The sequence below is a fragment of the Citrobacter sp. 506 genome, from assembly GCF_050434985.1.
GTDB classification, from domain to species: Bacteria; Pseudomonadota; Gammaproteobacteria; order Enterobacterales; family Enterobacteriaceae; genus Citrobacter; species Citrobacter braakii.
In genome coordinates, this window is sequence record NZ_JBNDJN010000001.1 from 2,015,556 (window position 1) to 2,071,558 (window position 56,003).

The 56,003-nt window shown below is 50.0% G+C and carries 52 protein-coding genes, 3 tRNA genes, 1 rRNA gene and 1 pseudogene; 13 read left to right on the top strand and 44 right to left on the bottom strand.

The genetic code is table 11. The features are described from left to right. Positions 1-460: 460 nt before the first annotated feature. From ABIE10_RS09830 to proB, 16 genes are all read right to left on the bottom strand, one after another. The gene (locus ABIE10_RS09830; RefSeq protein ID WP_000507057.1) at positions 461-661 is read right to left on the bottom strand and encodes a helix-turn-helix transcriptional regulator; all 201 of its coding nucleotides are present in this window, start codon (positions 659-661) and stop codon (positions 461-463) included. Positions 662-768: 107 nt separating this feature from the next. Next, entirely contained in the window at positions 769-1,557 is a 789-nt protein-coding gene (locus ABIE10_RS09835) for a hypothetical protein (protein ID WP_003838766.1), read from the bottom strand. Between the two features lie 3 nt (positions 1,558-1,560). Then, entirely contained in the window at positions 1,561-2,742 is a 1,182-nt protein-coding gene (locus ABIE10_RS09840; RefSeq protein WP_003838768.1) for a tyrosine-type recombinase/integrase, read from the bottom strand. Between the two features lie 164 nt (positions 2,743-2,906). After that, a tRNA-Thr gene (locus ABIE10_RS09845) sits at positions 2,907-2,982 on the bottom strand. Positions 2,983-3,147: 165 nt separating this feature from the next. After that, positions 3,148-3,492, bottom strand: coding sequence for a methyltransferase family protein (locus ABIE10_RS09850; protein WP_249415033.1), 345 nt, complete (start codon positions 3,490-3,492; stop codon positions 3,148-3,150). A gap of 313 nt (positions 3,493-3,805) precedes the next feature. Next, positions 3,806-5,254, bottom strand: coding sequence for an EAL domain-containing protein (locus ABIE10_RS09855; protein ID WP_429155439.1), 1,449 nt, complete (start codon positions 5,252-5,254; stop codon positions 3,806-3,808). Positions 5,255-5,596: 342 nt separating this feature from the next. Further along, the gene (locus ABIE10_RS09860) at positions 5,597-6,070 is read right to left on the bottom strand and encodes a hypothetical protein (protein WP_131405640.1); all 474 of its coding nucleotides are present in this window, start codon (positions 6,068-6,070) and stop codon (positions 5,597-5,599) included. Continuing rightward, complete coding sequence (locus ABIE10_RS09865) at positions 6,045-6,776, bottom strand: winged helix-turn-helix domain-containing protein (RefSeq protein ID WP_429155440.1); 732 nt, start codon at positions 6,774-6,776, stop codon at positions 6,045-6,047. Before ABIE10_RS09865 ends, ABIE10_RS09860 begins: the two co-directional genes overlap by 26 nt. Before the next feature lie 144 nt (positions 6,777-6,920). Then, positions 6,921-7,616: a fimbria/pilus periplasmic chaperone gene (locus ABIE10_RS09870; RefSeq protein WP_047417050.1), complete on the bottom strand. Its 696-nt coding sequence runs from the start codon at positions 7,614-7,616 to the stop codon at positions 6,921-6,923. After that, positions 7,613-9,229 (bottom strand): fimbrial protein, encoded by a 1,617-nt coding sequence (locus tag ABIE10_RS09875; protein WP_429155443.1) that lies wholly within the window; start codon positions 9,227-9,229, stop codon positions 7,613-7,615. Before ABIE10_RS09875 ends, ABIE10_RS09870 begins: the two co-directional genes overlap by 4 nt. A 4-nt stretch (positions 9,230-9,233) precedes the next feature. Beyond that, positions 9,234-11,726 (bottom strand): CS1-pili formation C-terminal domain-containing protein, encoded by a 2,493-nt coding sequence (locus ABIE10_RS09880; RefSeq protein ID WP_200051296.1) that lies wholly within the window; start codon positions 11,724-11,726, stop codon positions 9,234-9,236. 47 nt (positions 11,727-11,773) lie between these two features. Next, entirely contained in the window at positions 11,774-12,451 is a 678-nt protein-coding gene (locus tag ABIE10_RS09885) for a hypothetical protein (RefSeq protein ID WP_046276284.1), read from the bottom strand. 53 nt (positions 12,452-12,504) lie between these two features. After that, on the bottom strand, positions 12,505-13,092 hold the full coding sequence (gene ecpA, locus ABIE10_RS09890) for a common pilus major fimbrillin subunit EcpA (RefSeq protein ID WP_046276283.1): 588 nt from the start codon (positions 13,090-13,092) through the stop codon (positions 12,505-12,507). A gap of 595 nt (positions 13,093-13,687) precedes the next feature. Next, entirely contained in the window at positions 13,688-14,407 is a 720-nt protein-coding gene (locus ABIE10_RS09895) for a Crp/Fnr family transcriptional regulator (RefSeq protein WP_200046308.1), read from the bottom strand. A gap of 281 nt (positions 14,408-14,688) precedes the next feature. Continuing rightward, entirely contained in the window at positions 14,689-15,942 is a 1,254-nt protein-coding gene (gene proA / locus ABIE10_RS09900; protein WP_016151868.1) for a glutamate-5-semialdehyde dehydrogenase, read from the bottom strand. 11 nt (positions 15,943-15,953) lie between these two features. Then, positions 15,954-17,057: a glutamate 5-kinase gene (gene proB / locus ABIE10_RS09905; protein ID WP_003031373.1), complete on the bottom strand. Its 1,104-nt coding sequence runs from the start codon at positions 17,055-17,057 to the stop codon at positions 15,954-15,956. A 289-nt stretch (positions 17,058-17,346) separates the two neighbouring features. Here proB and phoE point away from each other — a divergent pair, with 289 nt between their 5' ends. Continuing rightward, the gene (gene phoE, locus ABIE10_RS09910; protein ID WP_103765890.1) at positions 17,347-18,402 is read left to right on the top strand and encodes a phosphoporin PhoE; all 1,056 of its coding nucleotides are present in this window, start codon (positions 17,347-17,349) and stop codon (positions 18,400-18,402) included. A gap of 119 nt (positions 18,403-18,521) precedes the next feature. Here phoE and crl read toward each other — a convergent pair whose 3' ends face one another. From crl to gpt, 3 genes are all read right to left on the bottom strand, one after another. Then, entirely contained in the window at positions 18,522-18,923 is a 402-nt protein-coding gene (gene crl, locus ABIE10_RS09915) for a sigma factor-binding protein Crl (RefSeq protein WP_016151866.1), read from the bottom strand. 57 nt (positions 18,924-18,980) lie between these two features. Further along, positions 18,981-20,225: an esterase FrsA gene (gene frsA, locus ABIE10_RS09920; protein ID WP_016155767.1), complete on the bottom strand. Its 1,245-nt coding sequence runs from the start codon at positions 20,223-20,225 to the stop codon at positions 18,981-18,983. A gap of 98 nt (positions 20,226-20,323) precedes the next feature. Further along, positions 20,324-20,782 (bottom strand): xanthine phosphoribosyltransferase, encoded by a 459-nt coding sequence (gpt, locus tag ABIE10_RS09925; protein WP_003031380.1) that lies wholly within the window; start codon positions 20,780-20,782, stop codon positions 20,324-20,326. A 261-nt stretch (positions 20,783-21,043) separates the two neighbouring features. Between gpt and pepD the strand changes: the two genes are divergently transcribed. After that, positions 21,044-22,501: a cytosol nonspecific dipeptidase gene (pepD, locus tag ABIE10_RS09930; RefSeq protein WP_016151863.1), complete on the top strand. Its 1,458-nt coding sequence runs from the start codon at positions 21,044-21,046 to the stop codon at positions 22,499-22,501. Between the two features lie 53 nt (positions 22,502-22,554). Here the strand turns inward: pepD and dinB are convergent, their stop codons facing one another. The 3 genes from dinB to lafU form a co-directional block, all read right to left on the bottom strand. After that, positions 22,555-23,610: a DNA polymerase IV gene (gene dinB, locus ABIE10_RS09935; protein ID WP_200046307.1), complete on the bottom strand. Its 1,056-nt coding sequence runs from the start codon at positions 23,608-23,610 to the stop codon at positions 22,555-22,557. 66 nt (positions 23,611-23,676) lie between these two features. Further along, the gene (locus ABIE10_RS09940; protein ID WP_049281652.1) at positions 23,677-24,318 is read right to left on the bottom strand and encodes a hypothetical protein; all 642 of its coding nucleotides are present in this window, start codon (positions 24,316-24,318) and stop codon (positions 23,677-23,679) included. A gap of 55 nt (positions 24,319-24,373) precedes the next feature. Then, positions 24,374-25,288, bottom strand: a complete 915-nt coding sequence (gene lafU / locus ABIE10_RS09945; RefSeq protein ID WP_071600315.1) for a putative lateral flagellar export/assembly protein LafU — start codon at positions 25,286-25,288, stop codon at positions 24,374-24,376. On the opposite strand from lafU, the pseudogene ABIE10_RS09950 reads away from it, so the two are divergent. Then, positions 25,200-26,918: pseudogene (locus ABIE10_RS09950) on the top strand (flagellar biosynthesis protein FlhA); the annotation flags it as partial. The gene lafU and the pseudogene ABIE10_RS09950 overlap by 89 nt on opposite strands. A 38-nt stretch (positions 26,919-26,956) precedes the next feature. On the opposite strand, the gene ABIE10_RS09955 reads toward ABIE10_RS09950, so the two are convergent. Continuing rightward, complete coding sequence (locus ABIE10_RS09955; RefSeq protein WP_016155761.1) at positions 26,957-27,718, bottom strand: C40 family peptidase; 762 nt, start codon at positions 27,716-27,718, stop codon at positions 26,957-26,959. Between the two features lie 349 nt (positions 27,719-28,067). On the opposite strand from ABIE10_RS09955, the gene dpaA reads away from it, so the two are divergent. Next, positions 28,068-28,808 carry a peptidoglycan meso-diaminopimelic acid protein amidase gene (gene dpaA / locus ABIE10_RS09960; RefSeq protein ID WP_016151817.1) on the top strand — a complete coding sequence of 247 codons (741 nt, stop codon included), beginning with the start codon at positions 28,068-28,070 and terminating at the stop codon, positions 28,806-28,808. Here the strand turns inward: dpaA and ABIE10_RS09965 are convergent. Continuing rightward, entirely contained in the window at positions 28,779-29,546 is a 768-nt protein-coding gene (locus ABIE10_RS09965) for a class II glutamine amidotransferase (protein ID WP_016151816.1), read from the bottom strand. The genes dpaA and ABIE10_RS09965 overlap by 30 nt on opposite strands. A gap of 149 nt (positions 29,547-29,695) precedes the next feature. Then, entirely contained in the window at positions 29,696-30,274 is a 579-nt protein-coding gene (lpcA, locus tag ABIE10_RS09970) for a D-sedoheptulose 7-phosphate isomerase (protein WP_016151815.1), read from the bottom strand. Between the two features lie 239 nt (positions 30,275-30,513). On the opposite strand from lpcA, the gene fadE reads away from it, so the two are divergent. Next, positions 30,514-32,958: an acyl-CoA dehydrogenase FadE gene (fadE, locus tag ABIE10_RS09975; RefSeq protein ID WP_016151814.1), complete on the top strand. Its 2,445-nt coding sequence runs from the start codon at positions 30,514-30,516 to the stop codon at positions 32,956-32,958. A gap of 51 nt (positions 32,959-33,009) precedes the next feature. On the opposite strand, the gene ivy is transcribed toward fadE, so the two are convergent. Then, entirely contained in the window at positions 33,010-33,456 is a 447-nt protein-coding gene (gene ivy / locus ABIE10_RS09980; protein WP_047498493.1) for an Ivy family C-type lysozyme inhibitor, read from the bottom strand. Between the two features lie 173 nt (positions 33,457-33,629). Here ivy and ABIE10_RS09985 point away from each other — a divergent pair, with 173 nt between their 5' ends. Together ABIE10_RS09985 and ABIE10_RS09990 are read left to right on the top strand one after the other, a co-directional pair. Then, a complete protein-coding gene (locus tag ABIE10_RS09985; protein WP_047417078.1) occupies positions 33,630-34,397 on the top strand; it encodes an amidohydrolase in 768 nt (255 codons plus the stop codon). A 177-nt stretch (positions 34,398-34,574) separates the two neighbouring features. Further along, on the top strand, positions 34,575-34,985 hold the full coding sequence (locus ABIE10_RS09990) for a Spy/CpxP family protein refolding chaperone (RefSeq protein WP_016155758.1): 411 nt from the start codon (positions 34,575-34,577) through the stop codon (positions 34,983-34,985). A 15-nt stretch (positions 34,986-35,000) separates the two neighbouring features. On the opposite strand, the gene ABIE10_RS09995 is transcribed toward ABIE10_RS09990, so the two are convergent. From ABIE10_RS09995 to ABIE10_RS10035, 9 genes are all read right to left on the bottom strand, one after another. Then, entirely contained in the window at positions 35,001-35,720 is a 720-nt protein-coding gene (locus ABIE10_RS09995; RefSeq protein WP_016155757.1) for an EAL domain-containing protein, read from the bottom strand. A 1-nt stretch (position 35,721) separates the two neighbouring features. Next, on the bottom strand, positions 35,722-37,389 hold the full coding sequence (locus tag ABIE10_RS10000; protein WP_429155453.1) for an O-antigen ligase family protein: 1,668 nt from the start codon (positions 37,387-37,389) through the stop codon (positions 35,722-35,724). Position 37,390: 1 nt separating this feature from the next. Further along, positions 37,391-37,933, bottom strand: coding sequence for a fimbrial protein (locus ABIE10_RS10005; RefSeq protein WP_429155454.1), 543 nt, complete (start codon positions 37,931-37,933; stop codon positions 37,391-37,393). Between the two features lie 9 nt (positions 37,934-37,942). Then, positions 37,943-39,007 carry a fimbrial protein gene (locus ABIE10_RS10010; RefSeq protein WP_429155456.1) on the bottom strand — a complete coding sequence of 355 codons (1,065 nt, stop codon included), beginning with the start codon at positions 39,005-39,007 and terminating at the stop codon, positions 37,943-37,945. Beyond that, on the bottom strand, positions 39,004-39,609 hold the full coding sequence (locus tag ABIE10_RS10015) for a fimbrial protein (RefSeq protein WP_019076065.1): 606 nt from the start codon (positions 39,607-39,609) through the stop codon (positions 39,004-39,006). Before ABIE10_RS10015 ends, ABIE10_RS10010 begins: the two co-directional genes overlap by 4 nt. Before the next feature lie 12 nt (positions 39,610-39,621). Beyond that, complete coding sequence (locus tag ABIE10_RS10020; protein ID WP_046275745.1) at positions 39,622-40,398, bottom strand: fimbrial biogenesis chaperone; 777 nt, start codon at positions 40,396-40,398, stop codon at positions 39,622-39,624. A gap of 26 nt (positions 40,399-40,424) precedes the next feature. Then, entirely contained in the window at positions 40,425-42,896 is a 2,472-nt protein-coding gene (locus ABIE10_RS10025) for a fimbria/pilus outer membrane usher protein (protein WP_153690712.1), read from the bottom strand. Between the two features lie 41 nt (positions 42,897-42,937). Continuing rightward, the gene (locus ABIE10_RS10030) at positions 42,938-43,486 is read right to left on the bottom strand and encodes a fimbrial protein (RefSeq protein ID WP_019076063.1); all 549 of its coding nucleotides are present in this window, start codon (positions 43,484-43,486) and stop codon (positions 42,938-42,940) included. Between the two features lie 69 nt (positions 43,487-43,555). Then, a complete protein-coding gene (locus tag ABIE10_RS10035; RefSeq protein WP_016155749.1) occupies positions 43,556-44,104 on the bottom strand; it encodes a fimbrial protein in 549 nt (182 codons plus the stop codon). A 749-nt stretch (positions 44,105-44,853) separates the two neighbouring features. On the opposite strand from ABIE10_RS10035, the gene ABIE10_RS10040 reads away from it, so the two are divergent. Together ABIE10_RS10040 and ABIE10_RS10045 are read left to right on the top strand one after the other, a co-directional pair. Beyond that, positions 44,854-45,537: a winged helix-turn-helix domain-containing protein gene (locus ABIE10_RS10040; RefSeq protein WP_225622992.1), complete on the top strand. Its 684-nt coding sequence runs from the start codon at positions 44,854-44,856 to the stop codon at positions 45,535-45,537. Between the two features lies 1 nt (position 45,538). After that, the gene (locus tag ABIE10_RS10045; protein WP_016155747.1) at positions 45,539-46,057 is read left to right on the top strand and encodes a hypothetical protein; all 519 of its coding nucleotides are present in this window, start codon (positions 45,539-45,541) and stop codon (positions 46,055-46,057) included. A 154-nt stretch (positions 46,058-46,211) separates the two neighbouring features. Here the strand turns inward: ABIE10_RS10045 and ABIE10_RS10050 are convergent. Further along, positions 46,212-46,288, bottom strand: a tRNA-Asp gene (locus tag ABIE10_RS10050). A gap of 134 nt (positions 46,289-46,422) precedes the next feature. Next, positions 46,423-47,151 (bottom strand): DNA polymerase III subunit epsilon, encoded by a 729-nt coding sequence (gene dnaQ / locus ABIE10_RS10055; RefSeq protein ID WP_029139417.1) that lies wholly within the window; start codon positions 47,149-47,151, stop codon positions 46,423-46,425. 64 nt (positions 47,152-47,215) lie between these two features. Between dnaQ and rnhA the strand changes: the two genes are divergently transcribed. Beyond that, a complete protein-coding gene (gene rnhA, locus ABIE10_RS10060; protein WP_016151805.1) occupies positions 47,216-47,683 on the top strand; it encodes a ribonuclease HI in 468 nt (155 codons plus the stop codon). Here rnhA and ABIE10_RS10065 read toward each other — a convergent pair. After that, positions 47,680-48,402 (bottom strand): class I SAM-dependent methyltransferase, encoded by a 723-nt coding sequence (locus ABIE10_RS10065; protein ID WP_047498505.1) that lies wholly within the window; start codon positions 48,400-48,402, stop codon positions 47,680-47,682. The two genes, rnhA and ABIE10_RS10065, sit on opposite strands and share 4 nt — an antisense overlap. Before the next feature lie 33 nt (positions 48,403-48,435). Here ABIE10_RS10065 and gloB point away from each other — a divergent pair, with 33 nt between their 5' ends. Together gloB and mltD are read left to right on the top strand one after the other, a co-directional pair. Continuing rightward, a complete protein-coding gene (gene gloB / locus ABIE10_RS10070; RefSeq protein ID WP_181626490.1) occupies positions 48,436-49,191 on the top strand; it encodes a hydroxyacylglutathione hydrolase in 756 nt (251 codons plus the stop codon). 71 nt (positions 49,192-49,262) lie between these two features. Beyond that, positions 49,263-50,621, top strand: coding sequence for a murein transglycosylase D (gene mltD, locus ABIE10_RS10075; RefSeq protein ID WP_029139416.1), 1,359 nt, complete (start codon positions 49,263-49,265; stop codon positions 50,619-50,621). Between the two features lie 49 nt (positions 50,622-50,670). Here the strand turns inward: mltD and ABIE10_RS10080 are convergent, their stop codons facing one another. The 3 genes from ABIE10_RS10080 to ABIE10_RS10090 all read right to left on the bottom strand — a co-directional run bounded on the left by ABIE10_RS10080 (position 50,671) and on the right by ABIE10_RS10090 (position 53,625). Further along, on the bottom strand, positions 50,671-51,441 hold the full coding sequence (locus ABIE10_RS10080) for a class I SAM-dependent methyltransferase (RefSeq protein ID WP_047357609.1): 771 nt from the start codon (positions 51,439-51,441) through the stop codon (positions 50,671-50,673). 76 nt (positions 51,442-51,517) lie between these two features. After that, complete coding sequence (locus tag ABIE10_RS10085) at positions 51,518-52,318, bottom strand: endonuclease/exonuclease/phosphatase family protein (protein WP_029139415.1); 801 nt, start codon at positions 52,316-52,318, stop codon at positions 51,518-51,520. A gap of 131 nt (positions 52,319-52,449) precedes the next feature. Then, positions 52,450-53,625, bottom strand: coding sequence for an MFS transporter (locus ABIE10_RS10090; protein ID WP_103284442.1), 1,176 nt, complete (start codon positions 53,623-53,625; stop codon positions 52,450-52,452). Between the two features lie 104 nt (positions 53,626-53,729). On the opposite strand from ABIE10_RS10090, the gene yafC reads away from it, so the two are divergent. Next, the gene (gene yafC, locus ABIE10_RS10095) at positions 53,730-54,644 is read left to right on the top strand and encodes a DNA-binding transcriptional regulator YafC (protein ID WP_049282726.1); all 915 of its coding nucleotides are present in this window, start codon (positions 53,730-53,732) and stop codon (positions 54,642-54,644) included. A gap of 20 nt (positions 54,645-54,664) precedes the next feature. On the opposite strand, the gene dkgB is transcribed toward yafC, so the two are convergent. The 3 genes from dkgB to rrf form a co-directional block, all read right to left on the bottom strand. Further along, positions 54,665-55,468, bottom strand: a complete 804-nt coding sequence (gene dkgB, locus ABIE10_RS10100; protein WP_429155464.1) for a 2,5-didehydrogluconate reductase DkgB — start codon at positions 55,466-55,468, stop codon at positions 54,665-54,667. A gap of 164 nt (positions 55,469-55,632) precedes the next feature. Beyond that, positions 55,633-55,709 (bottom strand) — tRNA-Asp (locus tag ABIE10_RS10105). A 55-nt stretch (positions 55,710-55,764) separates the two neighbouring features. Next, positions 55,765-55,880: ribosomal RNA gene (rrf, locus tag ABIE10_RS10110) — 5S ribosomal RNA — on the bottom strand. Positions 55,881-56,003: the final 123 nt, after the last annotated feature.

Genomic DNA, 56,003 nt, shown 5'->3' on the forward strand with positions numbered 1-56,003 from the left:
AATCATAACTAGTGGGGCGCGGGATTTATTAGCTGACAGTGTGCTAACTAATAAGCGTCATGGGTGCTGCAATTTAAATAAAAATCCCTTCCGGATGTTAATTCCCCTGCTTCTGTTACCGGGGAGTGTATTCGCATCAGTAACGTACGACAGTACGCTACAGGTGAGGTCAACAGTACTTCCAGTTTCTAATAATACATATTATCTACAAAACGGTGGCACTTACGATGTGGCCGCATCGGGAAGCAAGGGATGTTTCCTGGATAATCCTGGAGCATACAGACCGGACCAGATAGACGCATACTATCTTAAATTGCGTTCCTATAAACGGACTTACTTTATAGTTTCCTAACACGGAAACATATTCATTCTTAATTGGAAGGGATATGTATTGACTCCCCGCTGGTTGTAGACGGTAATTCATATAAACTCCTCATAAATGCTTCTAATACTAATGTTTTTACTCTGAAGAATGACTATCACGCCAAGCATAGTAGTCACCAGCACGCCATCGGGACATACGACCTAACTTGATTGGTTTAGGAAAACGTCCCAGAGAAATCAGTTTATAAATCCATTTATCAGTAAAAAGACAATCAGATGTAATGAATTTCATATCAATGAGCGAGTCAGCAGAAGGACGATTATCAGTAAACCCCATAATGAGTTCCTCTCTATGTATCAATCTATATCAACGAAGAGGATTAAAACATCGTTCAAAAATATAAAAAAGGCGAGTAAGAAAAATCTCCTTACTCGCCAAAATTGTTAATTTTTTGTAAATGATGGTTTCTTGAATATAGATGATATTAGTTTGCTAATAATTGGGTGTGATAGCGGAGGCTCTTTTTTATCAGGCCAAAATTCCTCAGCCCGACTAAAGATAAGGTCAGCAAGGGCTGCTGCATTTTCCTTTCGGTATGCCATATCCTCTTTATAAAGATATAATGCTACACTTAGAATCTCATTTCTCTTGGTAGCATGTCTTTCTTGCTGTGCAATTGATAACGATTTATATTTATCATTAGAAACATCATCATTTAATATTAGATGCAATTTCTTTACATCTTCCCGCTCCAGGTACGCATCTCCCTCATATCCAAACCCATCATCATTTTTCCAGTCAATTTGAATATATTTGACCATTTCAGAATAGGTGGTACCAGCAGGAGATAACAATGATGGGTACTCCGGGAACTGCCCCTCATAAAAAACGAAATCACTTTTAACTTTTGGTGGCATTTGGAAATAGCCTTTTGTACTCGCCAGCACTAGTTTTTTATCTTTTTTAACTTCGTTAATCTTAATCAAACTAAACTCAGATATATAACTGAAACCATCTTTGTCTTTTTTCAAAGAGTTTATATTCTGAATAAAGGAGTCCACATCTCTTACTTTATGCTTTGAAAAAGACCATCGCCCACACATTCTTAGCGACAATGGAATGTCTTTTTCATCCGCAATATAAATAACATCTTGCTCATCGCAGCCCAATATTTTAGCGGTCTCACTGATGCTATAATGAGTTCGATGAAGCTTGAGAGTATTATTTGCCATTACTCAAGACTCCGTTCCACCAATAAAATCACTGTACCATTGCATCATTTCCCGACGCCCCTCAAGATACTGAGCATGATTGTATATCCCGCGAATAGCATTTTTATCCAAATGTGCAAGCTGGGTTTCAATCCATGCACTATTGAAGCCTTTTTCATGCAAAATAGTGCTCATTGTGTGTCTGAAGCCATGGCCAGTAACACGGCCAGCATATCCAATACGCTTAAAGACCTGATTAATACTGGCCTCACTCATGCACTTACTTGGATCGTTACGCCCAGGAAACATCAAAGGATAGTTTCCAGTCAGTTCTTTTAAGGTTTCAAGATGGACTAATGCTTGATTTGAAAGCGGCACAATATGAGCACGTCGCATTTTCATACGTTCTTTGGGAATCTCCCACACCGCATTATCAAAATCCACCTCACGCCACTCACCTGCTCTTAGCTCTCCTGTTCTTAGACCCGTCAGGATAAGTAAATGTGCCCCCAGCAATACAATTGGGCTTCCTGAATAAGCGTTAAGGGCAGTAAAGAACTCCGGCAGCTCGTTGGCTTTGAGGAATGGATAGTGGACTGCTTCATGTCCTTGCATCGCACTGGCAAGATCCGGTGCAGGATTGTAGATTGCTCTACCCGTTACGATGGCATAGCGGAAAACTTCACCGCATCGCTGACGGACTTTCTTCGCTTTCTCCATAGCGCCTCGTGCTTCTATCAACCTCAGTACTTCAAGTAGTTCTAGGGGCTGAATATCGGCTATAGGTCTGTGTCCAATATGCGGGAAAATGTCTTTCTCAAACGCCTCAATGATGTCTGAAGCATAGCCCTCAGACCATTTGGGAGATTTCATTTTGTGCCACTCTAACGCCACTTCTCTGAATGGGTTAAGTGTCTCGATCGCTGCGTTTAAAGCATGCTTCTTTGCTTTTTTCACTTCGCCAGGATCTTCACCTGCTGCGAGTAGTTTCTTTGCGTCTTCGCGTTTTTGTCTGGCATCTGCGAGGGTGACTGTTGGATAGACACCAAAGGACAAGCGCTTCTCTTTACCAGCAAAACGGTACTTCATACGCCAGTAACGCGAGCCATTAGGTTCAACCTGAAGGTACAGGCCACCTCCATCAGATAGCTTATAGCTCTTCTCTTTTCCTTTAGCGGCTTCAACCTTGCGGGCATTCAGCATCATTGGGGGCACATTTCCTAGACCGAACAGAACATGCCCCCGATTGTGCCCCCAATTGTATGTTGATTTCAAGAGATAGGGGTTGACGTCAAATGACGAAAAATCGCGTAATGTCTATGTTTTTAAAGGGTTTTGTTGATTTGAGTTGACTTGGAAATACTAAGGGATGGTGCCGATAATAGGAGTCGAACCTACGACCTTCGCATTACGAATGCGCTGCTCTACCAACTGAGCTATATCGGCCCTGAAAAGGACATGTCCACGAATGTGAGCACGGGGTAGAAGGTTAAAACTAACCGGGCGATGCGTCAATGGCCTTGCGAATCAAACGCCTATTTTTGCATCATCCGGTTTCAATTACGCACGAATCGTGTCGTTACAGGCATGCTTATACGTGGTCGGGTATTACTATAACCAGCGGCGAACGTGTTGTTCATAGCGCTCCCACTCCAGCCCGAAATGTTTTCGCAGTTGTTCCTCTTCAAAATCAATATGCAATCTGGCAACCGCCAGCATAAACACCGGTACAGCCAGTACTCCAGTCAGGCTACCGATGCAAAGAGCAAAGGCCAACTGGATTCCACTCATACCAAGGTAGATCGGGTTGCGGCTCCAGGCATAACATCCGCCGGTAACAAGCGTGGTCGATTTATGTGCATGCAGCGGATTCAGGGTCGTACGTTTCATCCGCATCTGCCACGCGGTATGCAATATCACCAACAGACTGACGCCGGCCAGCAATGTGCTTATCACGATATTCACCCCGCCGAATGTGAAACGCGGACTCGCCGTTAGCACATCCGCAACGAGAAAAAGTACTAAGATAAGAGGCGGCGGAAACCAGACTCTTAATTTTGTCAGGAAATGACGCATGGCCAGGAACTCACCTCGGCATCGGTTTAATTAACGCTGATACCGCTATAAATACCCCGTATTAGATACATAAACAAACGATGCCTCACTCACAACAGGCTATCGCCTTCACCAGACAGGCGGGAGTTATCGTACTCACCTCGACAAAAAAACCTGCATCAGAGGCATCCGCCCCTGATGTTCCCGAAAGGCTTTACGTTGAGAAAGTAGAATCCGACGCTGATTCAAAAAAATCTAAAGACTGCTTGTAGTAACGCATAAAATCATCAAACGTCACTGGCGGTAAAAATTGATAACCCTGCAGGTAATCAACATTATTTTTCCCCAACCATTGCTGCTGATAGCCATGTTCAACGCCTTCCGCCACCATGCGTAACCCCAGGAGTTCGGAAAGGTGAATGATTGACTCGAGCATAGGGATATGTTGCTCAACTTCTTTAATCGCTTTGATAAACGTTTTATCAATTTTTATAACATCCAGGTCTAACTCATTGAGATAACAAAGGTTAGCGTATCCCGTCCCAAAATCATCTAAAGCAAACAGAACCCCTCTGTTTCGCAACGATCGTATCAGTTCTTTGATTGCAGGAGTAATAGTGAGAGTCTGGTTTTCAGTTATTTCAATCATCAATTTTATCGGTAGCCTTTGCGTTATTTCCATAAAATTAAGACACTCCCAATAAAAGACGGGGTTACTTAAACCTGATGGACTCACATTAAAAGAGACGAATAAAGTTTTATTGAAATCCTCGCTTCCGTCGACCAGATTACGCGCGACGGCGTTCATTAAATAGCTCGTTAACTCATTCATTAAACCACATTTTTCAGCCAGCGGTATAAACTCACGCTGAGAAATAGCATAATTATCCCCCTGTGGCCAACGAGCCAAAACCTCAACACCACAGACATCTTCGTTGATATTTACGATGGGTTGAAAATAAGGAATGATTTCTTCATTCCTTATTGCCATACTCAGTCGACCAGAATCTGAGACATCATATGCTTCGCCGTATATTACATTCTTACCAGAATGACTGTTCGTCAAGGAACCTTCATGCAATAGATTATTCCTGGTTAAAAAAATGATAGTTTCATTAAAATGAGAAAATCCCAGACGAGCGGTAATGCGTTCCCGATATCGATACACTGACTTAATTGTTATCGAGTTAGCATGACAAAAATCGTGCAATTTTTCCTTTGTGAAAGATGCATACAGCATTTTCTCTTCAAACTCAGTCAAATGAAAAGTAAATATCGCTGAACCTTTAGTGACTTCCACAACCTCATTGGGAGCCATTAGATTGGCTCTCAACTGAGAAATCAGCTGATCCGATAGTTCCCGTCCATTAATGAATGCATACTCCTCGTACCCCCGATTAATAGAACGGTTTTCATTCATCCGAAGAACAATACAGTTTATATTGATAAACTGCGTGCTATTTCTCTGAAACCACTTCCTGACCTGGAATAATGGTAACCGGTTATCGATCACCAGTAAACAGGATGGATACCGTGGAATAATTGACTGTGAACCAGAAATAAATGCCCGCGCATCGACCAACACCAGATTTGGCAACCATGCTTTTATCCCTGAGAAAAGAAAAATATCATAACTGAGCAGAAAAACCTTTTTCGTATTCATAGTTACCACCAACTTAAATTTATGGCATGGCAGGTCCCTCGTTTTATACACGAGAGAATATACAACACCTTTAGCCTCCAGAAATTACAATGCAGTCCGCGAAATAACTTTATCCATAAGTCATCTCACGCAGTTTCAGAATGTATAATCACGCTTATCCATATGAATATTACCATTAAATGTTAAGGCCATTTTAATTATTGAAAAAGGAAAAATCCTAATTCTTCATCAATACAAATCCTATTGCTCATTTTCACTGTAAGACAAAATAAAAAACCACGAACACTAAAAACGACAAAATATAAAACTACTAAAACCGTAAGGATAACATATTATTGTTACTTATGCTGCCCGACAAACCATTAACGTACGTCGCAGATCTCTGATCGCATAGACATTTTTGGCGATATGGATGATCTTATAATAAAAAATTTCCTGTCGTGACATGAGTTGTTCGGTAACGTCATCAGGAACATTATCATTTTTATTTTTAACAATAGCTACACGACGGGTCTGCAGGTAACCATCACGATCTTTACCAATAAAATTCAGGATAACATTACGATCTACAGCATAATTTTCACCCTGAATATTGAGGCTTCCTACCTGAGATACCCGCCCTTCGGTAGCAGAAGAAATACGAAAAACCAGCAGAACTTCACCTTCAATTTTTACCCCCTGAGTTTGCGCCTCCAGATGCAGGTAAGTTTTTGCCGAGCAGGTCAGCGTCTCAGGTTCTTGATGGCGATATAAAAAATATGCTGTTATCGCTGCAAGAAAGATTGCCCCACTAATAAACAAAATTTTCACATTCACGGACAACCCCTCCTTTCTCTAACGTACAAACCCCAAGCAAATTCACTCTAAGATCATTGCCGGCTGATAAATTATTATCATCATAAAAAACAATTGTTTTCTTGCCATCATGACAAGCCGCATTTACTTTTCGCCACATATCAGAAGATAAAAATGCTTTTGTTTTATCAGCATTATTGTCATCGGCAGTATAAAGTTCACAATCATCTATTGCCCTGATATAGATAAAATTTTTGGTTCTTGAATTAAGAGCTGAAAAGATAAATATGGCGCTTCCAAGAAATGCAAATAATAAAATGAAAAGAATAATATTTTTACGTTTTGGTCTTACGGATGAGTTCACCGTCTCAGTTACCGAACGCACAGTTTCATCTTCACAGGAAGATGACGATTCACCGCTGATCGAAGCATGGAACAAAAATCCCTGCCGGGGCAGCGTTTCAATGGGATTACCCGCCCCCAGCTCACTAAATGCTTTTCGCAAAATACTGATGTTTTTATTAAGACTATGACCCGATGGGGCCATGCCATGCTTTTTCCACACTTCTTCAATGATAAACTCGCGGTGGACTTGTTGATTTTTATGGGCAATGAATAGCTCAAGTAGTCTCGCGGTAGATGCCGAAAGAATTATTGTCGTATCGCGATGTTTCAGGCTTTTTCTGGTGGAATCATACTCAACCTGTTCATTAATTATACTGTTCATACTACCTGACTCTTAATTACCGTGACGTTGAGTGCAAATGACTAAAATTTCATCTGTGCCGAGCTGATTACTGCATTGTATAAAGACAGTTACAGTATAGGTTCGATATCTAACCATGACATATCGGATCAGAATTAATGCTTACTATTGATTGAGTTTGAAGCACCCCTGACCTACTGGTATGTATTTCTGCAATGCAACGATAAATTTCCGGTTTTTTGATTTCAATTCGCTACTACGCCAGGTTTCACCCGGCAACACATAACGCATGGTGGCTTCATCATCGGTTGAGTTGCACCCCAGGTGTACGATGATTTTAAAAAAAGTATTCCCGGTGTTTTTCAGTGTTCCGTTTGCCTCATCAATGGTGTAGGCCAGATTCATTTTTCTCGGGCGAACAACCAATATGGTGTCCATAGCGATCACCGGGAGAGCCTGCCCTCCTTTCCCTTGATTACGCTCGGTAAACAGCGTTATCGGCATTTCACGAAACAGAATTCGGTAATAGCGTTCTTTATCATCCTGCGGTCCACGGTAGAAAATCTTAAAAAACTCACTCGCCTGCGGAGCCAGTGAAAAATTCAGCGGCGTAAACAGAAGTTCGCCTTCAGCAATGGCACTTCTGTTTTCACCTCCCGGTCCAGGCTTATCAATTTTTACTGCGCCAATACTGTACAAATTCTGTTTCTGGCTATCGTTATAGATCCGTTTGCTGATAAATGATTTATCCGATGGCATCTCATAAATGGTCGACTCCAGGTAGACAGCCTGTGCGGAGAATATAGTCAACCCGGAAAGTAAGATAAATACCCATCTAAACACCAAACGGCAGCGGTTCATGGCGTCACTCCCACCCAATTCGCCGTGACTTTTATCTCTCCACTGGCACTGACGACACCTTCCCAATCTGTTCCGGAAACAGTTAACATCGACCGTGAATCATTCATTGGGAAAAGCAGTTTCAAATCAGTAGCATAATAGCTTCCATCGTCATTGTTATTTGCGTCCCAGGGCGTCTGTTGCCACTGCGCATCGCTCATATTGATTGCTGCTTCAATACAGCTATTTCGTTTCTTCACCACGCCCCCCGACTGACTGTTGTACTGCAGAAAGGCGGGGATTGGGACTGACAGCCCGCCTTGAGGGGAGGTAAACAGACAGTAAGGCACACTGTTTATTGTCGTACTTTCTCCGATAACTTGCGCGGTAATGCTATCAGCCTGACGAGGACCGGAGACTGTCACGGTGTAATCTATTTCTATAGGAGCGGCGTCGCCAATCGTGCCACTGCCGCTCGCAGAAGCGGTGTTGTTTGAAGAGACGATACTGATCCCATACTCCTTCGGCACAATATTGATCTGTAGCGAAGGCGTAAACTGGTAGTGCCCTGACTCAGGTGTTAAGCCATTATAAAAACCGAAGGTAAACGGTTGAGTGTTAGTAATGCTGATTCCTGAATCGACGAGTTTTTTCAGGAATACTTTTGACAGAAAAATATATATGTACTCTCCAGAGGTCGTGAAAACGTTGTAATAAGCAGTTGAAGTACCATAGTTATACCAGTTTGAACCATTCCCGGAGTATTTCACGGTGGCCGGTCCAGGCGTAAAACCAAGCATCGCCGTGTCGACATAAGCGCGAAACGTCAGAGAGGCGGTCAGATTGGCGGTTTGTTGCAGGTTATAATTTACCATTTTGCAAATCACGCCGTCTTCGCTGCCTACCACGCCAAGCTCGCAATAACCAGAGTCTTTGGTGATGCTCGGCGTACCGTCGCTGGCAACCCAAAGTTCCTGAAATGCATTAGTCGATACCAGTGACAGATGACCACGTTTGGTTAACGTATAATTGACGTAATTCCATAATCCTTTCGATTGATCTTTGCAACGTTGCCCGGAAGAATAATCATAATCTACGGAAGTATAACAACGGTTGAACACATAGGTTTCGCTGCTACCGGTAGGCACATTGCGAAAGTACTCATAGGCAGTATCCGTCAGGGAAGCGAATCCGTAGGCGCCACCAATAACACCTGCGACAGATCCCACCTGCGCATGATAAAAACCGTTTTTATCAGTGCCTTGCCCGGCAATAAATCCAGTTGATGGACACTGGCTGCCGCTATAACAACGGATCCCCCGAAAAGGCCCGTTAATCGGGGAATTATCAATCCACATGTCCTGATAATAATTTCCTGGCGCAGTCCAGATGACAAAACCTAAATACCCGAGACTCACCTGAGAGGTACCGTATTTTATCCACGTGTTTGACCCGCTGAAACGCGGATCGAGTGCGGAGGGGGTGATAAAGTATTCACTATCAATGGCATTTTCAATAAACAAATAGTTATTACTGACTGAGCCGGAAGATACTGCATTTAAAGCCAAAGCAGGCTCAGGCGTGAAACTCCCCACGGCACAGATTACAGTAGCTACTTTAATTAATACTTTCATTTTATTACCTCTGCGCCATCGTGGTTTGCGTGGCACATTTCACATCACCAACCCACGCTGCGCCGCGTGCTTTTTCCAAATCGAGATCGGCTTCGCATAGGCTGCCATTGGCTGAAATTAACGTGATGACTGGATACTTCTTATCGATATCGATAGCAAACTCCCCTTTTTCATCCGTACGCGTTTTACCGATGTGATTATGAATATCGGTGTTTGCAGCTAACTGCCCATCGGGATAACGAATACGCCCGAATACGGTGACCATACTTTTCACTTCAGGGTTGATAACACCCACGTTACCCGGATATAGCGTCAGTTCCTGTTTGCGCCCTGAAACAATATCAAAGCTGTCTTCAGAGTTTTTATCATTGAGGATCTCCAGCTTGTACTGAGCATAAGGCGGCAGTGCAATGAAATTTGATTTACCGCTGAGAAGATAATTTCGGTTATTAATCTTCGCAGCCAGTTTCCCTTCGCCGGTCAAATCGGTTTTCACAATAATGCCTGACCTTTGCCTCTCTTTACTCAGACCGAAATCTTTTCCTGCCCACGCCAGGGAACCTTGAGAAGAGAAGTTCATATTGGTGGAGTTGTCCGCAGAACGCGTTACCGATACGGTGCCGGCGTTATATTTCGTGTCATAACTCAGATTGCCGTTTACCGAGTAATTATTGTCGTAATACTGCTCGCCACTCAGGCGTGTCGAAGCCGACAATCCGACCGATTTAATGGGGCCTTCAGCATACTGCTTGCGCGCGCTGAGATTACCCTGAGTGCTGCCATAGCGATCCCGGGAGACGCCCATGCTCATCCAGGACGCCAACGGCAACGATAAATCCAGGCTGACATAACGTTCCTGTCGCCCATCGTCATTCCGGTTGTTGTAGTAATAACGCTGAATACCTGCGCGCAACCCAACCGTGGCATACTTGCCTGAATAAAGGTTCGTGCTGTAGTCCAGGTTACGGTATTTATTTCCCGAGTAGCGATTCTCCGTCTGGCTCACGGTAAGCGAGCCGCCGTGAGGAATAAACTTCCCGAGGTTAAGAGTGCCACCAATGGAATAATTGTCACGCTCCTGCATGGGCAGACGGTCGCCAATTTTACTGTCTTCACGAGATGCCCAAAGGGAACCATATCCCTCGGGGATATTGAGATTGATATTACTGATGTTTCGCCATGACGAATCGTTCGCTACCAGCGTCTGATTGCCAATGCTTACGTATTCATTCACATTGAGCGTAACATCCGTTTCATTAACCGTATTGTTGCCAAAACCGTAGAGCGTAGATTTCAGGCCCAGCCCCGACAATATCGCCAGCGTCACCGATGCGGCACCGCCGGCAATCCAGGTCTGCTCATTGCCTAAATCCTGATAGTGGTTTCGCTTATAACTCACACGGTCATAATCCAGTGAGCCACCAAACAGTTGCCATGAGAGCTGATCAATTCCGGCAGCCTGCTGGCGGGCAAAGATTTTATTAACCCGACTGATACGACTATTAATTGTCCGGCCATTGACCACGATATCTACCGTGACGTCATAAACACCATACGGGAAACGACTGGTATCAATTTCATAACTGCCCATATTAAAGTTCTGTACGCTGAGCAAACGCCCGTCACGAAATACATGAACCTCGCCAGCGGCTGGCAAAAATACGGTAATTGGCGTGAGCGAAAGCGAGGTATTCTCAACAACCGTACTTCCTTTGTTTCCGTAGCTTACGCCGTAAATTTTCCCACCATTCAGCGCATTCAGGCTGGCAATAGACTGGACATTCCAGGTGTCGAGCATCCCGAGCGCCAGTCGATATCCGTCATAATCACGCTCATACATCGCGCGATAGAGTTTACTGGTGCTGTTGCTGTCGCCTATGCCGTAGAACGAACCGTTAATGTTGACATGGTGTTCACGCAGCGATGTTGTATTGTCCATCGTCAGATAGCTGCGGGTACTGCTGCCGTTATGATAATCGTTGTAGTAGGTGCCAAAGTTATAGTTCAGGACGTTAGAGAGAGTCTCCACGCTGGAAGGTCCAAGCAGGCTGCTGCGTGCGACAATCGCTTCAGTTAACGCATCTTTGCTGACAATCATCTCCAGATGAAATGAGGAGACGTTGAGTTGCAGACGTGCATCATTCGATAGCTCGATATTGGTGTTATCGTGAAACTTCACATCACGAATTTTTTCCACCAGCGCGCGGGTTTTTCCAGATAACACGGCATTATTGGGCAATTCAGCAAGAGTCAGGGCTTTAACTGTAATATTGCCATCAATAAGGGAAATCACCGCATCGGCAACTTTTTGCTGACTTTTCTCGTCAGTCTCGTTGTAACGAATATATACCGGCACCGTCATTCCCTGCTCCAGTGAACGGGCGAAAGCGCTGGGGATAACGTAATTACCCACTTTTACTGGGGCTGCATGTGAAAATCCTGGTGTCAGCGCAAGAAAAAGACAAATGCTACCGCCGACAATATTTGTTGTTGTCATCTGCATCCTTACATTCCGGTAATTTTATTTATCCCTGCTATTGACCATCACTTCACTGTAATAAACTGCTTACCGTGCCAGATACCGATGCGTGAACGGCTATTACTAATGTCGGTAAACTGTAATTTTATTTTTGTACCCGGCATAATGTAATAACGTTCGCGACAGCCTCGTCCCCGATCGCGAGCCTTATCTTTACAAGCCCCATAGGCGATCACACGAAACGAAACATTGCCGGTATTGGTAATAACATCGCCATTTCGGCTATATTCAAAACGCTCCTTGCGCGGCGCGACTACCAGGATAGTGCCAATTTCAGCCGACGCTGTTGCAACAGCCATTTTATTCGCCCGGGTTTCCGCGCTCTCGGTGACCGGCTCATCTATCCATTGCAGACGATAATAACGCTCGACATCATCTGCAGGTCCTTTATAAAAGAAACGAAAAACATCCTTCGCCTGACCTGGAAGAATAAGATTGGCAGGTGTAGAGAGTAATTCTCCGGAATTAACGGGCTTTATTTCGATTCCCCCCGCCAAAGGTGATGACAATTGTTTTACCGAAACACTGACATAACGCGCCGCATCTGTCGTATTGATAATTTCTTTCGATAATGAACTCTCAGCAGAAGTCATGATCGATGTGATTTCACCAACATTAATTGCCCATCCGGGAAAAGATGCTACTAACCCTACCAACATCGCTGCCGGTAAATATTTTTTCATGACACCATTCCTGATAAATTCGGGAGAACAAATTCTCCCGAATTTTTTATTACTTAGGCAGACGGAGTCGTCCAGGTTGCATTGAACTGTACTTTTACATCGCCAGTCCAATAGCCGTCTGGCAGTGCAGAGTAATCTGCTACTGTCTGACTACCATCAGAAGTCGCTGACGCGATGGTGAATTTGAAGTTGGATTGATCGCTGACACGATCGGCACCGTTATAAGCGCCATCAGCCATCAAGCTTTCAAGACCAGAAGTGGAGCTGGAGTTAACAAGGACAGTATCTGATGAATTAGTCAGCGCAGTGCCATTCCATGCCACCCCTACGTTCAGGGTAGAAGCATCACCACTGGCGTTGATCAGAGTGTTACTAATAATCTGAGCAGTCAGTTCAAAATCAGTTGCCGTCTCCTGACCCTGAATCGTCACATCAAAAGCACCGTCCTGAGAGTTGAAGGCATTCAGCCCTTCAGCATACTGGAAAGTTAAAGAGTTCAGCGGGGTGACAACCAACATGCTGGTGGTATCTTTCGTTGCCGTCGCGTCCCACGAGGCTGTTGCAGAAGCAGTAACATCTGCCATTGCATTTGCTGCAACAAATACAGAAGCCAGAGATGTTACTAATAATATTTTTTTCATTTTATCTTCTCCTAAGAACAAACTCACCACCGAGTCTTATTATTAAGTCACTCCAGCGGTTCCATTAATTGCGAGCCAGAATTGCCGCGCCAGAAAATTATCATTTGGATTAAGTAACATCTCAACAAACCCTAAAACGTAAAAATTACAAAAAACTAAGAATTTTCCTATAAAAAACATTATCTAAGAAGTTTCCTAAGATATAATTACTTAAAATATGTACATTTTTAGAATTATTATCCACACAAACAATAAAAACCAAACAATTCATCTTTTTTAAGTTTTTGATAAATATCAAAAAGATCATACAAATAGCCCAGGAGTAAAACCCTTAAAAAACATAAAGATAATTAACATCCACATACTCTCTCTATAATGCTTATTATTTGTTGCAATTATGCTAATTTTTTAACTTCACAAGAAAATTCTCATGAAATATTTATTTAAGGGGGAATATTCTTATAAAAATAGCGCAAGCCTGTAGGATTATCATTCGAATTGATAATTATTCCACATAAATAAAACCAGGAATTTTCCATATAAAATGAATATTCCTGGAATATCAAGAGATAAATAGCGCACGGCAAAGATAGGGTTAGCTGAAACCTTTTAATCCCAAATAACTATTAATTGTTACCGTACGGACCCGATGTAAGCTAATCAACTTTTGATGTTCGAGGGATTTTAATGAGCGGCTAACGGTTTCAATTTTAAGATCGAGATAACTGGCAATTTCCTCCCGCGAGAATGGCAAGCGAAGCGTCGTTTCAGGCCTGCCAATACGTAAATGCATTTCGTAAAACTCCACGAGGAAAGCAGCGATTCTGGCCTCAGCATTTTTATTGGCATAACGCCGTAGTTTTTCAACAATGAATCCATTGTCCCTGCAGAGAAACTTGATGACTGCCGCTGCAACCGACGGCTCCTTTTCTGCTGCCTTGAACAACCGCGCAATATCGATATGACATACCTCCGCAGCCGTTGCAGCCTTGATCGTTGTCAGATACTTACCCCCCTCAACGGCATCCAGCGCCATGATATCTCCCGGAACATAAAAGCGACTGATAAAATCGTTATCACCACATTCCACGCTGGACGTGCAGTACCCCTCGTGAATAACAAAAAGCATGTCCGCGGCTCCATCCTGCCGGGCGAGTATCTCCCCCGCTTTAAACTTCCTTCTTTTGTCTATTAATCGGTATTGATTATCACGATCAATCGCCGCTCCCTTTGGACACAGTGAACAATGGCGGGGGGGAAACGGGTTGCCGAGTGGCACAACAGGAATGCTATGTTTGTGAATATCCGATTTCACGCAACGACTCCTCATAAAAATGAGACTGATTCTAATAGATTGGACCATAGGAACAATACGTGAGCCGCAGACCCAGAAAATTCATGCTGGTAGGGAAAATTCTGTGATACGTCGCCTTTTCGACGCCGGGGAGCACATGGCTAAAAACCAGACTGATGCGGATGATGATAAAACACAGGATAGAAAACAAATGCGGTAGCGGGGTAAAGAGTAGAATTAACCGAGCAATGCCTTAACAGACCTGAAAATCATAGACCTATTATGGCATCGCCCGTTTTCAATTACGCACGAATCGTGTCGTCACCGAAGCCAACCCACTTATAGGTGGTCAGTGCTTCCAGACCCATTGGGCCACGCGCGTGCAGTTTTTGCGTACTCACAGCCACTTCCGCCCCCAGTCCGAACTGGCCGCCATCGGTAAAACGAGTAGAGGCGTTAACGTACACGGCAGAAGAGTCCACTTCATTCACGAAACGATCGGCGTTACGCAGGGTGCGCGTCAGGATGGCATCGGAATGCTGGGTCCCATGCTCGCGAATGTGGGTGATAGCATCGTCCAGATCGGTAACGATTTTAACGTTCAGATCCAACGACAGAAACTCGTCGTCATACTCTTCGGCTTTCACCGCAACCACGTTAGCGGGCCCTGCCTGCAATGTGGCCAGCGCGGTGTCGTCGGCATGCAGCGTGACGCCGCTTTGTGCCATCTGCTGGCTCAGCGCAGGCAGAAAACGCGCAGCGATATCCTGATGCACCAGCAGGGTTTCTACGGTGTTACAGGTGCTCGGTCGCTGGGTTTTGGCGTTGACGATAATCTTCAGCGCCGGGTCGATCTCCGCGCTATCATCAACATAAATATGACAAACCCCAATGCCGCCGGTGATGACCGGGATAGTCGACTGCTCACGGCACAGCTTATGCAGACCCGCGCCACCGCGAGGGATCAGCATATCAATGTACTTATCCATACGCAGCATTTCAGCGACCAGCGCTCGGTCCGGGTTATCTATCGACTGCACGGCTGCAGCGGGTAAACCACAGGCTTCCAGCGCCTTTTGGATAACCGCCACGGTTGCCGCATTCGTCCGGTACGTCTCTTTCCCACCGCGCAGGATCGCCGCATTACCGGTTTTCAGGCACAGGGAAGCCACGTCAACGGTGACATTTGGACGCGCTTCATAAATCACGCCAATCACGCCCAGCGGAACGCGACGACGTTCGAGACGCAGGCCGCTATCCAGCAGACCGCCGTCAATCACCTGCCCGACCGGGTCGGCGAGATTACATACCTGACGCACATCGTCGGCAATCGCTTTCAGACGCGCCGGAGTCAGCGCCAGGCGGTCGAGCATCGCTTCGCTCAGGCCGTTGGCTCGCGCTTGCTCAACATCTTGTACGTTCGCGCTGAGGATGCTTTCCGTTTGCGCTTCCAGCTCATCAGCAATCGTTTCCAGTACGCGGTTTTTTTCGCGACTGGAGAGCAGCGCCAGCTTGTATGACGCAGCTTTGGCAGCAATGCCCATTTGTTCCAGCATATGCCTGTTCCTTAACGGGTAATCATGTCGTCGCGATGGACAGCAACCGGACCGTATTCGTAGCCCAGGATGGTGTCGATCTGTTGTGAGTGATGTCCGGCAATACGGCGCAGCGCATCGCTGTTATAGCGGGTAACGCCGTGGGCAATATCGCGCCCTTCGAGATTGCAGATGCGGATCACTTCACCACGAGAGAAGTTGCCTGTCACGCTTTTAATGCCTTTTGGCAGTAATGAACTGCCACGCTCCAGAATCGCTGCGGTCGCACCCTCATCAACGGTAATTTCCCCGGCTGGCGGTGCGCCGAAGATCCAGCGTTTACGATTCTCCAGCGGAGAGGCCTGTGCATGGAAACGCGTCCCAACGGAGACGCCTTCCATCACGTCGCCAATTACGCCCGGCTTGCTGCCTGCGGCAATAATGGTGTCAATCCCGGCGCGGCATGCAACATCAGCGGCCTGCAGTTTAGTCCCCATACCGCCGGTTCCCAGACCCGAGACGCTATCACCGGCAATGGCGCGCAGCGCATCATCAATACCGTGAACGTCTTTGATCAGCTCAGCCTGCGGGTTGGTGCGCGGATCGGCGGTAAACAGCCCTTGCTGATCGGTCAGCAGCAGCAGCTTATCGGCCCCGGCCAGAATCGCCGCCAGCGCTGAAAGGTTGTCGTTATCACCGACTTTAATTTCGGCGGTCGCTACGGCGTCGTTCTCATTAATGACAGGAACGATGTTGTTATCCAGCAGCGCGCGTAGCGTATCGCGGGCGTTAAGGAAACGCTCTCTGTCTTCCATATCCGCACGCGTTAGCAGCATCTGTCCGATGTGAATACCGTAAATCGAGAACAACTGTTCCCATAGTTGAATCAATCGGCTCTGCCCTACCGCCGCCAACAGCTGTTTCGAGGCTATCGTTGCCGGGAGCTCAGGGTAACCCAGATGCTCACGTCCGGCGGCAATCGCGCCCGAGGTAACGATAACAATACGATGCCCTGCGGCATGGAGCTGCGCACACTGGCGAACCAGTTCTACGATATGGGCGCGGTTCAGGCGGCGCGATCCGCCCGTTAACACACTGGTGCCAAGTTTTACCACCAGCGTCTGGCTGTCACTCATGATTCTCTGCCATTCAAAATTGGGGAAAATGATATCAAACGAACGTTTTAGCAGGACTGGCCCCGGTTGCCAACAACCAGCGCACAAAGCATGAAATTTTATTGCGCAGGATCAGCAAGCGTAGCGGCAGATTTTGACGCATTTATTACAGAAACAAAAAAACATCCTTTTTTAAAAATATTCTTACTTTGTCATAAAACGTTCATTACCAGACGTTAAAAACCCTCCTGTCTTTTAACGGGGATCACACCCAGTGAATATTAGCGCGTACTTTTAATCAGGAATGAAAATGAAAAAGAGCACTCTGGCATTAGTGGTGATGGGTATTACTGCGTCGGCATCCGTACAGGCAGCGGAAGTGTATAACAAGAACGGTAATAAACTGGACCTGTACGGCAAAGTAAAAGCCATGCATTACATGACGGATTTTGACAGCAAAGACGGCGACCAGAGCTATATCCGTTTAGGTTTTAAAGGCGAAACGCAAATTAACGATGAACTGACGGGATATGGCCGCTGGGAAGCAGAGTTCGCCGGCAATAAAGCCGAAAGCGACTCAAACCAGCAAAAAACCCGTCTGGCCTTTGCCGGTCTGAAATTAAAAAACCTTGGCTCGTTTGATTACGGTCGTAACCTCGGCGCGCTGTACGACGTGGAAGCGTGGACCGATATGTTCCCGGAATTCGGCGGCGACTCCTCCGCGCAGACCGATAACTTTATGACCAAACGCGCCAGCGGCCTGGCAACCTACCGTAACACCGACTTCTTCGGCGTCGTGGATGGTCTGGATCTCACCCTGCAATACCAGGGGAAAAATCAGGACCGCGATGTGAAAAAACAAAACGGCGACGGTTTTGGTACTTCCGTTACCTATGATTTTGGCGGCAGCGATTTCGCGGTGAGCGGTGCGTATACCAACTCCGATCGTACCAACCAGCAGAATCTGCAAACGCGTGGGACTGGCGATAAAGCAGAAGCCTGGGCAACCGGTTTAAAATATGATGCTAACGATATTTATATTGCGACGTTCTATTCTGAAACGCGCAATATGACGCCAATTTCCGGTGGCTTCGCCAATAAAACACAGAACTTCGAAGCGGTAGTTCAGTACCAGTTTGACTTTGGTCTGCGTCCGTCACTGGGTTATGTGCTGTCAAAAGGGAAAGATATTGAAGGCGTAGGCAATGAGGATCTGGTGAATTATATCGACGTTGGCGCAACATACTATTTCAACAAAAATATGTCCGCGTTTGTCGATTATAAAATCAACCAGCTCGATAGCGACAATAAACTGGGCATCAACAATGATGATATCGTTGCTGTCGGTATGGTTTATCAGTTCTGATTATACCCGTCATACTTCAAGTTGCATGCGCGTTGGCTTGCCTGCAACTCGAGTTATTTAGGGTATAGCATAAAAAATGCCGGATGGGGTTGCGCCGCCATCCGGCATTTTACTGTTCATTATGCCGTTAATTTAACCGGTTCATCGTTAAAATCGTCAGCAGGCTCCAGCGCCAGATTCAGCGACGTTAACAACCCACGTAATTTTTCATGAAATTCACGTAAGGTGTATTCCAGTCGCTCTACCACTTCAGTCTCTTTCACCGGCACCGCAGTCCAGTTCCCATCTTTATCGAACAAGCCAAACTGGTAGCTGTACGTGAAGCGTTTTTCCTGCGCCTCCAGTTCCATCCACCAGCCCCAAAACTCGCGTTTCTCTGGGGCGGGTTTCACATTGACGCAAACAGCCAGACAATCGAAAAAAAACCGATTATCTTCGCACTGCCCTTCCCGGATGTACGGGCCAAGCGCGGTGAATTTCTTGATCAATCTACTTTTCGGATGCCCACTCGGTAACGTCATTACGATCTCCTTAGGTGAAGCACCTGTTTTACCAAATCGATAAAATTTAGCAAACTTTTAACACAATCTCTGATTGATCCAACCGGTTATTTCCTGCAGCCCTTTGTCAAAATTGCGATACACCGGGTTGAATGGAATCTCCAGCAGCTTACCGTCAGAAGATGAAGATGTGATTAAACGCGACTCCTCTTCCGGGCTAAACGGATCGTTTTTCCAGAACCCCGACAGCATTGGCGTTGGGCAGCGTCGGCCCAGCAGGCCCTGCACTTTTAATGAATAGCGATTAAGCTCAACGCGCAACGCTTCATCGGATGCGTCGTGCATTCCCAAACGACTGGCCAGAACGTCAAGGTACATTTCCGGGACGCTTGCCTGGCGCTGCGGGTCGCTAAGCAGCGCATGAACCACCGGCCCCAAACAGGCCACCGCCTTCAGACGTGATGATTCCAGATACGCAAGGCGTACCGCCACGTTGGCGCCAAAGCGGAAGCCGAAGGCCGCCACACGGGTGTGATCCACCCATGGAACATTCGGCAGCGCTTTTAATACGTGCTGGTGCAGCAGGCTGGAGTCCTGGGTCAGTTTCCATTTTGACGAGAACCCGACCGACGGCATATCCAGCGTCAGCATGGCAATACCGCGCGGGGCAAAGTAGCGCTCATACAGAGTGTAATAATCCGTTTGCATGGAATCGAGGCCACCGCACATCAGCACCGTCGGGAACGGACCGTCGCCTTTTGGCATATGCAGGAAGCCGGTAATCGGCGCGCCGCCGGTAACGGCAAATTCCATCTCACGCAGCGTGCCCGGCAGACGCTGTGCGGCCTCTTCATAGGCGCGATTGGCCAGAGCCTGCGCCTGCTCTGCCAGCTCATCGCCTTTTAAGTGCGGATAAGCAGCGATGTTGTAGAGCGTGGAAGCATGCAGCCAGTGGCGTCCGCTCACCTGCGGATCCTCTTCCATAGAGGCTTTCTGTTGCCAGTCCATCGCCTGCTTCGCCCACTCGTAAATCCAGTTTCCGCCGCGATAGCCGATAACCGTGTCGTAAAGCTCTTTATCGGTGCGTTCGGCTTCGCTCATCACGATACGTGCCTGCACTTCGAGGATTTCGCGCGGATCGACGCCACGCCAGATCCACATCAGGCGGTTCACCATACGGTACCAGTGCGGGATGGTTTTGCCATCCAGGGTCGATTGTACGGACGGCTGCGCGCCGTGATTAAAACGACGAACCAGCGTTGACGTTTCAGGGTGTTTGAAGCGGGGTTTAAACAGGACTTCGCTGAGGTTAGCCTGTGACATGATTGCAGCCTCCATGAGTACTCACTAAGGCATAGTGTAACCTGACACAGCACAAAAAGAACAACGCCCGACAGTGCGGGCGTTGAAAACTTTTTAGATTAGCGACCCGAGATCGGCGGAACGAACACTACGCCCATATCCCACGGCTGCTCAATCCAGGTATCCTGAGGGATATCAACAACATAATCATTCACCAGCGGGCGACCTGCCGGCTTAGCGAAAATAGTGACGAAATGCGCTTTAGGGTACATTTCGCGGATCGCTACGGCGGTACCACCGGTGTCAACCAGGTCATCAATTACGATGAAACCTTCACCGTCGCCTTCGGCACGCTTCAGCACTTTCAGTTCGCGCTGGTTGTCGTGATCGTAGCTGGAGATGCATACGGTATCGACATGACGAATACCCAATTCACGCGCCAGCAATGCGCCCGGCACCAGACCACCACGGCTAACGGCAATAATGCCTTTCCATTGTTCAGAAGGCATCAGGCGGCTTGCCAGTTTACGTGCATGGATCTGCAACATGTCCCAGGTGACGACGTATTTTTCGCTCATGTGAAGTGTCCCAGCCTGTTTATCTACGGCTTAAAAAGTGTTCGAGGGGGAAATAGGTTGCGCGAGATTATAGAGATCTGACGCACTAAAAACCAGTGTTTCGCGGAATCCGCGCCTCTTTTTGCATGCTTTATGCTAGCCGTCAGCGGAGAAAGTGGTATTCTCAATCGCATCGCGCAAGCCTGACTTGTGATGTTTTTAATTCTGCTAACCCTGTGGCCTGCAAGCAAGTTTTGTAGGACATCGCCAAGGAGACTCAACGTGTCTGAACTGTCTCAGTTATCCCCGCAACCGCTGTGGGATATTTTTGCCAAAATCTGTTCTATTCCTCATCCGTCCTACCATGAAGAGCAGCTCGCTGAACACATTCTGAGCTGGGCCCAAGAGAAAGGTTTCCACGTCGAGCGCGATCAGGTCGGTAATATCCTGATTCGCAAACCCGCTACCGCAGGAATGGAAAACCGCAAGCCGGTCGTTCTGCAAGCGCACCTGGATATGGTCCCGCAGAAAAATAACGACACCGTGCACGACTTCACTAAAGATCCTATCCAGCCTTATATTGACGGCGAATGGGTAAAAGCCCGTGGCACCACGCTGGGTGCGGATAACGGCATCGGCATGGCGTCCGCACTGGCCGTTCTGGCTGATGACAACGTGGTGCACGGTCCGCTTGAAGTGCTGCTGACCATGACCGAAGAAGCAGGTATGGATGGCGCGTTTGGTCTGCAGGCTAACTGGCTGCAGGCAGATATTCTGATCAACACCGACTCTGAAGAAGAAGGTGAGATCTATATGGGTTGCGCAGGCGGTATCGACTTTACCTCTAACCTGCCGCTGTCCCGTGAAGCAATCCCGGCTGGCTTCCAGAGCTTTAAGCTGACGTTGAAAGGCCTGAAAGGCGGTCACTCCGGCGGCGAAATCCACGTTGGTCTCGGTAACGCTAATAAGCTGCTGGTACGCTTCCTGGCGGGTCACGCTGAAGAGCTGGATCTGCGTCTGGTTGATTTCAACGGCGGTACGCTGCGCAACGCGATTCCGCGTGAAGCCTTTGCCACCCTCGCCGTGGCGGCAGATAAAGTTGATGCGTTAAAAGCGCTGGTCAACACCTACCAGGAAATCCTGAAAAACGAACTGGAAGCCAAAGAGAAGAACCTGGCTCTGCTGCTGGATGCCGTTACTCACGACAAAGCCGCGCTGACCACTCAGTCTCGCGACAGCTTCGTACGTCTGCTGAACGCCACCCCGAACGGTGTTATCCGCAACTCAGACGTAGCCAAAGGCGTGGTAGAAACCTCCCTGAACGTCGGCGTTGTAACCATGACTGACGACAACGTTGAAATTCACTGCCTGATCCGTTCTCTGATCGACAGCGGTAAAGACTACGTGGTGAGCATGCTGGATTCACTGGGTAAACTGGCTGGCGCGAAAACCCAGGCCAAAGGCGGATACCCTGGCTGGCAGCCGGATGCTAACTCTCCGGTTATGCACCTGGTTCGCGAAACCTACCAGCGTCTGTTCAACAAAACGCCAAACATCCAGATCATTCACGCCGGTCTGGAATGTGGCCTGTTCAAGAAACCGTATCCGGAAATGGACATGGTTTCCATCGGGCCAACCATCACCGGTCCGCACTCCCCGGATGAGCAGGTTCATATCGAAAGCGTTGGTCACTACTGGACGCTGCTGACTGAACTGCTGAAGTCGATTCCGGCGAAGTAAGATTCTGCGCTAAATGCCGGATAGCGCTGCGCTTATCCGGCAATCCATCAGAGTCACAGCCCCAACAGCAGCTGTCTTTCCAGTTGGGGATCCAGCAGCGTGACGTGTAATCCCACCAGCCTCACGCCTCGCCCTCCCCGACGTTCTTCCCAGGTTTTACGCGCCGTCGCAATTAAGTCATCTTTATTTAAGCGCGGCCAGACGTGCTCCTGCGTGGTCTGCTGAAAATCATTAAACTTGAGTTTTATCCCCTGGCGAGCGATAAGGAGATCCGGCTTTACCTTGGCCAGACGCCGTTCCAGTTCGGGATAAAGCCGCTCAATAATCGCCTCACACTCTGACCACTCATGAATATCTTCCGCCAGCGTGCGCTCCACGCCGACGGATTTGCGCAGTCTGTCGTTGTTAACGTCCCGCTCGTCAATGCCCTGGCTTCGCTCCCACAGCACGCGACCAAACTTACCAAAACGTTTGAGCAGCATTGCCAGGTCGTATTTTTGAACATCCTCGCAGGTACGCAATCCCATTGATTCCAGCTTCGCGGCGGAGACTTTGCCGACGCCGGGAATTTTGCCGAGCGGTAACGTTTTGAGAAATTCAGGAACATCGGTAGGGGTAATTACATATTGCCCGTTGGGCTTGTTGAGATCGGAGGCTATTTTTGCCAGAAATTTAACCGGCGCAATCCCGGCGGAGGCGGTTAGCTGCAGCTCGTTAAAAATCGTCTGGCGGATCTCCTGGGCGATCAGCGTGGCAGAACCGTGGCAGTGGGTGCTGTCGGTTACATCCAGATAGGCTTCATCCAGCGACAGGGGTTCAATCAGCGAGGTATAGCGGGAGAAAATCGCCTGAATCTGGCGGGAGGCTTCTTTGTAGGCCTCGTAGCGACCGGGTAATAAGGTAAGATGCGGGCATAGCTTTAACGCCATTCCCGTTGGCATCGCGCTACGCACGCCAAATTTGCGCGCCGGGTAATTGGCTGTACTGATAACCCCCCGGCGCTCCCGGCTGCCGCCGATGGCAATGGGAATGTCACGCAGAGCGGGGTTATCGCGCATTTCCACCGCTGCGAAAAAGCAGTCCATATCAACATGTATGATTTTGCGCATTACTCGCCTCCCACAACACTGTTTAAGTATACAGTATTTTTATAGTGTGAGAAGTATGATTATTCCTTACGCCGGACCATTCATGACGAAGCGGGCATCGCACAGGTAACGCACAATATCCTTTTTTGTATGTTCTGCGGGATTCCCCGCCGTACTGACGAACAGTTTATTCACTTTGCGAACATTTGCCCGCAGCAGTTTTTCGATTGTCATCAGGCGGAAGGCATCATTTTCAACGCAGAAAAGTTCGTAGTCGCCCAGACGTTCACCACAAATTTCACAGTGATTCATCCAGTAACGTAGCCCGGTGGTTTTACTTTTATCGAGGTAGTAATTGCTGGCTTTGATGTTCTTTTTTATCTCTTCAGGCAGAGAATTAATGTGGAACAAAAAGCTGTTACGCCTGACCGACTGCCAGCCCTGACCATCCTGATTTTTCTTAATAAAGCGGGTAAACATCACGCCATGGATGCGGGTAATTTGGTGGCAGCTCCAGCAGTGCATCTTCGAGGTAATCACCAGATAGTACGGCGCGACAATATTAAAATTGTCGGTGTCGTAGACATAGTCACGAAGCGCCCCGTTTAGCTCGTGGGGTTCGGTGTACCAGATACCTGAGACCTTGTCGAAATGCGCCCCCTGACAGGCTACATCGGTGACGTTATCAGTATGAATATCCAATGGAATAATATGGGTTACATCTATCACATTGCCTTCCTGAGGAATAAATTGCCCCCACGTTGCGTGGGGGACGGGAACAGAATTAATGAGTGACGGGAGCAGATTGTTGACGTAAAGAAGTCACTTGCTTTTGCTTGTCCAGCTTATCCACCAGCGGTTGCACAACCTTCTCTCCCTGCTGGCCAAAATATTGATACAACGTATCGGAAGCGCTTTGCGTCAGCACCATGATCTCAATGCGACGGTTCCCGGCACTTTCCGGGTTTTTCGCATCCAGCAGCATTTGGTCCGCCATCGCGCTGACCTGCATGACTTTATTCTGCGGCATTCCGGCATCCTCCAGCACGCGTCGCGCCGACAAAGCGCGGTCGCCGGAGAGGTTCCAGTTGTTGTAAATGTTACTCTTATAGCTCATCGCGTCTGTATGCCCGGTGATGATTATCTTGTTATCCAGCGAGTCAAACACGGGAGTCAGTTCAACCAGCAGCGATTTAAAGAACGGCATAATCCTGGCGCTACCGCGCTCAAACATATTGCGATTCTGGTCATCTTTAATCAGTACGCGCAGCCCCTGAGGAACAATCTCCATCTCGAGGTTAGTTTCCATATGCGCATTGCGGGCGATAACGTTAATGTCGGTCGCCAGTTCGCCCAATTCGCGGGCTGATTTTTGTTTCAGCAGCACCGCTTTTTCATTCACATCCAGCGCCTTTTTCGCGTTCTCTTCCGTAATTTTCGCCGTCTCCTGCGGGTTGACGGTTTTATCGAGTTTGTTGCGCGTGACGTTTTTCTTCTGCGCTCCCGGCGCTATCGGCTGCTTGCCCAGCTTATTTAACGGCGCCATACCGCCACCGTTAAAGATTGACTGACCATGCAGCGCCGCCACGATATTTTCGCGGTCAGCTTTACTGACGCTGTTCACAATCAACTTTATCGTGGTTACCAAGGGTGCCGAGCGTATCTCCGAGGTTTCGGCCCGCTTTACGCTGGACGCCATGCCCGGGAAGCAGATGGCGATCGATGCCGATCTGAACGCAGGCCTGATTAATCAGGCCCAGGCGCAGGCGCGACGTAAAGATGTGGCGGGCGAAGCGGACTTCTATGGCGCAATGGACGGTGCGTCGAAGTTCGTGCGCGGTGATGCCATCGCCGGGATGATGATCCTGGCCATCAACCTGATAGGCGGCGTCTGTATCGGTATTTTTAAATACGATTTAAGCGCCGAAGCCGCCTTCCAGCAATACGTACTGATGACCATCGGCGACGGTCTGGTTGCCCAGATCCCATCTCTGCTGCTGTCGACGGCGGCGGCGATTATCGTTACACGCGTGAGCGACAGCGGTGATATCGCCACAGACGTGCGTAGCCAACTGCTGGCCAGCCCCTCCGTACTTTATACCGCCACCAGCATTATGTTTGTACTGGCGGTGGTACCGGGAATGCCGCATTTCCCGTTCCTGGTGTTCAGCGCCCTGATGGGTTTCACCGCCTGGCGTATGAGCAAGCGCCCGAAGGTGGCTGAAACTGAAGAGAAAAATCTTGAGACGCTGACCAAAACCATCGTTGAAACCACTGAGCAACAGGTCAGTTGGGAAACTATCCCTTTGATTGAGCCAATCAGCCTGAGCCTGGGGTACAAGCTGGTATCGCTGGTAGACAAATCCAAAGGGAATCCGCTCACTCAACGTATTCGCGGTGTGCGGCAGGTTATCTCAGACACTAACGGCGTGCTGCTCCCGGAAATTCGCATCCGCGAAAACTTCCGTCTAAAACCGACCCAGTACGCCATTTTTATCAATGGGATCAAGGCTGATGAGGCAGATATTCCTTCAGATAAACTGATGGCGCTGCCCTCCAGTGAAACGTATGGCGAGATCGATGGTGTTTTAGGCCACGATCCGGCCTATGGTATGCCGGTGACGTGGATTGTACCGGCGCAAAAAGCCAAAGCGCTAAATATGGGGTATCAGGTCATTGATAGTGCCAGCGTCATTGCGACGCATGTGAATAAGGTCATTCGCAACTTTATTCCCGACCTGTTTAACTACGATGATATTACCCAACTGCATAACCGCCTCTCTTCGATGGCCCCCCGTCTGGCGGAAGATCTGAGCGCGGCGCTGAATTACAGCCAGCTCTTGAAGGTTTATCGGGCGCTGCTGGTCGAAGGCGTGCCGCTGCGCGATATCGTTACCATTGCCACCGTACTGGTCGCCAGTAGCGCCGTCACTAAAGATCATATTCTGTTGACGGCAGATGTGCGTCTGGCGCTCCGTCGCAGCATTACCCATCCGTTTGTGCGCAAAGATGAGCTGGCGGTCTACACGCTGAATAATGAGCTGGAGAATCTGCTGGCTAATGTAGTGAATCAGGCTCAGCAAAGCGGCAAAGTGGTGCTCGATAGCGTACCGGTCGATCCTAATATGCTGAATCAGTTCCAGACCAATATGCCGCAGATTAAAGAACAGATGAAAGCCGCGGGTAAAGAGCCGGTACTGCTGGTCGCACCGCAGCTACGTCCTCTGCTTGCGCGCTATGCGCGCCTGTTTGCACCAGGCTTACAGGTGTTGTCATATAACGAAGTTCCGGATGAGCTGGAATTAAAGATTATGGGGGCGTTGAGTTAACCCCTGACGAGGCGGTGCCATTCGCACCGCCTTTTTGATTACAGAATGGTATTTTCCGTCAGAATACGACGAGCGCCGAGATAATGATCCTGCCAGAAGTCATCGGATAAATTGCTCACCCGAATCGTTTCTCCCGTACGCGGCGATTCAATAAATTGTCCCTGCCCCAAATAGACGCCCATATGATCGGCAATATCCCGACTGTGAATATGAAAGAACAATAAATCACCACGACGAAGGTCGCGATTAGCGACGATGGTCGCCCGCCGATAGTGATACATTTCATTCGCCGTACGTGGCAATTTTGCTGCCAGAATTTTGTTGTAGGCATAAAAGATCAGCCCGCTACAGTCAAAGCCTTGTTCCGGGCTGGTCCCGCCCCACAAATAGGGTTTACCTAACTGCTGCTCAAGACGGTGGATTGCCACTTCGGTTATGTTGTGCAGATGATCGCTACTGAGAAAATGGTCATTCTCAGCCAGCTCCTGCCAGCGTTGATCGCTCGCTTTTAGTGGCCCCGGGAACCACTCCGGGTGCTGTTTAATCAGCGTCCTGTTTTGCTGGCGCAGCGCGCTTTTACTTTGCGCATTACCTTCCACCACATAACTTGCCTGCTTTTTTACCTGCGCGTGGTACTGCTTCAGCAGCCGGGCGCGGTTACGCATGCGTAATTGCGCCGCATAGCTTAAATGGGCGTCAGATAAGAGGGGCTGAACTTTGGCGACAGACGGCGAGGACAACACAACACACAAAGACAGCAGACCCGGCAAAAAGCGTCGGGGCGCAGAGACAAAAGACATGAAAACAACACTACCTAATCAAACACGTTCGCCGCAGTCTACCGCTATTGCCGGGCATTCCATTTTAATATTCGATTATTAAATTATTAATTTTTTAAATTCAATATATTAGGAATTCTGCACTCAGAAGACTTAATGACGTGCGCTAACCCGCAAAATACGTCAGTGTCTGACTGCCTTTAAGCACAATTTTCCGTATAAAGAAAATCTAAAGTGTAAACGCCGCACGAGAGACTTGCGAAAAACTCTCTGGGTGATAATGTGAGCGCTCCAGATCCAGATTTATCCGATTTGGGAACTCTTTTTGCCGTCCTGGCGTGTGTAATCGTTTTATCAAGGAATAAGCAGTATGCGTAAAATCGCATTTTTTCTTGCGATGCTTTTATTGCCGTGCGTTTCATTTGCCGGTTTGCTGAGCAGCAGCAGCCCGACTACGCCTGTCAGCAAAGAATATAAGCAGCAATTAATGGGCTCCCCCGTCTATATCCAGATCTTCAAAGAAGAGCGAACGCTGGATCTGTACGTCAAGATGGGCGAACAGTATCAATTGCTCGACAGCTATAAGATCTGCAATTATTCCGGCGGCTTAGGTCCGAAACAGCGTCAGGGCGATTTCAAAAGCCCGGAAGGGTTTTACAGCGTACAGCGCGGACAGCTGAAACCGGATAGCCGCTTTTATAAAGCGATTAACATTGGTTTCCCTAACGCCTATGACCGCGCACACGGTTATGAAGGTAAATACCTGATGATCCACGGCGCCTGCGTTTCCGTCGGCTGCTACGCAATGACCGACAACGGCATTGATGAGATTTTCCAGTTTGTCACCGGCGCACTGGTGTTTGGGCAGTCCAGCGTGCAGGTTAGCATTTATCCATTCCGCATGACCGATGCCAACATGCAGCGCCATAAGTTCTCGTATTACAAAGAATTCTGGGCGCAGCTAAAGCCTGGCTACGATTACTTTGAACAAACGCGTAAGCCACCGACCGTTTCCGTCGTCGATGGCCGTTACGTTATCAGCAAGCCGTTGAGTCACGAAGTGGTTCAGCCGCAACTGGCATCAAACTATACGCTCCCCGAGACAAAATAACGCCCACTCGCCTGGCATAATCTTTTGCCAGGTTTCATTGCCGGTTAGCGGCTGAGTGGCAATCACGGTGACCACATCATTGGGTGTGGTCTCTGAGCTAAAATCGATTTCCACATCCTGATCCAGCAGTGTCGCCACGCCAAACGGCGCACGACGGGTGATCCAAAACAGGTTGGTCGAGCAGAAAGCCATCACATAACGCCCGTCAGACAACAGCATGTTGAAGACGCCCTTCTCACGCAATTCTCCTGCCAGCATCGCGATATATTTAAACACTGCCGTCATATTGCCAGGCGTACGCGGATACCGTTCAGTTAGCTTGTGGAGCAGCCAGCAGAAAGCTTTTTCGCTGTCGGTTTCCCCAACCGGGCGGAAATTACCGGTTTCCAGCGATTTATAGCCGCTGAGCTGTCCGTTATGAGCGTACGTCCAGTTACGTCCCCACAGTTCACGCGTAAATGGATGGGTATTTTCCAATGCCACTTCGCCACGATTCGCCTGACGAATATGGGCAATCACGGAACAGGATTTGATGGGATAGTCTTGTACCAGTTTGGCGATAGGCGAATTAAAGCTGGGTTGCGGATCTTTAAACGTACGGCAGCCCTTACCTTCATAAAACGTAATACCCCAGCCGTCTTTGTGCGGCCCGGTACCTCCGCCGCGCTGAACCAGCCCGGTGAAGCTAAAGCAGATATCGGTTGGCACATTGGCGCTCATCCCGAGCAGTTCGCACATACATCACCTCCACAAACGCCTTTAAGCGGGAAGGCGTAATTGTTGCAGCCAGTTTAGATTCGGACAGCGCGCGGAAACCGGAGCGTACACGTAGTACGTGAGGATTTCGGGCACTGCCCGGATTCAAAATGGCAAATAAAATAGCCTTCTTACTTCACCATCTCTTTTTCGATCAACTGGATCAGGATATGGATCACTTTGATATGAATTTCCTGAATACGGTCAGCATAGCCAAAGTGTGGTACGCGAATTTCGATATCCGCACTACCCGCCATTTTGCCGCCATCTTTACCAGTCAGGGTGATGACTTTCATCCCTTTCTCACGCGCTGCGGCAATCGCTTTAATCACGTTACCGGAGTTACCCGAAGTAGAGATGCCTAACAGGACATCGCCTTCGCGACCCACGGCTTCAACGTAGCGGGAGAAGACATAATCGTAACCGAAATCGTTGCTGACGCAGGAGATATGGCTGACATCAGAGATAGCGATCGCCGGGTAGCCTGGGCGGTTTTCGCGATAACGTCCGGTCAGCTCTTCGGCGAAGTGCATCGCGTCGCAATGGGAACCGCCGTTACCGCAAGAAAGTACCTTACCGCCAGCTTTAAAGCTGTCTGCCAACAGGACCGCCGCGCGCTGAATGGCGTGAATATTGGCGTCATCTTTAAGAAAATTAGCCAGCGTTTCCGCCGCTTCGCTCAGTTCGTTACGAATAAGATCCTGGTACATGAGGATATCCTTCAGCATGAATGTAAATGACAAGATGCAGTGTACCGGATAGCGCTACCAGCGAGAAGTACAAGCCACAGGAATGGCTGCGGCTTTTGATTTTTTGTGCCGGTTAAAACAGCAACAATGTGAGCTTTGTTGTAATTATTTTGTAAACACATTGCTAAAAGAATTTACATCCACTACAACCATATCATCACAAGTGGTCAGACCTCCTACAAGCAAGGGAGCTTTTCGTTATGATGATTTTGAGTATTATCGCTACGGTTGTTCTGCTCAGCGTTCTGTTTTATCACCGCGTGAGCTTATTCCTCAGCAGCTTAATTTTGCTCGCCTGGACAGCTGCGCTTGGCGTGGTTGGCCTGTGGTCAATCTGGCTGCTGGTTCCTCTGGCCATTCTCCTCGTACCGTTTAACTTTACGCCAATGCGCAAATCCATGATCTCTGCGCCAGTGTTCCGCGGTTTCCGTAAAGTCATGCCGCCGATGTCGCGTACTGAGAAAGAGGCGATTGATGCCGGTACAACCTGGTGGGAAGGCGACCTGTTCCAGGGCAAGCCAGACTGGAAAAAACTGCATAACTATCCTCAGCCGCATCTGACAGCTGAAGAACAAGCGTTTATTGACGGCCCGGTGGAAGAAGCCTGCCGCATGGCGAACGACTTCCAGATCACCCATGAACTCGCGGATCTGCCGCCGGAACTGTGGGCGTATCTGAAAGAACACCGCTTCTTCGCGATGATCATTAAGAAAGAGTACGGCGGGCTGGAATTCTCCGCGTATGCTCAGGCTCGCGTTCTGCAGAAACTCTCCGGCGTTTCCGGGATCCTGGCGATCACCGTTGGCGTACCTAACTCCTTAGGCCCTGGCGAACTGCTGCAGCATTACGGCACCGAAGAGCAGAAGAATCATTACCTGCCGCGTCTGGCACGTGGTCAGGAGATCCCCTGCTTTGCTCTGACCAGCCCGGAAGCGGGTTCCGATGCAGGCGCGATCCCTGATACCGGCGTGGTTTGTATGGGCGACTGGCAGGGCCAGCAGGTGCTGGGTATGCGCCTGACCTGGAATAAGCGTTATATCACGCTGGCGCCTATCGCTACCGTACTGGGTCTGGCATTTAAACTCTCCGACCCGGAAAAACTGCTGGGTGGTGAAGAAGATCTTGGCATTACCTGTGCGCTGATCCCAACGTCAACCCCAGGCGTACAAATTGGGCGTCGACACTTCCCGCTGAACGTGCCGTTCCAGAACGGTCCGACGCTGGGCAAAGATGTCTTCGTGCCGATTGATTACATCATCGGTGGCCCAAAAATGGCCGGTCAGGGCTGGCGCATGCTGGTGGAATGTCTGTCCGTGGGACGCGGTATTACCCTGCCGTCTAACTCGACGGGCGGCGTGAAATCGGTCGCAATGGCAACCGGCGCGTATGCGCACATTCGTCGCCAGTTCAAAATCTCTATCGGTAAGATGGAAGGTATTGAAGAGCCGTTGGCACGTATTGCGGGTAACGCGTACGTGATGGATGCAGCGGCGTCGCTGATTACCTACGGTATTATGCTGGGTGAAAAACCGGCGGTGCTGTCGGCCATCGTGAAGTATCACTGTACCCACCGTGGACAGCAGTCAATCATCGATGCAATGGATATTACTGGCGGTAAAGGCATTATGCTTGGCGAAAGCAACTTCCTCGCCCGTGCTTATCAGGGCGCGCCTATCGCCATTACCGTTGAAGGTGCCAACATTCTGACCCGGAGCATGATGATCTTCGGTCAGGGGGCGATTCGCTGCCATCCGTACGTTCTGGAAGAGATGGCTGCGGCACAGAGTAACGATGTGAATGCGTTCGACAAGCTGCTGTTCAAACACATCGGCCACGTCGGCAGTAACAAAGTGCGCAGCTTCTGGTTGGGCCTGACGCGCGGCTTAACCAGCAGCACGCCAACCGGCGATGCGACCAAACGTTACTACCAGCATCTGAACCGTCTGAGCGCTAACCTGGCACTGCTTTCGGATGTCTCCATGGCCGTACTGGGCGGTAGCCTGAAGCGCCGTGAACGTATCTCCGCGCGTCTGGGCGATGTGTTAAGTCAGCTGTATCTGGCCTCTGCGGTACTGAAGCGTTATGACGATGAAGGCCGTAATGAAGCAGACCTGCCGTTGGTTCACTGGGGCGTTCAGGATGCGTTGTACAAAGCGGAACAGGCGATGGACGACCTGCTGAAAAACTTCCCGAACCGACTGGTCGCGGGCCTGCTGAATGTGGTTATCTTCCCTACCGGTCGCCACTACCATGCACCGTCTGACAAGCTGGATCATAAAGTCGCGAAGATTCTGCAGGTTCCGAGCGCCACCCGTTCTCGCCTTGGTCGTGGTCAATACCTGACGCCGAGCGAGCATAACCCGGTAGGTTTGCTGGAAGAGGCTTTGCTGGATGTGATTGCAGCCGACCCTATCCACCAGCGGATCTGCAAAGAGCTGGGTAAAAACCTGCCGTTTACCCGCCTGGATGAACTGGCGCACAATGCGCTGGCTAAAGGGCTGATTGATAAAGACGAAGCCGCAATTCTGGTGAAAGCCGAAGCAAGTCGTCTGCGTAGCATCAACGTGGATGACTTTGAACCCGAGGCGCTGGCGACTCAGCCGGTAAAGCTGCCAGAGAAGGTGCGTAAAGTCGAAGCGGCCTGAATATCGGCGAAATAAAAAGCGGAGCTGAAGCTCCGCTTTTTTGCTTACACATTAGTTGTAGTTAAACGCATCAGGATGATTTTGCAGGCTCCCGCTCAGCGCAGCGAACAGTACCGTTTTACCGTCGATTGACAACTCGTCGCTCACGTTCAGCCACGTTAGTTTCTCTCGTGAGGTTTTCTCATCAACCGTTGAGAACACCCCCATCATCTGCTGTGACTTTTCTGACCACAGCACCGCAATACGTTCTGCACTGCAATCATGCGGTTTGCACGCGCTCAGAACCTGGTATGATTCGCCACCCAGCTTCACCGTCTGCGTCGGGGAAGATGTTCCCCCTTTATTGATCCATGCGGGCAATTTATTCCCTTCCACCATTTGGCTGTACGCTGCTTTTGTCGCATCATCTTTCGCCAGAGTGCTCAGGTTAATATCGCTTTGCGCCATTGCACCTGTTGCCACGACCATCGTAGCGATAGTGGTTAATATCTTTAGCATTTTTCCTCCTTGGACGATCCCCGCATTATTCTGCCTGTAAATGGTGGTTGGAGATACTGATAAATGCAAATCAGCGGTTTCTGGAAAATGGCCTTTCAATATGTCCCCCACCCACACACTCCGCGAATAAGATGTTAGAGTTAACTTAAGCCCACAACGAGGAGTTTGGTACTGTGTCTGGTTTGAAGATTACTCTCTTGCAACAATCTTTGGTCTGGATGGATGGTCCGGCTAACCTGCGCCATTTCGACCGCCAACTGGAAACCGTCACCGGACGTGATGTCATTGTGTTACCTGAAATGTTTACCAGCGGATTTGCCATGGAAGCGGCAAGCAAATCGCTGCCGCAGGAAGAGGTTGTCAGTTGGATGCGCACTAAGGCGCAACAGACGAACGCCCTTATAGCAGGCAGCGCCGCTCTCCTGTCTGAACGTGGCCCAGTAAACCGCTTTTTGCTGGTCGAACCCGAAGGTAATGTCCATTTCTATGACAAGCGCCATCTGTTCCGCATGGCGGATGAACATCAACATTATCAGGCGGGTGACGCGCGGGTTATTTTTGAATGGCGCGGCTGGCGCATTCTGCCGTTGGTCTGTTATGACCTGCGTTTTCCAGTATGGTCGCGCAACCGCAACGATTACGACCTGGCATTGTATGTCGCCAACTGGCCGGCGCCGCGTTCGCTACACTGGCAGGTTCTGCTCACCGCACGGGCAATTGAGAACCAGGCTTATGTAGCAGGATGTAACCGCGTAGGTACTGATGGTAACGGCCATCATTATCGCGGTGACAGCCGGGTGATTAATCCGCAAGGGGAGATTATTGCCACCGCCGAGCCGCATCAGGCTACGCGCATTGACGCTGAACTGTCACTCTCGGCGCTGCGCGAGTACCGCGAGAAATTCCCCGCCTGGCAGGACGCTGACCCGTTCACGCTGTAGATATCGCCTTCTTCCCGCTGCACAACGTTTTCCGTAGCGGGATTGTTTCACTCCGTAACCAACCGCAAAACAAATTCGCGTGGCGACGTGCTTCGGGCATCGTATTCTGCAAAGGATAATCACTCGTCACCAGCGAGTGACAGACAATGTTAATAATTCCCTTATCAGGATCCCGAAATGAAGAACTTCGTACGCATGACTTTGCTGGCGGCAACCGTGGCTGGCGCTTCTTTTAGCACGCTTGCAGCAAACGTATCCAATGTACCCGCACCAGCTCAGGACCCGGTAGTTCAGCACCTTAAACTGAGCACTGACCAGGTTGCGCAAATCAAAAAACTGCACCAGCAGCTCGAAACCAACGTTAGCCAGATATCGGTGAAGGATGTTAAAGACGGCGCGTTGATTGACGTCATCAAGTCCGGGAAATGGGATGAAGCCGCCGTCAAAAAACAGCTTTCCGCGTTCAGCAATATCGAACAGCAGGCGCGTTATTACCGCGTGAAATACTATTTCGACCTGAACAAAGTACTGACCCCAGAACAGCGCCAGCAGGTGCAAAAAGATATCGCACAGACGCTGAGCGAATAATGACCATGGCCTGAATCAGCAATGATTCAGGCCTTTCGGTAATACTTCCTGCTCGAACAAAAATCCCTGTACAGCATCTGCGCCGCTCATACGGCAAATGGCATAATCCTGCGGCGTTTCCACCCCCTCGATCACAACCCGTTCTCCCAGCCCGCGAAATTGATTGACCAGTACCCTTAACTGCCAATCCGACGTCCTGAACTGATGAAACATTCCGCTTTCAATTTTGATGGCATCGAAACGGATGCCAGACAGTCGCCAGACAAAAAATAGCTCAGGCGAAACATCATCCAGCCACACGCGAAACCCGTGACGCACCAGGGTTTTAACGGCAATGCATACGGCCTGCTGTTCTGCCTTTTCCAGTCGCATCATGGTGCCAGGATCCTGTATTTCGATAACAATCCGCCCCTGATGCGCCTGCCGGGCGAGCTGCGCAATCCACGACAGACAGGTCAGCATCCTGACGGATAAATTCAGCGAATAACTTCCTGAGAGTGCCAGTACCTGCCGCATTTGCCACAGAAATAGCTGCTGTTTTGCGGTGATGGAAAGGTGCTTGAAAAAAAGATCGAGCGGTAGCGGCGTGCGTACCTGACTTAACACCTCACAGACATCCAGCGATGCATCATCAAAAAAATGGATGCGCTGCAAACGGATCCCGGTGATCCGCAGCAGCTCGGCGTTGCGGGGAAGCTCTGGCACATGGCGGGTCTGTTCGCTGAATCTGTTCATATCATTCCATTTTTTGATTGAAAGGACGTCGTGCATCCTGCAGCCAAGGGATACGGCGATCGTTCGGGTATGTCAGGTAAAAGCGCGTCGCCAGACGATGCGCCTCAGGTAGGTCGCGCTGCTGTAACGCCAGCAAGATTTGCGTGAAGGAGACATTCGGGTCTGGGTGAACACGCACATAGTCAGGCGCCCAGCGGCGAACCGCTTCCAGCCAGCGAGCGTCCCGGGTACGCTGATACCGTTGCAGATACCCCATCTGAACATCAAACCGGTAGCGAGGGGCAAGGAGCCAGCCTCCTACAGGGAGCGACTCGGCCAGACGCCACTGCGCTGACTGTCGCTCCGCCAGCGTCAACTGCTGTTGCGTGTGCAGTGAGAGAAGCAACAATGGCGTGAAGGTTAAAAACGAGATCAATGCCAGCGCACGAATCAGCGACGTCGACGTAAGCGTCAGGCGAGCCCCTTTTAGCGGGCTATCTGCACAACGAAGCAGCAGGATCAGCAGTAACCAGTGTGGTGTTGACTGCCTGACGGGGTATTCTGTCAACATATGAATAACCACCGGCAGCGCCGCCACCAGACAAGCGCGACGCCAGCGATTTCCGTGCATCCACAGCCAGAAGCCCCCCGTAATAAAGCACAGCGCCCCCGCCAGTCCAACCAGGCCGCCCTCCACCAGCCACAGCACCAGCTCATTGTGCGGATGCGAGATGCTGCTCAGCCCCAACGGCCCCGCGCGTTCGAGAAACACGGCGGCAAAACTGCCCACGCCCCACCCCGTCCACGGGCGTTCGGCAAATAATGCCAGTGACGTTTTAAGCACCGTCCAGCGCACCTGGGAAGTGGTCAGGTGATCGACTGTAGCAACGGACAAAAAATGGCGAGCGAGCGTGCCCGCCACCATGCCTAACGCCAGCGGCAGCAGAAGTAGCAACAACATACGACGTTGCGCTGGGAAAACCACCAGCAGCAAGACTTCACCTACCACCACAGACACATAGCCGGTTTGCGACTGGGATTCATGCAGCACAAAGCCCATCATCACCAGGGCAATCCCGATGACAATTCGATATCCGTCGCGTAGCCGTACAAAGAGCGGAGCTGACAGCAGCACACCAGATGCAGTGAAGCTGGCCATCAGATTGACCTGCTGAAAAATACCGTAGGGCCGCGTACCGCGTCGCCAGGCAAACTCCCAGTAATCAACACCCGGCAAATGCCAGTACTGATACAAAAACGCCAGACATTCGATGACGCACGCCCCCCATAGCAGAGTCAGCAGTACCGTCAGGGTGTTTGCCGCAAGCGGAATCTGCAATGTCACCAGATAGACGAGCACGCCTCCCAGCAGCGCCCCTGCGACCAGCTGCGCCTCGAACTGCCAGACGCCAGGCGTCAGCAGACAAAGCAGCGTCAGGATGAGCGCCCCCATCGAAAAAACCGTGGCGGGGACAGTGATGCGCCAGCGTTGACGAGGAACCAGCACTGATGCGCTTGCAGCCAGCACAACGGCATAAATCCAGCTCGTAATATTAAGCGGCAACGACAGACCGCTGCCGCCGTTATTCAGCCAGTAGAGATGCATTCCCCCACACCAGAAAAACAGACTAATAACGAGCAATAATTTCTGCGCAGGCAGCGGGGCAATACGATTCAGTGCGTTCATCATGCTACTGGTAGTTCAGTGTCCAGGTTCCGCTGGCGCTGAACGGACCGTATTCGAGAGACTGATTTTTTATCGCCGACGGCTCTGCTGCGACCCACGCCCAAAAATTTAGCGTCATCGAGCCTGCAGTTATCTCTTTGACTGACGTGCTCTCATCAAGGCGGATTGCCGTGCCGTCCTCTTCGCTCATCCCAATACCGATCCCAGTCGCGCCGCCCTGTTCACTGCTATCCAGCGCCAGATGATCGTCCAGTTCAGCATCCTCACTACCACTGAAAGTGACCGAGATCCCGCGAAAAACCTCGGGGTTGCAGTCGCGTAGCTGAATGCTGAATTTTTCCGGCTTACTGCGCCCAGAGAGATAGAGCTCCTGCGTTGCGATTTGCCCGAAATCGACCTCGATTTTGTCGCCTCCTGGTGCCAGGCTGCAGGCCAGCGCTCTGATAGTGCCGTGAAAATACATATCACCGCCGACCAGTTTGGTGTCGGCCTGCGCCATGCCGCCAAGCAGTAACACGCCGATCGCGAATAACGCCGAACATCTCATGGCATCCCCCTACTGAAACTGCGCAACAACGGTGGCAGAGGCTTCAAACTCACCTTCCTTAACGCTTCCCACGCCCGGCTTTGCCACCGGTGCAGCGGTGAGATTCCAGTCGCCCTGATTCTGGTAAAAACCTTTCACGTTATAGAATTGATTGGGCACGACGGTGCCACCGCTCTCGTCTTTAAGCATAATGCCGAGATCGTCGCGCTTTTGTCCGCCGCTCAGCGTGCCGAGGAGATGATCGTTGAACCCCGCCGTGCCTGACGCCGTGGTAGTTTGTACGCCAAGATTAATGTTCAGCGCGCCCTGATCGAAGCTGCCGCCTTCACAAACAACATGAATGGGGATCGACTTGCTGTAGTTAGTGCCATTGAGCCGGGCAGCGGATCCTGGCAGATCGCCAAACTCAATACTGATTTTGTCTCCCCGGTTGAAGGTGCATTTGTCCGGTACGGTAATCAGCCCGGATTTAATCACCACACGGGAAATCGCCGTAGTGGGCGTAGGTCCCGCGCTCCCCATGCGCCCGGCTACCTCCACCAGCGATTGGGAAGTGATATTGATGCCGTTGATAATGGGTTTAGTGACAATAAACGTCACTTTCCCTTTTGAACCACTTTCAACGTTAGTGGCGCGCGTGTAGCCCTTGCGCTTTTTGCAAGTGTTATTGCTGTTGCGGTTTGAAACGTTGGTAAAAGGCGCCTGAACATACCGTTTATAGCCCCCGGCAACCCACACCTGCACTTCCACATCCAGATACTCATTTAGACGAAAACGGTTCGCCCCCTGATTTGAAGGCGGCATCGTAGTCGTGGTGGTGTAGTAAATCGGCGACCGGGCGATGTCAGCCTGCTCGCAATAGAAATTCACCACATACCAACTGCCCAGGTTCCAGGTAAACGGATCCGTTCTGCCACCCACGTGGTTTTTACTGACATCCAGCGAACTCAGTTCGATATCGTACTGATGCGGCGACCCGCCCTCCGGCTCACCTTCCCCCTGTGTAAATGCCTGCCCGGCCAGTGGACAGCCAACCAGGGCAACCCACAACAGCGCTTTGCGTAATACGCTCATAGATACTCCAGCTTAAGTCTCACCAGGCCGTTAAATTCTCCGGCAGTCACCTCTGGCCCAAAAGATTCCAGCGTGGCCAGAAAGTGAATGGCGTTATCGCCTGGTTTGAGGATCCACATACGTTGCGGTTGGTTCAGATGGATCAGCTGATTACGCTCGGTCAGTAGCCGAATGCCCGCGCCGCGCACATCACCACGAATACGCCCCAGGTCACTGTTTTCAGGCGCGCCTTCGGCCATCAGCGTCATCGAAACGCCACGTTCCACCGTGCTGTGCGCCAGCTCAGGCATTTCGCTGGTCTGCCCGGGGAAATCCCTCAGGGTATGACCAGAGCCCTTTAAGCAGCCGTTCAGGTACAGCGTGACCAACACCGGTTCGCTGCGATCGCCGCCCTGGCGAAACCGACTGGCGGAAATATCACCAAGATTGATGGTCTGATCGCGTGAGGCCATATCCAGCACGCACGGCGACACGTAGACCCGGCCATGAAAGCGGACGTTGCCATACTCACCGGACACGTTGCTCATATCCTGGCGGCCGCTGGTGGCCTGAACCTGCCAGGCCATGCCCGCCATCAGCAGGGCGCAAAGCATCTTTTTCATTTACGATTCCTGTTACCGGGGCTGTTGCTCCATCGGCAATGCTTTACATACATTGCCTGTGCAGCTGAATTTCAGTTCGGGATGACCGCCAAAATCGTTCACGTACATCATGCTGAACTGGCTGACGCTGCCGTCCGTGACGCTGAAATCGAGAGAGGATTTTGGTGAGACCATAACGCCGGGGAAGTCGGTCAATCTGCCGCCTCCCTGCGCTTCTGGCTTGCGGCTTAAGCCGATTAAGGTGACGAAGTAAGGCGTTGGGTTATCCACACTCCAGCGCTGGCCCTGCTTGTGAAAGACCAGTTGGTTTTGCCACACGGCGCCCGGCGTTTCCGGCACAATGGCGGCCGGACGGTAGAACAATTTGATGCGCGACTGCATCGCCAGTTGCAGCACGTTCGGCTTATCCGGTTTAGGCGGAATTTCACGTACGTTCAGGTAGAACAAGCTCTCGCGATCCTGCGGCAGGGCGTTGATCCCGCTGGTTTTCGTCACGCGGGCAATTCCCTTTTGCCCGCCGTTAATTCGTTGCAGCGGCGGTAAGACCATTAGCGGCGAGGTAATTTTTGTTCCGTTGGCATCTTCCACCCACGACTGAGCCAAAAACGGAATGCTCGGGCTGGTATTGGTTAAGTTCGCACTGACTGAGCGCGCATCACCAGTGATGATCATGCGGGTACGGTCGAGCGCAATACCCGCCCATGAGGTGTTGATCTCTGCAATCAAAAGCAGGCCACAGGCCACGGGTTTAAGCCAACGCTGCACGGAGTAAAAAGCTTGATTATTCATGACAAAATTCATTCAGGTTATTGAAATTATTCACAAGGCAACAGCACGTTACCTTCCGGGTTGATTTGTTGTGGCACCTGTAAGTGGCACTGCGCACGGCCAGCCCAGGCAACGGAAAGACGCTCAGCCGGATTCACACCCGCAATCCAGGCCATACCGTTTTCCATTACCATGGCGACGCTAACGCCGTTAGCGTTAAACACTTCGGCGCCAAACGGCGGTACCGAACCATCCTTCAGGCGCAGCAGCGCCATCATTTTTTGCCCCTGCGCCACGGCAAAATGCTGGTAGCCAATCGCACCTTCCGTCAGGGTGTTGGTCACGATGGCTTTAGTCGCGGAAATGTCCTCGTCCATTGCGTCCACATCGATACGGGTATCAAAGCTGTGATAGCTAACGACGTCCGGTACGACGGCAATACCGAAGCGGTTTGAGTGCGCCTGTTCGCCGTTCAGCGGCACGTTCGCCACCCCGTCGGTATCAACCATCACCCTGGCGGTATTCATCGACGCCTGGCTGTTGTGCAGCGCCGCACCGTGACGCGTCGCGGTAAAACCGCCGCGCATCGTGCCGCCAACGGAGAAATAACGTGATTGCTGCCAGCTGACGTTAGATTCCAGTTCCGCCATCATGCTGCGGTGCTTGTAATAGCCATCAAACGCCGTACGCCCTTCACCGGAAACCCCTGTGCGCAAACGCCACGGATTGTTACGGTCGCGGTTATCGGAATACGAAACCATCTGGCTGGTCTGGTTGCCGCTGTTCTGCAATTCGTAATCCATTGAGCGGCCATCGCTCCATGGCACCGAGATTGAAAGCGAAAGACTGTCGTCTCGTTTGCCCTGATACTCAGAGCGGTAAGCCGCAACGTTGGCGCTGATCCCCTGGATGCCAGCAAATGAAAAGCTGTGCCCCATCGATAATCCGTAACGATCCTGGGAACCGCGATCCCAATAGTTCTGGTGGGTATAGGTCAGGTACAGCGTGGTCGCTAATAGTGGATCGTCAGCAAAGAAGGTTTTGTTGCCGGTGATGGTGTACATCTCTTTTTCGTTGCCGGCACTGTTGTTATTTTCATACTGCTCGTCGAGAAACTGCGAGAAAGTGCGGAAGTTACGCTGTGAGAAGCGGTAACCGGCAAAGGTGATGGCACTGTTGTACTCATCAAAAGTTTTGGCGTAGCTGAGCTTAAAAGACATGCCTTTTTGTTCAGCCTGATGCTTTACCCGACTCACGGATTGCGTCGCATCAGCCGACAGCGCCCCCAGCCAGCTCAAGTCCCGCCCAATCCCTATCGACCAGGCGTTATAGCGATCGCCAGTGAGCAGCACGCCGCCGTACAGCGACCATGCATTGCTGACCCCCCATGAGAAATCACCGCTATAAAACGCAGGCCCCTGAACGTCGTGGTTATAACGCGATGGCTTCCCGACCGCGGCGTTGTAGCGCACATAGCCTGGGCGCGTCAGGTAAGGAATATCGGCTGTATTGACCTGAAAAGTGTGTACGCTGCCATCCTGCTCCTCGACGCGAACATCCAGCGTGCCGCGTACCGAACCGTGCAGATCCTGAATATTAAATGGCCCTGCAGGAACGGTGGTTTGATAGATAACACGGCCCTGCTGACTGACGGTAACCTTCGCATTGCTGCGGGCGATGCCGTGCACTTCAGGCGCGTAGCCCTGCAAATTCGGTGGCAACATACGCTCGTCGCTGGCGAGGTTAGCCCCGGTGAAACGCACCGAATCAAAAACCTGAGAATTCAGGTAGATTTCGCCGACCGTCAGTTTTGCAGCCTGCATCGGCAACGGTCGATAGGCATAGATCTGATCCCAGTCGATACGGCCGCGATTATCATCCGAAGCGTAATTGGCCTGATACTGGCCACGAAATCGCCACGCGCCGAGGTTAAAACCTGTCTGCCCATAGCCAGACAGAGAGCGATAACGATCGCCGCCCTGTTCATAATGTGTGGCCTGGCCCGAGACGCTGTAGTCAAAAATCAGCCCCGCGACGCCGTTATCCCAACGCTCCGGTGGCGTCCAGTCTGGATCGGTATATTTCATCCACGCCTGAGGCACGATAATGTCCAGTACGCCTGCGCTATTATTCAACGCCACACCCGGCAGGCGGGAAATGTCATAGCAGGTCGCGCTAATCGGATGAATATAGGCCAGCGCTTCTTCTTTGAGCGCCAGTAATTCGAGTTGTTGCGGGGTCAGACATGCCATGGATTTATGCGGGTTGGCAGGATCGACGATATAACGGATCGACTGCTGTGGAATCTCCTGGCTGTTAATACGAACATCCAGCAGATATTCTCCGGGAGTCACAAAGTTGCCTTCGGAAAAACGCTGCAAATCGACATTGTGCCTGTCGCTGGCATCCAGTACGTCGGTATTAAATTCAATGGCCTCATCCGCTTCAGCCCATGAAGAGGCACAGACCAGAGCAATAAAAAGCGCCAGACGTTTTTTATCTGTTTTCAGCGTGATCATTTTCGTTCGCAAACCTTCAGATACCCGAATTGCAGTGCAGCTCAGAGATAATTCACAACAAAATGCGTGACCGCAGTAAATTCGCCAGATGTCATTCTTCCGTCGCGGGAGATCAAATAAGCCGTAAAATTGAGCGTGTTTTTCCCTGGATTAAGCACATAGTCCGGTGATGGCTCACCCAGATGAATTTGCTGTCCGTTGCTGTCATATATTTCTATCGCTAAATTTTCAGTTTCCGATTGCACGCTTAGATAATCAGGATTGTCACTATCCGGTGCACCAGAAAAGGTAATATTGGCGCGTTGAAACAGATTCCCGGGGTGTTGAGAATCCCCTAATGAACATCCCAACAAATGAATGCTGAAATCATGCGCTGATACTTTCTCTGGTTTTCCGGAAATATCTCTGGCTGAGAGATCATCAAATTCAACCAGTAGCGACCGGTCGCGTGGATCGACATAACAGGCAGCCTCAATAATATTTCCGCGCATGCGCATTTTGCCGGGCGTACTGACAAGACGATTGGTGTCAGCCAAAACCCATGCAGGCGATATGAAGATAAAAAGCAGTAAAATTCGCCATCCAGGCATCACCGCATTTCCTTTCAGTTATTCGCAGGAAGGGTTAAGCAGGCGCGTTAATGCGCCTGCTGCAGATCGTTACTGGTAGTCGATCTGGAAATTAACGGTAGATTCGAAATCACCTGGGGTTACCGCGGCAGATGCGTTGTTTGCCTGCAGGTAAGCGACGAAATCAATGTCGGTTTCACCATCGGTAATGTTGACCTGAGAGGCGGCTTGGCCCCATTCCACGTCCTGGTTGCCACTGTCAATCATACCGATGCCCGCACCCTTTGCAGTACCAGAAGTGAACGCAGCCAGCGCGTTGTTGTCTGTATCAATCGTTGCCGGGGTATAAGTCACAGTGGCTGTTTTCGCGACGGTCGTATCACAGCCCTGCAGAACGATTTTGGCATGCTTAACGCCAGCACGTTGGTTGTCTTTTAACTGAGAAGTTGGGATCTCACCAAAATTAACCTGTACCGGGCTGGATTCTGGTGCCAGACCACATGCGGAATTAACCAGAGAACCGGTGAAGTGAATTTTACCGTTAGTCGGTTCGACATTTTTTGCAGCAAAAGCAGAAGAGGCAGTAAAAGTCATTCCCGCCATCAGCGCACAGGCCACAGCCACGTTTTTCATTTTCATATTACTACTTAACCTTATATCTGTTTTTTAGTTATTCCGAAGATCTATTTCCGCAGATAATTTATGTCCGGGAATCCTGATCTGCAGGTGGCGGTAGCGCATATCCTTGCAAACAATCCATCTCAAGCCGCCCCGTATTTTGAACTTCATTGGTATTCCATCCGAAATACCGTCCACAGTTGTTTACGCTGTTTCGGGGCTTATATTAAGTCGACGGGAAAATGACACAATGCAAAAATCCGGTATTAATCAAACTCAGGGAATCATGTTGTCACACTGTCTGCACAGCGATCGTTTACCTAAAAAACCGCCAAAAATCACGACGTAGCCAGTGTTAATATCTATCATTCAGCATTTTTATAGAGTTTTTATCTATCAACTATTTTTTTATTTAGCCAGAACAACAGGCAAAATGTATTTATGAAATTTTTGTAAAAATGAAATTGGATATCAAAAGCGAGTAATGACAATAAGATAGTGAAAGAGAGGAAGGAGAAAAGAGGATTCTATAAGAGATATTAAAATATTGTTATATGAATATTAATAAAGCGATCTATGGTACAACCATTTTTTATAAATGAATTATGTTATGCTATTGCTTCACCCACTCGAATGCGAGATATCCTGCTTTAAAGGAGACATCAGTGATTTCTCATATACCAATAAACAAAATTAAATCCGTAATTATTGGTGATGGCTTAGTTTTCAGACCACATAAAAATACCCTAAAAGACCTGGCATCTGGTGAAATGGCCACATTGAATAATGTGGCAACACAATTACTGCTCTATTTGTTGCAAAATGGTAAAGAGATATCCTCGCGTGATGAAATTCTGCTGAATGTTTTTCAGCATAATGGCGCCAGAGCGACGGATGCGAATCTCAATCAGCACATTTCATTTCTGCGCAAAGCAATAACGTCTACGGGTCATCCTGCAGAACTCATCGTCACAATTCCGCGGATGGGATTTCGGATGGGCGACGTTAATATCAATATTCAGCAACTGGAAGAAGCGCAAGCTCCCGCCAGAATTGCCAATGTTGCATCGACGCTCAACAAAAAGAAACAAAGCCGTTGGCCTGTCGCGATAACCGCGTTAATTACCGGTATCGCCGTGCTGGCGACAGCGTGGTTAACATGGATTCCCAATGAAATCGCCATGACGGACGCGACTATCCTGCGGACTATCGACTATGAACAATGCCGTGTACATATATTAGGAAACGCCCTCACCGATACCATAACCGAAAAGAAAGCGCTGGATATTTTCAAGTCCGTGGGCATTAACCCCGACTGTTCGTACCCAAAAGATCTGTATCTCAATACCTGGGCGAGCAACCATAATCTGGTTGAGTGGTCGTTTGCCGCTGAATGCGGGCTGAACCTCGGCTATTACCATTGCATCAGCCAGTATCGCCATCATGAGGAATGATATGAAGCAAGAAAGCGATCACTCTCCTTTACTATGGTCAGTCGTGATTGCCATTTTTGGGCTGGCGGCTATCGCTTTTTTTATTATCGCCGGGAATGCGAAAAAACAAGAAATCAGTTTTTCCTGCTCCTCGGAATTCACGTCGATACTCGACATCCAGGATACAAAAAAGGTACTCCATGGAATAATGCTGATTACCAGCTACAACTCCGGACACCTTTCATTGTCAGTACAAGGGAAACTCAAAAGTGATGATGGCGAGTTTGCTGTGAACCGAAAACTGTTCTTTCGCTATGCCCGACCACTCGGCCATACCGCCGGTGTTTTCATGCTCACTCCCAACGGACGTGAAAAATCCCCCGATGATGAAGCAACGGATGCAGTCGATTATCTCTTCTTCGACGCTTACGAACGTGCCGACAAGCTGTATATGCTAAAGCACTTGAATGAAGAAACGGTGCTTATCGGCGATAACTTTTCCCCCCGTTTCGCCTGCGTGATGAATCACTTCGCAGGTTGATTGCCCCTGGATATGCGTCGGGTTAAGGATGACCTGATGTGTTGCCTGCCCGATAGCACGGACGTGGTCGATAAAGTGTGATGATGAGATTATTATTGTGGCGGGCTAAAACGACGAAAGCCTGAATCATTTCTGATTCAGGCTTTCTGAATAGTGGCGGAATGGACGGGACTCGAACCCGCGACCCCCTGCGTGACAGGCAGGTATTCTAACCAACTGAACTACCACTCCGCGTTGTGTTCCGCTTGGGAACGAAGCGAATATTACGGATTGCCTCACGCCTCGTCAACGCTTTTTCTCACGTTTTTTAATCGTTTGCTGCAAAAATCACCCGAATGGTCATTTCCATACGGAAAACGTACAAACTATGCCCGCCAGAGGCAACTTCCGCCTTTCTTCTGCACCAGGTCAAGGCGCGACTCATGGGCCGCTAACTCTTCATCAGTGGCGAAAACAACGCGTAGTTTGCTGGACTGTCGCACAATACGCTGGATCCCCGTATCATTCTGCTGCTGGCTGTCACCTTCCATCGAGAACGCCATCGTGGTCTGCCCACCGGTCATCATCAGATAAACGTCGGCCAGAATCTGGGCATCGAGCAATGCGCCGTGCAGGGTTCGCTTACTGTTGTCTATTTCATAGCGTGAGCATAACGCATCAAGGCTGTTGCGCTTGCCAGGAAACATTTTCCTCGCCAGCGCCAGGCTATCGGTAATTTTGCAGAATTCGTTTGTCTTCGGAATATCCCGCCTGAGCTTAGCGAATTCGTAATCCATAAAGCCGATATCAAACGATGCGTTATGGATGACCAGCTCCGCACCGCGGATGTAGTCGAGAAACTCATCGGCCACATCGGCAAACGTAGGTTTATCAAGCAGGAATTCGTCTGCGATTCCGTGTACACCAAACGCTTCCGGGTCCACCAGCCGATCCGGTTTCAGGTAAACGTGGAAGTTATTCCCGGTCAGGCGGCGGTTCACCACTTCAACCGCACCGATCTCAATGATCTTGTGGCCTTCGTAGTGGGCGCCAATCTGGTTCATACCGGTGGTTTCGGTATCGAGGACGATCTGTCGTGTAATTCCAGTGCTCATAACGGTCATTTATGTCAGACTTATCGTTTGATTTCGATTTGCTAAAACAGGAAGTCTACCAGAGATGCTTAAACAGGTAGAGATTTTCACCGATGGTTCTTGCCTGGGAAATCCAGGGCCAGGTGGTTATGGGGCGATTTTACGCTATCGCGGGCGCGAAAAAACCTTTAGCGAAGGCTACAACCTCACCACCAATAATCGCATGGAGCTGATGGCGGCAATCGTTGCGCTGGAAGCCCTGAAAGAACAGTGTGAAGTGATACTCAGCACGGACAGCCAGTATGTGCGCCAGGGCATTACGCAGTGGATCCACAACTGGAAGAAGCGCGGCTGGAAAACAGCAGATAAAAAACCAGTGAAGAACGTCGATCTGTGGAAACGTCTGGATACCGCGCTGGGGCCGCATCAAATCAAATGGGAATGGGTTAAAGGCCATGCGGGCCATCCGGAAAACGAACGCTGTGATGAGCTTGCGCGCGCTGCTGCAATGCGTCCCACTCAGGATGATATTGGGTATCAGGCTGAGGCTTAAACGTCTGGTTTACGGTATTGCCGGGTTGCGCCAACGGCCTGGCGGATAGGCGTTTTGCTTTTATTTTGTTTCATCGGGTTGAGCGTAAGCGGAATGGTTCGCTTACGCGCAACCACCAGTTGCAAACAGCCCAGCGCAGGGATATGGGCGCTTAACATTTTCCCGCCCTTCTTGTTCCAGGGCAGGACATGAAAACGGCTGTAGTGCAGTACTTCAAAATTCAGCAATGAGAGCCAGTCCAACTGCCGCATGAGGGTAAACATCCGGCTGTTGTAGGGCGATGTTTTACGCAATACGGGCACCAGTTTACGCAATCCCATCAGACTTACCGGGTTAAAGCCGCTCAGAATCAACCAACCGTCATCAATAAGCACGCGATCGGCTTCATGCAGTAAGCGATGTGGATCGGAACACCACGGCAGCGTATGAGCCAACAAACAAACATCCACGGACTTATCGGCAAAGGGCAGATGTAAAGGATCGGCAGTCACCTGCATGGGAGCGCCTTGCAAAGAAACATTTACCTGATGAGAAACCGCGCACGCTTCAGAATTGATTTCTGCGCTTAAATTACCAATCTTAAGCAGATGAAATCCGTACATTTTTGCGAACCACGGGTTAAGCTGATGCTCCAGCGCCTGACGATAGTGTTCGCCCCAGGGCAAATCATCCCAACTAACGGGCGCTATGACAGTTTGAGGGATCCTTGCCGGTTTCATCACAACCTTCCGTTACGCATTGAGAGGTAATCTATGAATCTTAACAGTATTCCTGCATTTCAGGACAATTACATCTGGGTCCTGTCGAATAATGACAAACATTGTCTGATTGTGGACCCGGGTGAAGCAGCACCTGTTCTGAAAGCTATTGCAGAACATAACTGGGTTCCCGAGGCCATTCTGCTGACACATCATCATCAGGATCACGTGGGCGGCGTGAAAGAACTTCTGCAACATTTCCCACAAATCGCGGTATACGGACCGGCTGAAACGCAAGATAAGGGAACGACGCATGTAGTCGAAGATGGCGATATTGCACTCGTTTTGGGGCATGAATTTACGGTAATTGCTACGCCGGGTCACACTTTAGGACATATCTGTTACTTTAGCCACCCTTACCTGTTTTGCGGCGACACGCTCTTCTCCGGTGGCTGCGGTCGGCTTTTTGAAGGCACAGCATCTCAAATGTATCAATCACTTAAAAAACTAAACGCACTTCCTGACGATACATTGATTTGTTGCGCACATGAGTACACATTAGCAAACATGAAGTTTGCTTTAAGCATTCTTCCGCACGATCCGTTCATAAATGAATATTATCGTAAAGTTAATGAGTTACGCGTAAAAAAACAAATGACACTCCCCGTAATTCTGAAAAATGAGCGACGAAATAATCTTTTTTTAAGAACAGAAGATATTGATTTAATTAATGAAATAAATAAAAAAACAATATTGCAACAACCTGAAGAGCGTTTTGCCTGGTTAAGGTCAAAGAAAGATACGTTCTGACAATTGCGGGTTGCCTTTTGAAAACTTCGCCGTTATGATCGGTCGTCTTTTAAGCAACTATTGACACACACATGAAGGCAAAAGCGATATTACTCGCCTCTGTCCTGCTTGTTGGGTGCCAGAATACTGGTAACGTCCAACAACACGCACAGAGCCTTTCTGCAGCTGGTCAAGGGGAAGCAGGAAAGTTTACAAGTCAGGCGCGATGGATGGACGACGGAACATCTATCGCTGCTGATCAAGATTTGTGGGCTTTCATTGGTGACGAGCTAAAGATGGGAATTCCGGAAAACAACCGGATTCGCGAACAGAAACAGAAGTATTTACGCAATAAGAGCTATCTCCACGATGTAACTTTACGGGCAGAGCCGTATATGTACTGGATAGCCGGGCAGGTTAAGAAACGTAACATGCCAATGGAACTGGTACTACTACCCATAGTGGAGAGCGCTTTTGATCCTCACGCAACGTCTGGCGCCAATGCCGCAGGTATTTGGCAGATCATTCCGAGCACGGGGCGCAATTATGGTTTAAAACAGACCCGCAATTATGATGCACGTCGCGACGTTGTGGCTTCCACCACCGCCGCACTGGACATGATGCAGCGTCTGAACAAAATGTTTGATGGCGACTGGCTGCTGACCGTTGCTGCTTATAATAGCGGTGAAGGTCGTGTCATGAAGGCAATTAAAACGAACAAAGCCCGTGGTAAACCCACTGACTTCTGGTCGTTGCCATTGCCTCAGGAAACGAAGCTATATGTGCCAAAAATGCTGGCATTGAGCGATATACTCAAAAACAGCAAACGCTATGGCGTGCGTCTGCCAACAACAGACGAAAGCCGCGCGTTGGCACGTGTTCGCCTGAGTAGCCCGGTTGAAATGGCTCAGGTTGCCGATATGGCAGGTATTTCCGTCAGCAAGCTGAAAACCTTCAATGCAGGCGTGAAAGGCTCCACGTTGGGTGCCAGTGGTCCGCAATATGTGATGGTGCCAAAGAAGCATGCAGAGAAGCTGCGTGAGTCTCTGGCCTCAGGCGAAATTGCAGCCGTGCAGTCAACGTTGGTTGCGGATAACACGCCGCTGAACAGCCGTAGCTACAAAGTTCGCTCTGGCGATACGCTTTCTGGCGTCGCTTCACGTCTTGGCGTGAGCACCAATGACCTTAAGCAGTGGAATAATCTGCGCGGGTCATCGCTGAAAGTAGGCCAAAATCTGACGGTGGGCGCTGGTACCAGCGCACAGCGACTGGCGAACAACAGCGATAGCATCACCTATCGTGTGCGTAAAGGCGACTCGCTCTCGAGCATTGCCAAACGCCACGGGGTTAACATCAAGGATGTGATGCGCTGGAACAGCGATACGAACAATCTGCAGCCAGGCGATCAGCTAACGTTGTTTGTGAAAAACAGCGGTATGCCGGACTCCTGATAGCATTGTAGAAATGAAGGCACTGGTTTCCCCCCAGTGCCTTTTTTATTTATCCCGCTTTATGTGCTTCAACCATTATCGTGTCGCTGGTAAACGAGCCATCTTCCTGTAACGCAAAATAGGCTTTCACTTCCGCAGAAGCACTTTGTTGGTATACACGGATCGCGTCGCTCAACGCTGCAGGCGTGCGCATCCGCGCCACCCACGAACTGAACTCCAGCGGCAGACGATCGGTTAACAAGGTATCGGCAATCAGATTGGCGTCGTTGATTAACGACAGCCATTCTCCGCTGGAATAGTTGCGTACGTGCGAGGTATCGCGTAACGCCTCCACAGTTTGCAACCAGATGTCACGTACAGGATGGCCTGGCGACATCACATCCATCACAATCAACACGCCGCCGGGCCTGAGAATGCGGTTCACTTCTCGCAACGCACGCCCGACATCATGCCAGTGATGCGCGGAATAGCGGCTAATCACCACGTCAAATACGTTATCTTCAAACGGCAGGCTTTCAGCATAACCCTGCCGTGTGGCGATATTCTCCAGACCTCTGTCCTTTGCCGCTTCAGTGACCACGTCAAGCATCTGCGACGATAAATCATATGCCACTACCTGCTTTGCGTATTGCGCGGCCACAAAGCTGGCGTGCCCCGCTCCGCATCCCATATCCAACACGCGGGCCTGCGGAAATGCCAACAACCTTTCCCCCAGACGTTGCAAGTCACGACCAGAGGCGTGCACCGCACTGGTTAAGTAGGCATTAGCCTGAGAGCCAAACTGTTTTTCGACGTTGTCATGATGAGAGCGTGTTGTCATTGTGTTGTCCTTCGGTTGTTGTGAAATATGAAGGGCAACCATCACAGGCCTGCCCTACGGCAGACCTGACACACCGTTATTGTTCAGGTTTGCCGGGACTGAATTCAACGAGTAGCGGGTTGTGGTCGGAGGCGCGGGTGACCAGCACAGAGGCCTCACTCACGTTCAGACCGCGATAGAACACAAAATCGAGAGGACGACCAAACGCGCGGCGGCGCTGATCGTCGGTAAAGCGCACCTGGCGCAGCGACATTTCACGCGCAAAGCGGTACAGCGCATTCATCCGTCGACGGCTCCAGGCATTAAAATCGCCGGCCATAATCACCGGACCGCTGTGATGAGCAATCTGATCGCCAATGGGAAGTAACTGCTTACTATAGACATCAACGCCAAGGCTAAAGTTAACCGCGTGGATATTCACCACCATTAACAACCGAGTGTCAGGCAACGGGTACACCGTCACCAGCGCCGATTTCGCCAGCCGTAAAATAGGCTCACGCTCGCGCAATGGGCAGCAGTAAACAGGATGGGCGGAGGAGAGTGTCATAACGCCAGAGGGGTGCTGAGGCAGCACAAAGGCGGGAACCTGGTCGGCAGCGAGATAGTTAGTGGTCGCAAACTGCACCAGTTCTGGTGTGGTTTGCGCTTCCTGCAATAACACCAGATGCGCGTCTTTGCCAAAATTCTTCAGCACCGACTGCCATTCTGCTCGCTGCTGTTTAAAAATATTCCATACCAGCACGCGAATGCGATCTTCACTGCTCAACGGTACGCCTGCGGGTAATGCCTGGCCAATATGCGCAAACGAGCCCGGCGGTAAAATCCGCTCGGCGGGTTGTCCGGCAACATAACGCATGGCATAGGTGTTTTTTCGCACTTTAGACTTTCAAACCTCTGTAACGTCAACCAGTCCGCAGCCGGACTGGTTCTTCTGTTATAGGGATTTTAGCACTCACTTTCAACGAACAATTGCAGTTTGTTTTGTAAGTGGGCGCTTACATCAATGATTTACCCCAGAGCAACGTGCGTGGGCTTATCAAGACGGCCGCTCAGCCCCATCAGCAGGAAAGCCACCAAAACAATAAGTGCACCAATCCATGGTGTCTGCGCCAACCCATAATGCTCGACCGTTTGTCCGCCAATCACGGAACCCAGTGCAATACCAATGTTAAACGCTGCAATGTTCAGCCCTGACGCCACATCAACAGCATTGGGCGTAAATTGTTCCGCTTTCTGTACCACGTAGACCTGTAACCCCGGTACGTTACCGAAGGCAAAGATCCCCATCACCAAAATGGTAGCCAGCGCGGCGTACTGCGTGGAAGCCGTCAGTTGGAAGACCATCAGTAAAACAAACAGCGCGGCGAAAATGAATTTCAACGCAGGAACCGCACCATGCTTATCCGCCAGCTTACCGCCCCAGATATTGCCGATAGCGACTGATACGCCGTAACCCAGTAAGATCCAGCTCACCGCTGCCGGGGAGAAGCCCGCCAGATCCTGCATCATCGGTGCCAGGAAGGTGAAAGCCGTGAACACACCACCGTAGCCCAATGCCGTAACGGCGTAAATCAGCAACAGACGAGGATGAGTCAGCACTTTCACCTGGTCGCGAATGCTGGCGGCCGCTCGACCAGGAATGTTAGCCGGGATCAGCAGTTGGCTACTAATCAGCGCAATCACACCTAACATTGATACTGCCAGGAAAGTCTCACGCCAGCCAAAGTGCTGGCCGATAAACGTACCCAGCGGCACGCCCGTGACCAGCGCCACCGTTAAGCCACCGAACATAATAGCGATAGCGGAAGCCGCTTTTTCTTTTGGCACCAGACTTGTCGCGATAGTGGAACCAATCGAGAAGAATACGCCGTGAGCCAGCCCCGTCAGCAGACGGGCGACAATAAGTGTCATATACCCGGGTGCCTGCCATGCCAGTAAATTCCCCGCCGTAAACAGGACCATCAGCGCGACAAGCAACTTTTTACGTGGCAGGCTTCCGGTCAGAGCGGTCAGTACCGGTGCGCCAATCGCCACACCCAGCGCATAGATTGAAACCAGCATCCCGGCAGAAGGTAACGAGATCGCCAGTTGTTGAGCGATGGTCGGCACCAGGCCAACAATCACAAACTCAGTCGTGCCAATAGCGAAGGCACTTATTGTTAGTGCAAATAAAGCGAGAGGCATAAATAACTCCGTAACATCAGTAATCAGATGACACGCAGTATGCCGGGATGCTTTAATAACAAAAATATCCAAAATCTCAATATAATTTTGCGTCAGGTGCAAAAATGAAAGCAACCTCTGAAGAACTTGCGATTTTTGTGGCCGTTGTGGAAAGCGGCAGCTTCAGCCGGGCGGCAGAACAACTCGGTCAGGCTAATTCCGCGGTCAGTCGGGCAGTAAAAAAGCTGGAGATGAAATTGGGTGTGAGTCTGCTTAATCGAACTACCCGACAGCTAAGCCTGACTGAAGAAGGAGAACGCTACTTCAGGCGTGTGCAGCAGATACTGCAAGAGATGGCAGCAGCAGAAACGGAAATCATGGAGTCGCGCAATACCCCGCGCGGCCTGCTGCGTATCGACGCGGCAACGCCGGTGATGCTGCATTTCCTGATGCCGCTAATCAAACCGTTCCGTGAGCGATATCCTGAGATGACGTTGTCTCTTGTCTCCTCAGAAACGTTCATCAATCTTATTGAACGAAAAGTGGATGTCGCAATACGAGCAGGTACGCTGACTGACTCAAGCCTGCGTGCGCGTCCGTTGTTTACCAGCTATCGTAAGATTATTGCCTCACCGGACTATATTGCCCGTTTTGGCAAGCCCGAGACCGTCGAACAGTTAAAGCAGCATCTGTGTCTGGGGTTTTCCGAACCCGTTTCACTCAATACCTGGCCGATTGCCCGTAGCGACGGACAGCTCCATGAGGTCGAATGTGGGCTTTCTTCCAACAGCGGGGAAACGTTAAAACAGCTTTGCCTGAGCGGCAATGGTATCGCATGTCTTTCAGATTATATGATTGATAAAGAGATCGCGCGGGGAGAACTGGTGGAGCTGCTGGCCGATAAACGTCTGCCGGTAGAAATGCCTTTCAGCGCCGTTTACTACAGCGATCGTGCGGTCAGTACACGCATTCGGGCATTTATAGACTTTTTAAGTGAGTATATAAGAACAGCTCCCGAAGGAGCTGTGAAAGAGGGTTAAAGGTACAGAGGGTCGGGCAATTAATCCCAATCAGGGGCCAGGCCTTCCGGGCTGACCAGACGATCGTTGCAGTCCAGTGCCGCGATCGCTTTTTTATCTTCAGTATCCAGATGCAGGTCCAGCGCCAGCAAGTTGCTTGCCAGGTTTTCACGCTGGGTAGATGAAGGGATCACGGAGTAACCTTCATCCATTGCCCATGCCAGAATAACCTGCGCCGGGGTCGCGTTATGTTTAGCGGCAATGCGTGCAATCACTTCATCTTTTAGCACCTTACCGTAAGCCAGCGTCATGTAAGAGGTGATGTGGATACCGTGCGCTTTAGCCCAGTCAACCACCTTACGACTCTGCAGATACGGAGACAGCTCAATCTGGTTGGTCGCGATATTGTCTGCACCGACTGTAGCAATGGCTTTTTCCATCAGCGGAATAGTGAAATTTGAGACACCAATTTCGCGAGTCAGCCCCTGCTCTTTCGCTTCAAGCAGCGCCTGCATAAACTCTTCAACGGATACCGCATCGCCCGGAGATGGCCAGTGGATCAGCGTCAGATCGACATAATCCGTACGCAGTTTCTTCAGACTTTCTTTCAGACTTGGGATCAGTTTGTCTTTGCTGAGATTTTCAATCCAGATCTTGGTGGTGATGTACAACTCGTTACGCGGTACGCCACTTTCGGCAATCGCCTGACCAACAGCCGCTTCATTTTCATAGATTTGCGCAGTGTCGACAGCACGGTAGCCCAGCTCAAGCGCCGTTTTGACAGAAGCGATAACCACGTCGTCTTTCAGGCGAAACGTACCTAAACCGAATGCAGGGATAGTCATAGAATTCCTCTTTTTAATCACTATGTTCGTTAACTGAGAGGATTATGACCATCAGTTCTTTGCCGAAAAAGAGTGAAAAATGCAGAGGATTTTTGCGGATTCAGCAATAATTAAATCGCTGGAAAAGAAAAAGCCCTGAGCGTTAGCTCAGGGCTCTTAATAAGTGGCGGAACGGACGGGACTCGAACCCGCGACCCCCTGCGTGACAGGCAGGTATTCTAACCAACTGAACTACCGCTCCACCGAATTTCTTTGTCACTACCCGGATTATTCATCCCGGTTTACTGCAATTTGATGCCTGGCAGTTCCCTACTCTCGCATGGGGAGACCCCACACTACCATCGGCGCTACGGCGTTTCACTTCTGAGTTCGGCATGGGGTCAGGTGGGACCACCGCGCTACAGCCGCCAGGCAAATTCTGTTTATCAACACACCTTTCGGGTCTGTCGATGTAATCTGTAATCAAGCTGAATTTCGATGTCTCATCCGCCAAAACACCTTCGGCGTTGTAAGGTTAAGCCTCACGGTTCATTAG

Coding starts and splice junctions, on each gene's coding strand:
- ABIE10_RS10020 (WP_046275745.1), bottom strand. CDS start 40,398: ATGAATAATCAAGCTTTTTACTCCGTGCAGCGTTGGCTTAAACCCGTG.
- ABIE10_RS10090 (WP_103284442.1), bottom strand. CDS start 53,625: ATGCCTCTCGCTTTATTTGCACTAACAATAAGTGCCTTCGCTATTGGC.
- ivy (WP_047498493.1), bottom strand. CDS start 33,456: ATGCTAAAGATATTAACCACTATCGCTACGATGGTCGTGGCAACAGGT.
- fadE (WP_016151814.1), top strand. CDS start 30,514: ATGATGATTTTGAGTATTATCGCTACGGTTGTTCTGCTCAGCGTTCTG.
- ABIE10_RS10030 (WP_019076063.1), bottom strand. CDS start 43,486: ATGCCTGGATGGCGAATTTTACTGCTTTTTATCTTCATATCGCCTGCA.
- frsA (WP_016155767.1), bottom strand. CDS start 20,225: ATGTCACAGGCTAACCTCAGCGAAGTCCTGTTTAAACCCCGCTTCAAA.
- ABIE10_RS10010 (WP_429155456.1), bottom strand. CDS start 39,007: ATGAGCGTATTACGCAAAGCGCTGTTGTGGGTTGCCCTGGTTGGCTGT.
- ABIE10_RS09885 (WP_046276284.1), bottom strand. CDS start 12,451: ATGAAAAAATATTTACCGGCAGCGATGTTGGTAGGGTTAGTAGCATCT.
- ABIE10_RS10025 (WP_153690712.1), bottom strand. CDS start 42,896: ATGATCACGCTGAAAACAGATAAAAAACGTCTGGCGCTTTTTATTGCT.
- ABIE10_RS10080 (WP_047357609.1), bottom strand. CDS start 51,441: ATGACAACACGCTCTCATCATGACAACGTCGAAAAACAGTTTGGCTCT.
- dpaA (WP_016151817.1), top strand. CDS start 28,068: ATGCGTAAAATCGCATTTTTTCTTGCGATGCTTTTATTGCCGTGCGTT.
- ABIE10_RS09830 (WP_000507057.1), bottom strand. CDS start 661: ATGGGGTTTACTGATAATCGTCCTTCTGCTGACTCGCTCATTGATATG.
- ABIE10_RS10040 (WP_225622992.1), top strand. CDS start 44,854: ATGGCCACATTGAATAATGTGGCAACACAATTACTGCTCTATTTGTTG.
- ABIE10_RS09955 (WP_016155761.1), bottom strand. CDS start 27,718: ATGTCTTTTGTCTCTGCGCCCCGACGCTTTTTGCCGGGTCTGCTGTCT.
- ABIE10_RS09835 (WP_003838766.1), bottom strand. CDS start 1,557: ATGGCAAATAATACTCTCAAGCTTCATCGAACTCATTATAGCATCAGT.
- ABIE10_RS09990 (WP_016155758.1), top strand. CDS start 34,575: ATGAAGAACTTCGTACGCATGACTTTGCTGGCGGCAACCGTGGCTGGC.
- ABIE10_RS09855 (WP_429155439.1), bottom strand. CDS start 5,254: ATGAATACGAAAAAGGTTTTTCTGCTCAGTTATGATATTTTTCTTTTC.
- lpcA (WP_016151815.1), bottom strand. CDS start 30,274: ATGTACCAGGATCTTATTCGTAACGAACTGAGCGAAGCGGCGGAAACG.
- proA (WP_016151868.1), bottom strand. CDS start 15,942: ATGCTGGAACAAATGGGCATTGCTGCCAAAGCTGCGTCATACAAGCTG.
- ABIE10_RS09840 (WP_003838768.1), bottom strand. CDS start 2,742: ATGATGCTGAATGCCCGCAAGGTTGAAGCCGCTAAAGGAAAAGAGAAG.
- dinB (WP_200046307.1), bottom strand. CDS start 23,610: ATGCGCAAAATCATACATGTTGATATGGACTGCTTTTTCGCAGCGGTG.
- ABIE10_RS10065 (WP_047498505.1), bottom strand. CDS start 48,402: ATGAAACCGGCAAGGATCCCTCAAACTGTCATAGCGCCCGTTAGTTGG.
- ABIE10_RS09875 (WP_429155443.1), bottom strand. CDS start 9,229: ATGAAAGTATTAATTAAAGTAGCTACTGTAATCTGTGCCGTGGGGAGT.
- ABIE10_RS10015 (WP_019076065.1), bottom strand. CDS start 39,609: ATGAAAAAGATGCTTTGCGCCCTGCTGATGGCGGGCATGGCCTGGCAG.
- rnhA (WP_016151805.1), top strand. CDS start 47,216: ATGCTTAAACAGGTAGAGATTTTCACCGATGGTTCTTGCCTGGGAAAT.
- ABIE10_RS09965 (WP_016151816.1), bottom strand. CDS start 29,546: ATGTGCGAACTGCTCGGGATGAGCGCCAATGTGCCAACCGATATCTGC.
- ABIE10_RS10005 (WP_429155454.1), bottom strand. CDS start 37,933: ATGAGATGTTCGGCGTTATTCGCGATCGGCGTGTTACTGCTTGGCGGC.
- lafU (WP_071600315.1), bottom strand. CDS start 25,288: ATGGCGTCCAGCGTAAAGCGGGCCGAAACCTCGGAGATACGCTCGGCA.
- ABIE10_RS09865 (WP_429155440.1), bottom strand. CDS start 6,776: ATGAACAGTATAATTAATGAACAGGTTGAGTATGATTCCACCAGAAAA.
- ABIE10_RS09995 (WP_016155757.1), bottom strand. CDS start 35,720: ATGAACAGATTCAGCGAACAGACCCGCCATGTGCCAGAGCTTCCCCGC.
- ABIE10_RS10000 (WP_429155453.1), bottom strand. CDS start 37,389: ATGATGAACGCACTGAATCGTATTGCCCCGCTGCCTGCGCAGAAATTA.
- yafC (WP_049282726.1), top strand. CDS start 53,730: ATGAAAGCAACCTCTGAAGAACTTGCGATTTTTGTGGCCGTTGTGGAA.
- phoE (WP_103765890.1), top strand. CDS start 17,347: ATGAAAAAGAGCACTCTGGCATTAGTGGTGATGGGTATTACTGCGTCG.
- ABIE10_RS09880 (WP_200051296.1), bottom strand. CDS start 11,726: ATGACAACAACAAATATTGTCGGCGGTAGCATTTGTCTTTTTCTTGCG.
- gpt (WP_003031380.1), bottom strand. CDS start 20,782: ATGAGCGAAAAATACGTCGTCACCTGGGACATGTTGCAGATCCATGCA.
- dkgB (WP_429155464.1), bottom strand. CDS start 55,468: ATGACTATCCCTGCATTCGGTTTAGGTACGTTTCGCCTGAAAGACGAC.
- proB (WP_003031373.1), bottom strand. CDS start 17,057: ATGAGTGACAGCCAGACGCTGGTGGTAAAACTTGGCACCAGTGTGTTA.
- ABIE10_RS10035 (WP_016155749.1), bottom strand. CDS start 44,104: ATGAAAATGAAAAACGTGGCTGTGGCCTGTGCGCTGATGGCGGGAATG.
- dnaQ (WP_029139417.1), bottom strand. CDS start 47,151: ATGAGCACTGGAATTACACGACAGATCGTCCTCGATACCGAAACCACC.
- ABIE10_RS09870 (WP_047417050.1), bottom strand. CDS start 7,616: ATGAACCGCTGCCGTTTGGTGTTTAGATGGGTATTTATCTTACTTTCC.
- ABIE10_RS10045 (WP_016155747.1), top strand. CDS start 45,539: ATGAAGCAAGAAAGCGATCACTCTCCTTTACTATGGTCAGTCGTGATT.
- ecpA (WP_046276283.1), bottom strand. CDS start 13,092: ATGAAAAAAATATTATTAGTAACATCTCTGGCTTCTGTATTTGTTGCA.
- gloB (WP_181626490.1), top strand. CDS start 48,436: ATGAATCTTAACAGTATTCCTGCATTTCAGGACAATTACATCTGGGTC.
- mltD (WP_029139416.1), top strand. CDS start 49,263: ATGAAGGCAAAAGCGATATTACTCGCCTCTGTCCTGCTTGTTGGGTGC.
- crl (WP_016151866.1), bottom strand. CDS start 18,923: ATGACGTTACCGAGTGGGCATCCGAAAAGTAGATTGATCAAGAAATTC.